The 56140-nt window shown below is 69.7% G+C and carries 54 protein-coding genes, 3 tRNA genes and 1 pseudogene; 30 read left to right on the forward strand and 28 right to left on the reverse strand.

What is annotated here, in order from left to right; translation table 11 throughout:
• Positions 1-144: 144 nt before the first annotated feature.
• Together ABI385_RS10935 and tig are read right to left on the reverse strand one after the other, a co-directional pair.
• Positions 145-1731, reverse strand: coding sequence for a hypothetical protein (locus ABI385_RS10935; protein ID WP_348103785.1), 1587 nt, complete (start codon positions 1729-1731; stop codon positions 145-147).
• A gap of 209 nt (positions 1732-1940) precedes the next feature.
• Positions 1941-3266 carry a trigger factor gene (tig, locus tag ABI385_RS10940; protein WP_348103786.1) on the reverse strand — a complete coding sequence of 442 codons (1326 nt, stop codon included), beginning with the start codon at positions 3264-3266 and terminating at the stop codon, positions 1941-1943.
• 180 nt (positions 3267-3446) lie between these two features.
• Between tig and ABI385_RS10945 the strand changes: the two genes are divergently transcribed.
• Complete coding sequence (locus ABI385_RS10945) at positions 3447-3974, forward strand: hypothetical protein (protein ID WP_348103787.1); 528 nt, start codon at positions 3447-3449, stop codon at positions 3972-3974.
• A gap of 41 nt (positions 3975-4015) precedes the next feature.
• Here the strand turns inward: ABI385_RS10945 and ABI385_RS10950 are convergent.
• A tRNA-Pro gene (locus ABI385_RS10950) sits at positions 4016-4089 on the reverse strand.
• Positions 4090-4221: 132 nt separating this feature from the next.
• Between ABI385_RS10950 and ABI385_RS10955 the strand changes: the two genes are divergently transcribed.
• Positions 4222-4292 (forward strand) — tRNA-Gly (locus ABI385_RS10955).
• A gap of 11 nt (positions 4293-4303) precedes the next feature.
• On the opposite strand, the gene ABI385_RS10960 is transcribed toward ABI385_RS10955, so the two are convergent.
• Both ABI385_RS10960 and ABI385_RS10965 read right to left on the reverse strand, forming a co-directional pair.
• Positions 4304-4723 (reverse strand): hypothetical protein, encoded by a 420-nt coding sequence (locus ABI385_RS10960; RefSeq protein WP_348103788.1) that lies wholly within the window; start codon positions 4721-4723, stop codon positions 4304-4306.
• Between the two features lie 31 nt (positions 4724-4754).
• On the reverse strand, positions 4755-5447 hold the full coding sequence (locus ABI385_RS10965) for a tRNA (guanine(46)-N(7))-methyltransferase TrmB (RefSeq protein ID WP_348103789.1): 693 nt from the start codon (positions 5445-5447) through the stop codon (positions 4755-4757).
• Between ABI385_RS10965 and ABI385_RS10970 the strand changes: the two genes are divergently transcribed.
• Positions 5446-5709, forward strand: a complete 264-nt coding sequence (locus ABI385_RS10970) for an antitoxin (protein ID WP_348103790.1) — start codon at positions 5446-5448, stop codon at positions 5707-5709. The genes ABI385_RS10965 and ABI385_RS10970 overlap by 2 nt on opposite strands.
• Before the next feature lie 64 nt (positions 5710-5773).
• On the opposite strand, the gene ABI385_RS10975 is transcribed toward ABI385_RS10970, so the two are convergent.
• The 3 genes from ABI385_RS10975 to ABI385_RS10985 all read right to left on the reverse strand — a co-directional run bounded on the left by ABI385_RS10975 (position 5774) and on the right by ABI385_RS10985 (position 8029).
• Complete coding sequence (locus ABI385_RS10975) at positions 5774-6883, reverse strand: PP2C family protein-serine/threonine phosphatase (RefSeq protein WP_348103791.1); 1110 nt, start codon at positions 6881-6883, stop codon at positions 5774-5776.
• Between the two features lie 78 nt (positions 6884-6961).
• Positions 6962-7429 carry a ribose-5-phosphate isomerase gene (locus tag ABI385_RS10980; protein ID WP_348103792.1) on the reverse strand — a complete coding sequence of 156 codons (468 nt, stop codon included), beginning with the start codon at positions 7427-7429 and terminating at the stop codon, positions 6962-6964.
• Between the two features lie 15 nt (positions 7430-7444).
• Positions 7445-8029 carry a disulfide bond formation protein DsbA gene (locus ABI385_RS10985; protein ID WP_348103856.1) on the reverse strand — a complete coding sequence of 195 codons (585 nt, stop codon included), beginning with the start codon at positions 8027-8029 and terminating at the stop codon, positions 7445-7447.
• 224 nt (positions 8030-8253) lie between these two features.
• Here ABI385_RS10985 and pepN point away from each other — a divergent pair, with 224 nt between their 5' ends.
• The 4 genes from pepN to ABI385_RS11005 all read left to right on the forward strand — a co-directional run bounded on the left by pepN (position 8254) and on the right by ABI385_RS11005 (position 14421).
• Complete coding sequence (gene pepN, locus ABI385_RS10990) at positions 8254-10854, forward strand: aminopeptidase N (RefSeq protein ID WP_348103793.1); 2601 nt, start codon at positions 8254-8256, stop codon at positions 10852-10854.
• A complete protein-coding gene (locus ABI385_RS10995; protein WP_348103794.1) occupies positions 10847-11791 on the forward strand; it encodes a mechanosensitive ion channel family protein in 945 nt (314 codons plus the stop codon). Before pepN ends, ABI385_RS10995 begins: the two co-directional genes overlap by 8 nt.
• Before the next feature lie 214 nt (positions 11792-12005).
• Positions 12006-14033 (forward strand): S53 family peptidase, encoded by a 2028-nt coding sequence (locus ABI385_RS11000; protein ID WP_348103795.1) that lies wholly within the window; start codon positions 12006-12008, stop codon positions 14031-14033.
• Between the two features lie 82 nt (positions 14034-14115).
• A complete protein-coding gene (locus ABI385_RS11005) occupies positions 14116-14421 on the forward strand; it encodes a hypothetical protein (protein ID WP_348103796.1) in 306 nt (101 codons plus the stop codon).
• 9 nt (positions 14422-14430) lie between these two features.
• On the opposite strand, the gene ABI385_RS11010 is transcribed toward ABI385_RS11005, so the two are convergent.
• Complete coding sequence (locus ABI385_RS11010) at positions 14431-14814, reverse strand: globin (protein ID WP_348103797.1); 384 nt, start codon at positions 14812-14814, stop codon at positions 14431-14433.
• A gap of 110 nt (positions 14815-14924) precedes the next feature.
• Between ABI385_RS11010 and ABI385_RS11015 the strand changes: the two genes are divergently transcribed.
• From ABI385_RS11015 to ABI385_RS11025, 3 genes are read left to right on the forward strand one after another with little or no spacing between them, the layout of a single operon-like run.
• Positions 14925-16625, forward strand: a complete 1701-nt coding sequence (locus tag ABI385_RS11015; RefSeq protein WP_348103798.1) for a glycoside hydrolase family 13 protein — start codon at positions 14925-14927, stop codon at positions 16623-16625.
• 36 nt (positions 16626-16661) lie between these two features.
• The gene (locus ABI385_RS11020; protein ID WP_348103799.1) at positions 16662-17492 is read left to right on the forward strand and encodes a hypothetical protein; all 831 of its coding nucleotides are present in this window, start codon (positions 16662-16664) and stop codon (positions 17490-17492) included.
• Positions 17493-17509: 17 nt separating this feature from the next.
• Positions 17510-18001 carry a metallophosphoesterase family protein gene (locus ABI385_RS11025; protein ID WP_348103800.1) on the forward strand — a complete coding sequence of 164 codons (492 nt, stop codon included), beginning with the start codon at positions 17510-17512 and terminating at the stop codon, positions 17999-18001.
• A gap of 16 nt (positions 18002-18017) precedes the next feature.
• On the opposite strand, the gene ABI385_RS11030 is transcribed toward ABI385_RS11025, so the two are convergent.
• The 3 genes from ABI385_RS11030 to ABI385_RS11040 form a co-directional block, all read right to left on the reverse strand.
• Positions 18018-18437 (reverse strand): PIN domain nuclease, encoded by a 420-nt coding sequence (locus ABI385_RS11030; protein WP_348103801.1) that lies wholly within the window; start codon positions 18435-18437, stop codon positions 18018-18020.
• Positions 18424-18645, reverse strand: a complete 222-nt coding sequence (locus ABI385_RS11035) for an antitoxin (protein ID WP_348103802.1) — start codon at positions 18643-18645, stop codon at positions 18424-18426. Before ABI385_RS11035 ends, ABI385_RS11030 begins: the two co-directional genes overlap by 14 nt.
• Before the next feature lie 76 nt (positions 18646-18721).
• Complete coding sequence (locus ABI385_RS11040) at positions 18722-18946, reverse strand: hypothetical protein (RefSeq protein ID WP_348103803.1); 225 nt, start codon at positions 18944-18946, stop codon at positions 18722-18724.
• Between the two features lie 73 nt (positions 18947-19019).
• On the opposite strand from ABI385_RS11040, the gene ABI385_RS11045 reads away from it, so the two are divergent.
• Positions 19020-20447 carry an MFS transporter gene (locus ABI385_RS11045; protein WP_348103804.1) on the forward strand — a complete coding sequence of 476 codons (1428 nt, stop codon included), beginning with the start codon at positions 19020-19022 and terminating at the stop codon, positions 20445-20447.
• A gap of 25 nt (positions 20448-20472) precedes the next feature.
• Here ABI385_RS11045 and ABI385_RS11050 read toward each other — a convergent pair whose 3' ends face one another.
• Genes ABI385_RS11050 through ABI385_RS11060 form a run of 3 tightly spaced genes read right to left on the reverse strand, consistent with a single transcriptional unit; the run spans position 20473 to position 21733 of the window.
• Positions 20473-21126 (reverse strand): hypothetical protein, encoded by a 654-nt coding sequence (locus tag ABI385_RS11050; protein WP_348103805.1) that lies wholly within the window; start codon positions 21124-21126, stop codon positions 20473-20475.
• Positions 21123-21584: a thioesterase family protein gene (locus tag ABI385_RS11055; RefSeq protein ID WP_348103806.1), complete on the reverse strand. Its 462-nt coding sequence runs from the start codon at positions 21582-21584 to the stop codon at positions 21123-21125. Before ABI385_RS11055 ends, ABI385_RS11050 begins: the two co-directional genes overlap by 4 nt.
• A 5-nt stretch (positions 21585-21589) precedes the next feature.
• A complete protein-coding gene (locus ABI385_RS11060) occupies positions 21590-21733 on the reverse strand; it encodes a hypothetical protein (RefSeq protein ID WP_348103807.1) in 144 nt (47 codons plus the stop codon).
• A 15-nt stretch (positions 21734-21748) separates the two neighbouring features.
• Here ABI385_RS11060 and ABI385_RS11065 point away from each other — a divergent pair, with 15 nt between their 5' ends.
• The gene (locus ABI385_RS11065; RefSeq protein ID WP_348103808.1) at positions 21749-23866 is read left to right on the forward strand and encodes a RecQ family ATP-dependent DNA helicase; all 2118 of its coding nucleotides are present in this window, start codon (positions 21749-21751) and stop codon (positions 23864-23866) included.
• On the opposite strand, the gene ABI385_RS11070 is transcribed toward ABI385_RS11065, so the two are convergent.
• On the reverse strand, positions 23790-24509 hold the full coding sequence (locus ABI385_RS11070) for a hypothetical protein (RefSeq protein WP_348103809.1): 720 nt from the start codon (positions 24507-24509) through the stop codon (positions 23790-23792). The genes ABI385_RS11065 and ABI385_RS11070 overlap by 77 nt on opposite strands.
• 62 nt (positions 24510-24571) lie before the next feature.
• On the opposite strand from ABI385_RS11070, the gene ABI385_RS11075 reads away from it, so the two are divergent.
• From ABI385_RS11075 to ABI385_RS11090, 4 genes are all read left to right on the forward strand, one after another.
• A complete protein-coding gene (locus ABI385_RS11075; RefSeq protein WP_348103810.1) occupies positions 24572-26026 on the forward strand; it encodes a PLP-dependent aminotransferase family protein in 1455 nt (484 codons plus the stop codon).
• Between the two features lie 34 nt (positions 26027-26060).
• Positions 26061-27035 carry an acyl-CoA thioesterase II gene (locus tag ABI385_RS11080; protein ID WP_348103811.1) on the forward strand — a complete coding sequence of 325 codons (975 nt, stop codon included), beginning with the start codon at positions 26061-26063 and terminating at the stop codon, positions 27033-27035.
• Between the two features lie 76 nt (positions 27036-27111).
• Positions 27112-27732 (forward strand): ATP-dependent Clp protease proteolytic subunit, encoded by a 621-nt coding sequence (locus ABI385_RS11085; protein WP_348103812.1) that lies wholly within the window; start codon positions 27112-27114, stop codon positions 27730-27732.
• Positions 27729-28322 (forward strand): ATP-dependent Clp protease proteolytic subunit, encoded by a 594-nt coding sequence (locus ABI385_RS11090; RefSeq protein WP_348103813.1) that lies wholly within the window; start codon positions 27729-27731, stop codon positions 28320-28322. Before ABI385_RS11085 ends, ABI385_RS11090 begins: the two co-directional genes overlap by 4 nt.
• Positions 28323-28356: 34 nt before the next feature.
• Here ABI385_RS11090 and ABI385_RS11095 read toward each other — a convergent pair whose 3' ends face one another.
• Positions 28357-28680 (reverse strand): helix-turn-helix transcriptional regulator, encoded by a 324-nt coding sequence (locus ABI385_RS11095; RefSeq protein ID WP_348103814.1) that lies wholly within the window; start codon positions 28678-28680, stop codon positions 28357-28359.
• A gap of 173 nt (positions 28681-28853) precedes the next feature.
• On the opposite strand from ABI385_RS11095, the gene ABI385_RS11100 reads away from it, so the two are divergent.
• The 13 genes from ABI385_RS11100 (at position 28854) to fabG (ending at position 43069) form a co-directional block, all read left to right on the forward strand.
• The gene (locus ABI385_RS11100; RefSeq protein ID WP_348103815.1) at positions 28854-29924 is read left to right on the forward strand and encodes an alcohol dehydrogenase catalytic domain-containing protein; all 1071 of its coding nucleotides are present in this window, start codon (positions 28854-28856) and stop codon (positions 29922-29924) included.
• Positions 29921-30736, forward strand: a complete 816-nt coding sequence (locus tag ABI385_RS11105; RefSeq protein WP_348103816.1) for an SDR family NAD(P)-dependent oxidoreductase — start codon at positions 29921-29923, stop codon at positions 30734-30736. The genes ABI385_RS11100 and ABI385_RS11105 overlap by 4 nt, the downstream gene beginning before the upstream one ends.
• Positions 30737-30751: 15 nt before the next feature.
• Entirely contained in the window at positions 30752-31498 is a 747-nt protein-coding gene (locus ABI385_RS11110; protein WP_348103817.1) for a GntR family transcriptional regulator, read from the forward strand.
• Positions 31495-32529 (forward strand): aldose 1-epimerase family protein, encoded by a 1035-nt coding sequence (locus tag ABI385_RS11115; RefSeq protein ID WP_348103818.1) that lies wholly within the window; start codon positions 31495-31497, stop codon positions 32527-32529. Before ABI385_RS11110 ends, ABI385_RS11115 begins: the two co-directional genes overlap by 4 nt.
• Positions 32530-32643: 114 nt before the next feature.
• A complete protein-coding gene (locus tag ABI385_RS11120) occupies positions 32644-33780 on the forward strand; it encodes a Gfo/Idh/MocA family oxidoreductase (protein WP_348103819.1) in 1137 nt (378 codons plus the stop codon).
• A gap of 83 nt (positions 33781-33863) precedes the next feature.
• The gene (locus tag ABI385_RS11125; protein ID WP_348103820.1) at positions 33864-34949 is read left to right on the forward strand and encodes an ABC transporter substrate-binding protein; all 1086 of its coding nucleotides are present in this window, start codon (positions 33864-33866) and stop codon (positions 34947-34949) included.
• Between the two features lie 7 nt (positions 34950-34956).
• A complete protein-coding gene (locus ABI385_RS11130) occupies positions 34957-36459 on the forward strand; it encodes a sugar ABC transporter ATP-binding protein (protein ID WP_348103821.1) in 1503 nt (500 codons plus the stop codon).
• Entirely contained in the window at positions 36456-37475 is a 1020-nt protein-coding gene (locus tag ABI385_RS11135) for an ABC transporter permease (protein WP_348103822.1), read from the forward strand. The genes ABI385_RS11130 and ABI385_RS11135 overlap by 4 nt, the downstream gene beginning before the upstream one ends.
• Entirely contained in the window at positions 37472-38455 is a 984-nt protein-coding gene (locus ABI385_RS11140) for an ABC transporter permease (protein WP_348103823.1), read from the forward strand. The genes ABI385_RS11135 and ABI385_RS11140 overlap by 4 nt, the downstream gene beginning before the upstream one ends.
• Positions 38452-39627: a Gfo/Idh/MocA family oxidoreductase gene (locus tag ABI385_RS11145; RefSeq protein ID WP_348103824.1), complete on the forward strand. Its 1176-nt coding sequence runs from the start codon at positions 38452-38454 to the stop codon at positions 39625-39627. Before ABI385_RS11140 ends, ABI385_RS11145 begins: the two co-directional genes overlap by 4 nt.
• The gene (locus ABI385_RS11150; protein ID WP_348103825.1) at positions 39624-40541 is read left to right on the forward strand and encodes a sugar phosphate isomerase/epimerase; all 918 of its coding nucleotides are present in this window, start codon (positions 39624-39626) and stop codon (positions 40539-40541) included. The genes ABI385_RS11145 and ABI385_RS11150 overlap by 4 nt, the downstream gene beginning before the upstream one ends.
• Before the next feature lie 235 nt (positions 40542-40776).
• Positions 40777-42153 (forward strand): FAD-dependent oxidoreductase, encoded by a 1377-nt coding sequence (locus ABI385_RS11155; RefSeq protein WP_348103826.1) that lies wholly within the window; start codon positions 40777-40779, stop codon positions 42151-42153.
• A 157-nt stretch (positions 42154-42310) separates the two neighbouring features.
• Entirely contained in the window at positions 42311-43069 is a 759-nt protein-coding gene (gene fabG, locus ABI385_RS11160; RefSeq protein WP_348103827.1) for a 3-oxoacyl-ACP reductase FabG, read from the forward strand.
• 47 nt (positions 43070-43116) lie between these two features.
• Here fabG and ABI385_RS11165 read toward each other — a convergent pair whose 3' ends face one another.
• Positions 43117-44271, reverse strand: coding sequence for an acyl-CoA dehydrogenase family protein (locus ABI385_RS11165; protein WP_348103828.1), 1155 nt, complete (start codon positions 44269-44271; stop codon positions 43117-43119).
• A gap of 141 nt (positions 44272-44412) precedes the next feature.
• Here ABI385_RS11165 and ABI385_RS11170 point away from each other — a divergent pair, with 141 nt between their 5' ends.
• The gene (locus ABI385_RS11170; protein WP_348103829.1) at positions 44413-44988 is read left to right on the forward strand and encodes a TetR/AcrR family transcriptional regulator; all 576 of its coding nucleotides are present in this window, start codon (positions 44413-44415) and stop codon (positions 44986-44988) included.
• Positions 44989-45020: 32 nt separating this feature from the next.
• Here ABI385_RS11170 and ABI385_RS11175 read toward each other — a convergent pair whose 3' ends face one another.
• From ABI385_RS11175 to ABI385_RS11220, 10 genes and pseudogenes are all read right to left on the reverse strand, one after another.
• Positions 45021-45548, reverse strand: a complete 528-nt coding sequence (locus tag ABI385_RS11175; protein ID WP_348103830.1) for a hypothetical protein — start codon at positions 45546-45548, stop codon at positions 45021-45023.
• 65 nt (positions 45549-45613) lie between these two features.
• Positions 45614-47296 carry an energy-dependent translational throttle protein EttA gene (ettA, locus tag ABI385_RS11180; RefSeq protein WP_348103831.1) on the reverse strand — a complete coding sequence of 561 codons (1683 nt, stop codon included), beginning with the start codon at positions 47294-47296 and terminating at the stop codon, positions 45614-45616.
• Between the two features lie 49 nt (positions 47297-47345).
• Positions 47346-47903, reverse strand: a complete 558-nt coding sequence (locus ABI385_RS11185) for a single-stranded DNA-binding protein (protein WP_348103832.1) — start codon at positions 47901-47903, stop codon at positions 47346-47348.
• A 148-nt stretch (positions 47904-48051) separates the two neighbouring features.
• Positions 48052-49752: a GTPase gene (locus ABI385_RS11190; protein ID WP_348103833.1), complete on the reverse strand. Its 1701-nt coding sequence runs from the start codon at positions 49750-49752 to the stop codon at positions 48052-48054.
• Positions 49749-51470, reverse strand: coding sequence for a GTPase domain-containing protein (locus ABI385_RS11195; protein ID WP_348103834.1), 1722 nt, complete (start codon positions 51468-51470; stop codon positions 49749-49751). Before ABI385_RS11195 ends, ABI385_RS11190 begins: the two co-directional genes overlap by 4 nt.
• Positions 51471-51576: 106 nt before the next feature.
• A tRNA-Arg gene (locus tag ABI385_RS11200) sits at positions 51577-51649 on the reverse strand.
• Between the two features lie 83 nt (positions 51650-51732).
• The gene (locus ABI385_RS11205; protein WP_348103835.1) at positions 51733-52902 is read right to left on the reverse strand and encodes a PrsW family intramembrane metalloprotease; all 1170 of its coding nucleotides are present in this window, start codon (positions 52900-52902) and stop codon (positions 51733-51735) included.
• Between the two features lie 185 nt (positions 52903-53087).
• The gene (locus ABI385_RS11210; RefSeq protein ID WP_348103836.1) at positions 53088-53774 is read right to left on the reverse strand and encodes a hypothetical protein; all 687 of its coding nucleotides are present in this window, start codon (positions 53772-53774) and stop codon (positions 53088-53090) included.
• 160 nt (positions 53775-53934) lie between these two features.
• A complete protein-coding gene (locus tag ABI385_RS11215) occupies positions 53935-55539 on the reverse strand; it encodes an LCP family protein (RefSeq protein WP_348103837.1) in 1605 nt (534 codons plus the stop codon).
• Positions 55540-55960: 421 nt separating this feature from the next.
• Positions 55961-56137 (reverse strand): annotated as a pseudogene (locus ABI385_RS11220) (IS1380 family transposase); the annotation flags it as partial.
• Positions 56138-56140 lie beyond the last annotated feature (3 nt).

Genomic DNA, 56140 nt, shown 5'->3' on the forward strand with positions numbered 1-56140 from the left:
TGGCTGGCTGCCATTGACCCTAACGTCCACATCCCGCGCGAGAATCCCGACCGGAGCGCTGTTCGCCCTGGGCGCACAAGTACCCACCCCCGTCGGGCACTGGTGGGCACTGGTGGGCACTGGTTGGGCACGGGTGGGCCGGCGTCAGCGAGCGACGGCTCCGACCTGCCATCCGGCGACCGGCGCGACCCAGTCCCGGGACGAGGCGGTGACGACCGGCGGGTATGCCTCGAACGACCCGACCACGTCGAACGTCACCTGAGTGGGCGTCGGCGCAGCCGACGCAGAGGGCGCTGACGGCGCAGCCGACGCAGAGGGCGCAGAGGGCGCTGCTGGGCCTGACGGCGCTGCTGGGCCTGACGGTGACGGTGCTGGCGGCGCTGCTGGGCCGGCTGGGGCGCCAGCCTCGCCACGCACGGCGACGGTGCGGTCCGTCGCGACCTCGACCTGAACGGCCGAGCTCGTGGTGCCCGCGGCGACCGGGACGCCGCCTACGGCAACCGCTCGGGAAGGGGCGGTCGTCGCCGGAGCATCCGGTCCCAGGTCGACGCAGGTGGCTGCCACCGTCGTGGTCGTGAGCACGCCGACAAGGCCGAAGGTGCTGTCTCCGACCACGCTCGACGCCGGGGTCACGGTCTGTGACCGACCGGGCACGAGAGGAGACATCGCCAGGGATGTTCGGGTGTCGACAACCCGGGTCTGTGGCAGCGGACGGAACCGTAGGTTCGGACCGATGGTCCCGTCGTCGTAGAAGCCCACCAGGTCCACCACGACGCCGACAGGAGCGCTGGACGAGCTTGCGACCTCCAGCCCGATCTTCCCGTCGTCGCCGATCCGCGCGGGGATGACGGCCAGGTTGCTCGCCGGAGAACCTGCGGTGAAGCTCACCGTGGCGATCTGGCTGGCGATCTGGCTGGCGATCTGAGGGGCAGTCGAGGTGGCAGACCCGGTGCTGACGCCGTCGGACCCGCTCGTCGCGGAGGTGGCGCCCGAGTCGGGCGGTGCTGCGGCGGTGACCGCGCCAGGAGCCGTCGTGTCCTGCGCGGACACGCGTACCAGCAGTGCCGTGGCATGCTCCGTCACGGCCGGCCCGAGGTCGACACCCACGACGGTGCTCCCCCCCGCGGGTACGGCGGCCGCGCCGGTGGCGTCGACCAGACGGTGGGGAGTGAGCGGTTGGTAGCCGCCGGACACCCCGAGGCCGGCGATCACGGTGTCGTCCGACGCGTAGAAGCCGACGACGTCGGCCGTCACGGTCGCGCGACCGCCGGTGGCCGACAGGTCGAACGAGCTCCGCGGCCCCAACGGGATGGTGAGCAGACTGGAGCGGGTCATCCCGGCCGGCACGACGATCAGACCCAAGGCAGTGGCTGGGTCGACGCCTGCGCTGGTGGGGGCGGCAGTCAGCGAAACCTTGCTCGGACCGGCGGTCACCGTGACGTTGGCGACGACGGCTGACATGCCGGAGGACGGCAGCCCGGCGCTGCTCGAGGTCGAGACGGTGAGCGGGGTGTCCGCCGAGACCTGGTATCCGGCGGAGGTGCCGCCCAGGACGCGCTCGGCGTCGGTCGGGTAGAAGGTTCCCGCAGCCGGTCGAACGGTGGGGGTGGGTGAGCCGCCGGCGAGCGGGTCGCCGCTGCGGGCCAGCGAAGACGTGGGGGTGGCCAGGGCGAGTCCCACGGCTGCGGCAGTCGCCGCGACCGTGCCGAGAACTCGTCGCCGTAGCCGCATCGTCAACACCCTGGGATCAGGACCCGACCGGTGCCAGCGGCAGCGGTGGAGGTCGGTGAGCTTCCGGCTGGGGTTCCGGAAAGAATCAGTCTAAGGGTGGGGACCGACACCCGTGCGAGTTCGCTCGATGACGGTCCCGCGACGCTCTCGGGTCGCCGCAACGACAACGCCGCCCCCGGCATACCGGGGGCGGCGTCGGCGCAGGAAGGTCAGACCCTCTTCGGCTCCGGTTCGCTCGCGACGTCCGATGGCTCGGCCTCGTCGTCGTCCGTCTGGACGATCTCCTCGAGGTCGATCGTCGTGCCGTTCGTGTCGAGCACAGTGGCCTGCTCGAGGACGTAGGCGAGCGCCTTGCGGCGGGCCACCTCGGCGACCATCGCGGGGACCTGGCCCTGCTGGTCGATCGTCTGCGCGAACTGGTTGGGGTCCATGCCGTACTGCTGTGCCGACAGGACGATGTACTCGACGAGCTCAGGCTGCTCGACCCGGATCTCCTCCTTCTCGACGATCGCGTCGAGGAGGAGCTGCGCCTTGAGCGCCTTGCGGGTGTTTGCTTCGACCTCGGCGCGGTGCTCATCGTCCTCGAGACGACTCTCGCCCTCGAGGTGCGAGTGGACCTCGGCCTCGACGATGCTGTCGGGCACGGGCACCTCGACCGAGTCGAGCAGCTGCTCGAGGATGCGGTCGCGGGCCTGGACGCCCTGGTCGAACTTCTTCGCCTTCTCGGCCTGCGTGACGACGTCGGCTCGCAGCTCCTCGAGGGTGTCGAACTCGGACGCCAGCTGGGCGAAGTCGTCGTCGAGGTCGGGGAGCTCGCGTTCCTTGACCGACTGGACCGTGACGACGCAGTCGGCGTCCCGGCCGGCCTGGTCACCGCCGGCGAGCGGAGCGGTGAACTCCTTGGTCTCACCCACGGCCATTCCGACGAGTGCCTCGTCGAGGCCGTCGAGCATGTTCTTGCTGCCGACCTCGTAGGAGACGCCGCTGACGTTGTCGATCTCCTCGTCGTCGATGGTTGCCGCGAGGTCGATGGAGACGAAGTCGCCGTCCTCAACGACCCGGTCGACGCCCTTGAGCGTGCCGAACCGCTGCCGCAGGGTCGTCAGGCGCTCGTCGACGTCCTCGTCAGTCGCCTCGACCGCGTCTACCTCGACCTTGATGCCGCTGTAGTCGATCAGAGTGATCTCGGGACGCACATCGACCTCGACGGTGAACTTGAGCTCGTCACCCTCCTGGGCGGGAACCTCGGTCACGTCGACCTCGGGCTGCCCGAGGGGACGGACGGCGTTCTCGTCGAGTGCCTGGCCGTAGAAGGTCGGGAGCGCCTCGTTGACGGCCTCCTGCAGCACCGCGCCGCGGCCGACCCGCTGGTCGATGATCCGCGACGGGACCTTGCCTTTGCGGAAGCCCGGCACCTGAATCTGCTGGCCGATGGTCTTGTATGCCGCGTCGAGGCTCGGCTTGAGCTCGTCGTAGGGGACCTCGACGGTCATCTTGACCCGGGTCGGACCGAGGGTCTCGAGGGCGCTCTTCACTACGTGTCTCTCTGTCGGGGGGATTCGAGGGATGGTGTGGGCTGCTGTGGGCTGGTGTCACGGCAGCAAACGATCAAGCCCGTCGGCGCGGGGTGTGCCGCTACCGGGTGTCACCGGCCGCGCCGAGGGTCAACTCTAGCCGTTCGCGGCCGAGGCACCGAATATCGCTACGGTGGTTCGATGAGCCCTTCCGGTGACCGCGCGACCGCACCGGTGATCCAGACGCTCAAGATGCTCGTCGGCGCGGTGGTCGGAGCACTGTTCCTCATGGCGGTGGCGCTGTCCTTCGTGCTGACCTTCGGGCCACCGTCGCCGGGCGTGCTCGTCATCCTGCTTGTTCTCGGTGTCCTCTCCCACGTGCTCATCGAGAACGTGGGCTACCGGGCTACCGCAGTGCCGCTCGACCTGGACGCCACCGCCGCACGCAACCGGGCCGTCACGGTGTTCCGTTCGACCTTGATGATGCGGCTCGCGATGGCCGAGAGCGTAGCGTTCTTCGGACTGGTCTTCGCGTTCATGGGCCGCACCGTCCTGGCTTACGACCTGGGTGCGGCGATCAGCGTGCTCCTGCTCGCTCTGCACGTGTGGCCCTCCCGGCGATCCGTCGGCCGGGTCGTCGCCAACCTCGAGAAGGACGGGGCGCAGACCGGGCTGAGTGAGCTGCTGGGCTTCGCCGGCCCGACGGACGGCCCGATCCAGCGCGCCTGACTGCGCGCATCTGGTCGCCGAGGTAGCAGACAGTCAAAAAGTCGGGGTAACAGGATTCGAACCTGCGGCCTTCCGCTCCCAAAGCGGACGCGCTACCAAGCTGCGCCATACCCCGTCACCCACACCCGACATACGCCGGCTGACACCGGACGCACACGTAGGGCGCACGGATTGGGTCCGTGCGAGTGGCGGGCATTAGGCTAACGCCCCGGATCGACCGGACGGGAACCCGTCCAGCCGAGTCGCCGCGGGCGTAGCTCAATGGTAGAGCCTCAGTTTTCCAAACTGATGACGCGAGTTCGATTCTCGTCGCCCGCTCAGCAGCGCCGTCAGGCGGTCAGTGAGTCAGCCCCGCGGAACGGCTCGGGCTCGAGGCGGGTGTCCATGACCGAGCTGACCCACGCCAGAGGGGTCGGCAACGATACGGCGCCCGCCATCGGCGGCCGTCGTGGCGGGCGCGGAACCGATGCCCCGCTCGCCCCGCCCCTGCCCCGGTAGATCAGCAACCCCGACGCGACATCGGGGACGGCGTCCAGCGCGGCGCGCACGGCGGGCAGAGCCCGGAACCGTAGCCAGTCAGCTTCGTCCGCGAACCCGAGCTCCCACGCGACCCCCCACGCGTGGTGAGACCAGCGAGAGTCTTGCACCCGGTTCGTGTGCGCCGCCTCGAAGAGGATGTCGCCATAGGAATGCCGCCACAGCTGCGCGGAGGTCGTGCCGTCCAGCACCTCGATGGTCCAGTACTCCATATCCGGATGGTCCTCCCGGCCGGAGCCAGCGTCAATCACTCGAGCCGAACGGGTGGACGCGGTCCAGTCGCAGGTCCACGATCTCGCGCCCCACCTCGACCGCCCTGCGCTCGAAACCGTCGAGCGGACGCCAGGCAGGACGCTCGACCTCGCGCGCGACGAACCCGCCATGCCGGCCGACCACCGACAGGACGTGGTCGGCGTACGGGCGCTGGTCCGTCGCCACCAGGAGGTACCCGTCAGATGCCAGCCGCGAGACGAGCAGGTCGAGCGTGTAGGCCGACACGAACCGTCGTTTCGCGTGCTTGTTCTTCGGCCACGGGTCAGGGAAGAACAGGTGCACGGCCGCCAGCGCGCCTGCGCCGATGCGATCCGCGAGGAGGGGGACGGCGTCCCCCAGCTCGGCTCGCAGGTTGCTCACGTGGGCTCGGTCGGCGGCGGCCAGCATCCGGGCCACCCCCGGCGTGTGGACGTCCACGGCCAGTACGTCGTGCCCGGGGTGGCTGGCGGCATACGCAACCGCCGCGGCCCCGTGACCGCAGCCGACCTCGAGAACCAGAGGCTCCGACCGGCCGAAGGTCACGACGGGTTCGAGCGGTCCAGTCGGCAGCCAACGAGCGGGGCCCAGCGTCTCCAGCCGGCCGCGGGTGAGCGGGGAGAGCCGACCGCGTCGCGCGGCATAGGTCCGGACCCGCGTCTCAGACGTGCCCAGGGAGCGTGCCATGTGTCTACAGTGGACGCATCGGGGGCATCTCGCGTCCGACGCGACGAAGGAGTTCGACATGGGCATGTTCGACGACATCAAGAACAAGGCCAAGGATCTCGTGGACGGCCACGGCGACAAGGTCGACGGCGGCATCGACAAGGCGGGGGACTTCGCCGATGAGAAGACCGGCGGCCAGCACGCCGACAAGGTCGACATGGGCCAGCAGAAGGTCCGCGACGGGCTCGACTCACTCGACGGCCAGGACGACGACCTGCGCTGACAAGGTAGAGCGAGGCCCGGACTCCTCGGTCCGGGCCTTCTCGCTGAGCGCTTCGAGCGTCAGCTCAGTCGCGCCAGATCATCACCACGGCGCGGTCGTCGGTCTCACCGGCTCGTGCGGACGCGCACAGCCGAGCTGCACCGCCGGCGAACCCGCCACGCACCAGCCGTTCTGCCGCCCCGAGCATCCGGTCGACGCCCACGGTGAGGTCTCGGAAGCGGGACTCCACCACGCCGTCGGTGTAGAGGACGAGGGCGTCTCCGCGGCCCAGACGTCGCGACGAGCGCAGGTACTTCGCGCCGTCGATGACTCCGAGCAGAGGGCCGGCGGCCTCGCCGAGTACCTCCCACCGCCCCGAGCCGTTGCTGAACTGCACGGCAGGCGGGTGCCCCGCGTTGCCGATGGTGTACTCCCCCGTCGCGAGGTCGATCGAGACGTGCACGGCCGTGGCAAAACCCTCGTCCCAGTTCTGGCGCAACAGGTAGTTGTTGGCGGCGACGAGGAAACGGTCTGGTTCCTGCTCGCCGAGCAGCCCACCGAGGGCACCGGAGAGGAGCAGCGAACGCGTACCGGCCTGGACGCCCTTGCCTGACACGTCCACCAGGACGACCTCCAGCCACCTCCCGTCGGGAGAGCGGGTCGCGACGACAAAGTCTCCCGAGAAGGACTGCCCGTAGGCAGACTCGACCGCCGACTCGGCGTGCCAGCCGCCGGGCAGGTCCGGCAGCTCGCCGAAGGCACGCAACCGGTCGCGCAGGTCCACGAACATCGACTCGCCGCGGTTGCCCTGGACGCCCAGGCGCGCGCGTGAGCGGGAGCTGTTGGTCATGAGGAACACGACGATCCCCAGCGACAGCAACGTCACGACAGTGGCCGGTCCCCACCCGCGGAAGTAGCTGATGACGACCATCTCGGCGAGGAACGTCAGGCTGACCAACGCGAGGCGACGTGGCGTCAGGTAGAGCCCGGCGATCACGGCGAGCGGCGCGTACAGAGAGAACGGGATCCAGGACCACGTGAGGATCACGCCGAAGAGCACCAGCCCGACGACAGCCAGCAGGACCGCGCGGACGGTGACGGGGGCGCTGGACGAGCGTGACGCATCGGCGCGAAGGGCGTCCGGCACCCACCGCGGTGCCCGCCGGCGCGGTGCGGCACTGCTGGTCCAGGTCATGATTCCGTCAGGTTAGGTGGCGTGCTGCCCTAGCGTGGGCAGGTTTACCAAACGCAGACCCGGAGTGCACGCACCGGCTCACTCTTCGGGGGGCAGCGTCCCGGTCTTCTCGAACTGCGTCACCATCTCGAGGCGACGGGCGTGCCGCGGTGCTGCGCTGAAGTCGGTCGCCAGGAACATGTCGACGATCTCCTTGGCCTCCTCGGTCGCCGTGAAACGGCCGCCGATCGACACCACCTGGGCGTCGTTGTGCTCCCGGGCCAGCTGCGCCAGCTCGGCGGTCCAGCAGAGCGCGGCACGCACGCCGGGCACCTTGTTGGCCGCCATCTGCTCGCCGTTGCCGGACCCACCGAGGACCACCCCCCGCGAGTCGGGGTCCTCGGAGACCGCCTGAGCCGCCCGGAGGACCGCGACGGGGTAGTCGTCCTCGGAGTCGAAGTGGTGCGGACCGTGGTTGGTCACCTCGTGGCCAGACTCCTGCAGGTGAGTCACCAGGGCCAGCTGCAGCTCGTATGCCGCATGGTCGCCACCGATGTGTACGCGCATGTCTCGTCATCCCTCTCAGTCGAAGATCGGGCCCTGGGTCCGGGTCCGTTTGATCTCGTAGAACCCGGGGGTGCCCGCCACCAGCAGCGTTCCGTCCCATAGTTTTCCGGCGGCCTCACCCTTGGGTGCCGGAGTCACCACCGGCCCGAAGAACGCCGTGTCCCCGAAAGCGATGACCGGGGTACCGACGTCGATGCCGACGAGGGTGATGCCTTCCTTGTGGCTGCGTCGAACCGCCGCGTCCCACTTCTTCATGGTGGCCGCCTTGGCGAGCGACTCCGGGAGCCCGACGTCGGCGATCGCGCCCACGACGACAGACTGGTAGTCGTGGTCGCCACCGGGGTGGATCCGGGTGCCCATCGCGTCGTAGAGCGCCTTGACGTACTCCTCGCCGTAGAGCTCCCTCGCGGCGATGACGACCCGCACCGGCCCCCAGGCCTGGTCCATCATGGCCCGGTAGTCCTTGGGCAGGTCTCTCTTCTCGTTGAGAACGGACAGGCTCATGACCTGCCAGCTGACCTCGATGTCGCGGACCTTCTCGACCTCCATCAGCCAGCGGGAGGTCATCCAGGCCCAGGGGCAGGCCGGGTCGAACCACATCCGCACCGAGGCCGGCTTGGCTTTCGCCGACGCCCGCCCGGCGGACTTCGTTGCCGACTTCGTGGTGGCCTTGGTGGTCGCGCGTTTCGTGGTGGGGGGCATACCTCGCATCCTTGCACCAGGCCGCGGGCGGCCACTCGCGTGAGAGCGCGTGAGAGCATGAACGGCGCTCGTCACCATGACCCGTGCGTCGCGCGACCGCAGACGAATCCCCAGGAGAACCCGTGCCCGGCCAGAACCTCACGCGTGCGGAGGCGGCCGCCCGAGCCGACCTCCTCACCCTCCACTCCTACGACGTCACCCTCGACCTGACGACCGGTCCGACGACGTTCGCGACGCGCAGCACGATCCGTTTCACCGCCGGCACGGTGGGGGCCGACACGTTCCTCGACTTCGTCGGACAGTCGGTCGAGTCGGTCGTGCTCAACGGCACGAGCCTCGACCCGGCGGCGCACTGGGCCGACTCGCGGATCACGCTGCCCGGGCTGGCCGCGGAGAACGAGCTGGTGGTCGAGGCGACCGCGCTCTACACCAACACGGGCGAGGGGATGCACCGGTTCGTCGACCCCGTCGACGGAGAGGTCTACCTCTACTCCCAGTTCGAGGTCCCCGACTCCCGGCGGGTGTTCCCCGTCTTCGAACAGCCCGACCTCAAGGCGGCGTTCACCTTCACGGTCACCGCCCCGGCCCACTGGCAGGTCATCTCCAACAGCCCGACCCCCCAACCGGTCGCTACCGAGGAGCGGTCCGAGACTCCCTCTGCCACCTGGACGTTCGAGCCGACCCCCCGGCTTTCCTCCTATGTCACCGCGATCGTTGCCGGGCCCTACGACGCGGTTCGTGACTCCGTCCAGACCCGCGCCGGGACCGTCGAGCTGGGTGTCTTCGCTCGCCGCTCGCTCATGCAGTACGTCGACGCGGACAACATCCTGGACGTCACCCGCAAGGGGTTCGCCTTCTTCGAGGGCGAGTTCGACTCGGCCTACCCCTTCGCGAAGTACGACCAGATCTTCACCCCCGAGTACAACGCGGGAGCCATGGAGAACGCCGGCTGCGTCACCATCACCGAGATCTACGTCTTCCGGGGCAAGGTGGCCGAGCCGACCGTCGAGCGCCGAGCGCTCACGATCCTGCACGAGCTCGCACACATGTGGTTCGGCGACCTGGTGACGATGAAGTGGTGGGACGACCTGTGGCTCAACGAGTCGTTCGCCGAGTGGGCCTCGACGGTCGCCCAGGCGGAGGCCACCGACTGGGAGGGCGCCTGGACCACGTTCCAAAGCCACGAGAAGACGTGGGCCTACCAGCAGGACCAGCTGCCCTCCACCCACCCCGTCTACGCCGACATCAACGACCTCGAAGACGTGCTCGTCAACTTCGACGGCATCACCTACGCCAAGGGTGGCTCGATCCTCAAGCAGCTCGTCGCCTATGTCGGACGTGAACCGTTCACCGAAGGCCTGCGTTCGTACTTCCGCACGTATGCCTGGGGCAACACCCGCTTCGCTGACCTGCTCGCGGAGCTCGAGAAGGCGTCTGGCCGAGACCTCGGACCGTGGTCGGCAGCGTGGCTCAAGACCGCCGGGGTCAATACCCTGAGCGTCGATGTCGAGACCGACTCCGACGGCCTGATCACCTCGGCATCGGTGCTACAGACCGCCACCGACCAGTTCCCGACGCTGCGGCCGCACCGGATCGCTGTCGGCCGCTACGACCTCGTGGACGGCGCGCTGGTCCGCGTCGGTCGGCACGAGCTCGACGTGCACGGCGCCCGCACCGAGGTGCCCGAGCTTGTCGGCCTGCCTCAGCCAGACCTGTTGATGCCGAACGACGACGACCTCAGCTACGCCAAGCTGCGCTTCGACGAGCGTTCGCACGCCACCGCATTGGCACACGCCGCCGACTTCGCCGAAAGTCTCCCCCGGTCGCTCGTCATCGGCGCATTCTGGGAGATGGTGCGCGAGGGCGAGGTCGCCGCCCGCGACTACATCGACCTGCTGCTCGCCTGCGTCGCCGTCGAGACGCACCCGACGGTGCTGCGCACGATCTTGCAGACCACGAAGCAGATCCCCTCGCAGCTGATCACCTCGGCAACGCTTTACTGCGCCCCGGGCCACCGCGCCCAGACACAGCGCAAGGTAGCCGATGCGTTGCGCGCGTTCGCCGAACAGGCGCAACCCGGCAGCGACCGCCAGCTGCAGCTCGTCGCGGCGTTCGCGCGCGCCGCCCAAGGGGACTTCGACGTTGCTCGGCTGCGGGCCGCCTACGACGGGACGCGGCCCTACCCCGGGCTCCAGCTCGACCAGGACCTGCGGTGGACGCTCGTCTCCGCGCTGGCTGCTCTCGGTGCCGCGACCGACGACGAGATCGCCGCGGAGCTCGCGCGTGACGACACGACGGCCGGCCGGGAACGGGCCTTCCACGCCCGCGCCGCCCGCCCCACCCCGGAGGCCAAGGCAGAGGCCTGGCGCCTCGCCGTGGAGGAGGACGGCCAGCCCAACGCGGTAATCGAGGCGATCTCCTCGGGATGGAACCGCGCCGGCGACCAGTCGCTGCTGCAGGCATACGTGCCGAAGTTCCACGACATGCTGGTGCCCGTCTGGGAGTCACGGTCGGCTTCCATCCGGGAGCGGATCATCGGCAAGGAGTACCCCGGCGCGTTCTATCCCCTGGGTCTCGCGAGCCCGGAGCTGGTCCGGACCACCGAAGACTGGTTGGCGGCCCACGAAGACGCACCGGCGGCCCTGCGCCGCCTGGTGATCGAAAAGCTCGACACCGCCCGGACCGCCGTCGTGGCGCAGGAGTGTGACGCCAAGCGTGGCTGACCCGCTCCACGTCATGCGTGTCTTGCACCTCGCCCTCGCCGCCGTCATCCCCACGGCCGGCACGGGCCGGTGGGGGGAGCCGTGGGACACGCTCGTCGGCGCGCCGCTGAACATCCTCATCACGCTGGTGCTGGCAGTCCTGGCCCGCTGGTTGCTGCATCGACTCATCGACAAGGCCTCCCGCAACACCTCGTCGAAGCACGAGGCGCGGATGGGCCTGCTGCAGGGCCGCACCGGCAAGCTGTTCGCCACGGCGACCGGGTTCGGCAGCGAACGGCACGATGCGCGCCTGGCCACCATCGCGTCGCTGGCGAAGAGCGCGGTCACCATCGTCGTGTTCGGTACGGCCCTGCTCACCGTGCTCGAGGTGCTCGGTCTGCCGCTGGCGCCGCTGCTGGCCTCGGCGAGCGTGGGCGGTCTCGCCATCGGTTTCGGCGCCCAGAGCCTGGTACGGGACTTCCTGTCCGGCATCTTCATGATCGCCGAGGACCAGTACGGCGTGGGAGACGTCATCGACACCGGCAACGTCGTGGGCACCGTGGAGGAGGTGTCGCTGCGGATCACCCAGCTGCGCGACAGCGACGGCACAGTCTGGTATGTCCGCAACGGCGAGATCCAACGCATCGGGAACCGGTCGCAGGGCTATTCGGTCGCCATCGTCGACGTCCCCGTCGGTTACACCGAGAACCTCACCGACGTCACCGCGATCCTGACCGAGGCCGTGGCCGGGATCGACGAGCTTCCTGAGTATGCCGAACGTCTCGTCAGCGAGCCGACGGTTGCCGGGATCGAGGCAATGGGTGGCTCGACCGTCACCCTCAGGGTCACCGCGCGCTGTCGCGCCAACGTGCGCGACGGGGTGCAGCGCGACCTGCGCGCTCTGGTCAAGACGGCGCTCGACGCGCACGGGGTCCCCGTGCAGAGCCCGCCGGCCTGAGCCCCCCAGCCCTCGTCGCCGGCATTGCCAGGGCTCTTAAGCCCGGTCCCAACATGAGGGCAGCCCGGTCTGAGTCGCGGCCGAGAGGACCCATGACATATGTCAGGACTTCCGTTCACTGCCCGTTCTGGGGTGGCGCACAGGCCGTTCCGGAGAAAACATCACTGCGTCGCGGCCCTCCGGCCGCGATTTTGTGCGACGAAGGAGCAATTGCGTGAAGAACGTCGTAGGAAAGGCAATTCTCGGGTCCGCCGCGTGCGTGGGCCTGGCCGTCGGGACAGCCGGTATGGCTGCAGCCGGCGGGTCAGGCGGCCGGCAGGTCCTGCAGGACGCCCCCAGCTGGACACACACCAGCTCGAAGGTCGGGGCACCCGCCTCCGCCAGCGCGCTGCACATGTCAGTGGTGCTCAGCCTCAAGGACGCCGCCGGCGCGGAGTCCCTAGCGACCGCGGTCTCCGACCCGGCCAACGCGGCCTACGGCAAGTACCTCAACGCGGCCCAGTGGCGCAGCCGCTTCGCCCCGACCGACGCGACCGCGAAGACGGTCTCGGACTGGCTGGCCTCACAGGGCTTCACCGTCACCGGCTCACCGGCCAACCACCGGTTCGTCAGCTTCGACGGCACCGCCGGCCAGGCAGACGCCGCCTTCGGCGCCCAGCTCGCGACGTTCACCGAGTCGGGCAAGCAGGTCACGGCTCCCAGCGCAGCCGTCAGCGTGCCCGACGCCGTCGCGGGCGTCGTGTCCGGCGTGACCGGGCTGGACTCGTCCGCCGTCGCCAAGCCGACCAACGTCGGTGCCGGTGACGAGTTGGCGACCGCCTCCGCGAAGGCCGCCCCGATGGCCTCCGCAGACTCAAAGGGCACACCGGCCGACACGTTGCCGCCTCCCGGTGCGGTCTACCGGAACTCCGGGCCTTGCTCCGCGTACTACGGCCAGAAGGCCGCCAAGGACGTCCCGCAGATCCTGCCCAACCCGCTCACCTACGCCGTGTGTGGCTACACGCCGCCGCAGCTACGCGGTGCGTACGGGCTGGACGCCTCGCAGACCCAGGGCGTGGACGGGCGCGGCGCGACCGTGGCCGTGGTCGACGCCTACGCCTCACCGACCATCCTTTCGGACGCTACGACCTACGCGAAGGCGAACGACCCGCGGCACCCCCTGCGGTCATACCAGTTCAGCCAGAACCTCCCCGCGAGCTACACGCACACGCAAGAGTGCAGCGCCTCGGGGTGGTACGGCGAGGAGACCCTCGACGTCGAGGCCGTCCACGCGATGGCGCCGGGCGCGAACATCCTCTACGTGGGTGGCCAGTCCTGCTACAACAACGACCTCGCAGCCGCGGTCAACACGGTGCTGGACAACGACCTCGCGCAGGTCATCACCAACTCCTACGGTGACACGGGTGAGCCGGCCTCGGTGGCCGACGCCGCGGCCTCGCACGAGTCCGCTCTACAGGCAGCGGCCCAAGGCGTGAGCCTGCTGTTCTCCAGCGGTGACAACGGCGACGAGATCGTCCACACGGGGACGCGTCAGGTCGACTACGAGGCCTCCGACCCGTTCGTCACCGCAGTCGGTGGCACCTCGCTCAACGTCACGGCCAGCAACGGCTACGGCTGGGAGCAGGGCTGGGGCACCGGCAAGTCCGTTCTCACGAGCGGGAGCTGGGTCCCGAACCCGCCGGCGTACGTCTACGGCGGTGGCGGGGGGACGAGCCAGCTGTTCACGCAGCCGGGCTACCAGAAGAACGTCGTCCCCGCGCGGATCGCCAACTACTTCGGCCAGGGCGCGCACCGCGCGGTCCCGGACGTGGGCATGGTGGGCGACCCGTCGACGGGCTTCCTCGTCGGGCAGACCCAGCAGTTCCCGAACGGCTCCTTCAAGTACTCCGAGTACCGGATCGGTGGGACCTCGCTCTCGAGCCCGCTGTTCGCCGGGGTCGTCGCCGTGGCCAACCAGGTCAAGGGCGGTTCGCTCGGGTTCCTCAACCCGCGGATGTACAAGCTCTCGGGCACGTCCGCTTTCCGTGACATCGACCACAGCCGCACGGTCACCGATGGCGTTGTCCGGGTGGACTTCGCCAACGGCGTCAACGCCGCCGCGGGCAAGATCACGTCGCTGCGCACGATCAACCAGACCGGGTCGATCTACGTGACGAAGGGTTACGACGACGTCACCGGCGTCGGCTCGCCCAACGGCGTGAGCTTCCTGGCTGCCATGGCGGGTGGCACGGCCGCTCGCTGATCCGACACCTGACTAGGTGGGAGGGGCCGGTGCGGCGACGCACCGGCCCCTCTTGCGCGCCTCTGCCGCGAGAGGATCCGGTATGCCTGCCGCCATCACCGCCTCGGACGCCGACGACGGAGCCACGCTGGTCGTGGACACCGACGACAGGATCGAGGTTCGCCTCGGGTCACGGTGGGAGCCGACGCGACTGCGGCCGCTCGGCGGGGAGCCGGGCCCGACGACGACGCCGCTGCGCGCGCTCGACGAGCCGGACGCCTACCTCGCTGTATCAGCCGGACGAACGGCGATCCGAGCCGTACCGCGCGAGCCGGGCGGGGCTCCTTTCGAGGTGACCGTCGTCGTGCGACCGCGTCCGGGCACCAAGACCATTGGCGGACAACGGTAGAGCGGCTGGTCAGGTGCCCGGTTCGTCGAAGCTGTTGACCATCGAGTGGGCGGCCCGGACCAGATAGTCCCGCAGCAGCGCGTCGTGCATCTCGTCCAGGGAGAGCGTGTCCACGGCGCCCAGCATGTGCCGCAGCCAACGGTCGCGCTGGTCCGGCGTGACGGCATACGGCGCGTGTCGCATGCGCAGTCGGGGGTGGCCGCGCTGCTCGGAGTAGGTCGTCGGGCCACCCCAGTACTGCTCGAGGAAGCCCAGCAGGCGCTCCTGCGCCGGTCCGAGGTCCTCCTCGGGATAGAGATCCCGCAGCGGCTGGTCACCGGCGACGCCCTCGTAGAAGGCCCGGACCAGAGCAACGAACGTCGGGTGGCCGCCGACCTCCTCGTAGAACGTCACGGCGTCATCCTCACACGCAGCGGGGGCGCGACCGGCATGCGGGATCGCATCGCACCGATTTGGTCGCTGTCCACGAGTGGTCAAGGCTGGAGCGTGTGACGCAGTGCTCCGTGGCCACCAGGGCCGAGACCGACGACCTAACCGCCCACTGGTGGCGCGACGCCGTCACCTACCAGATCTACCCGAGGTCATGGTCCGACTCGGACGGTGACGGGATGGGCGACCTGCCCGGCATCACGGCCCGGCTGGGCTACCTGCGCAAGCTCGGCGTCGACGCGATCTGGCTCTCGCCGTTCTACCCCTCGCCTCAGGCGGACGCGGGGTACGACGTCGCCGACTACCGCGATGTCGACCCCCGGTTCGGCACGCTGGCCGACGCCGATGCCCTCGTCGCCCGGGCGGCCGAGCTGGGCATCAAGGTCCTCGGCGACCTCGTCCCCAACCACTCGTCCGACGAGCACGTCTGGTTCCAGGCGGCGCTCGCATCGGCCCCCGGTTCGCCCGAACGGGCACGGTACCACTTCCGCGACGGCCGCGGCTCTCGCGGGGACGAGCCGCCCAACAACTGGCGGTCCGTCTTCGGCGGCATCGCCTGGACCCGCGTGACGCAAGCCGATGGCCGGCCGGACCAGTGGTACCTCCACCTGTTCGACGCCAAGCAGCCGGACTTTAACTGGGAGAACCTCGAGGTACGCGCCGACTTCGTTCGGACGCTGCGGTTCTGGCTGGACCGGGGGTTCTTCGGTTTCCGAGTCGACGTCGCGCACGGCCTGGTCAAGGACCCAGCACTCCCGGACTGGGACGTCGACCTCAGGCTGCTGGACAGCTGGCGCGACGCCGACCCCACCGGCGACAAGCCGCGGCCGCCGATGTTCGACCAGGACGGCGTGCACGAGATCTACCGCGAGTGGCGAGCGGTGCTCGACAGCTACGGCACCCCGGACCGGGTGCTCTGCGCCGAGGCGTGGGTGGAACCGGTCGAGCGGGCCGTCCGCTACATCCGGCCGGACGAGATGCACCAGACGTTCAACTTCGACTTCCTCGAATGCCCCTGGGGCGCGGCCAAGCTCACCGAGGTGATCGACCATTCGCTGAGGGTGTCCGACTCGGTCGGTGCCCCGACGACCTGGGTGCTGTCGAACCACGACGTCGTGCGGCACGCGTCCCGGCTCGGTCTGCCGAGCGGGACAAAACGCCCCCACGGCATTGGTGCGGACGACCCGCAGCCAGACCTCGAGCTCGGGCTGCGTCGGGCCCGCGCGGCGACCACCTTGATGCTGGCGCTGCCGGGCGCCGCCTACCTCTACCAGGGCGAGGAGCTCGGGCTGCCCGACTCCACCACCATGGCGGACGAGTTCCGCCAGGACCCGGCCTTCTTCCGCACGCACGGCATCGAGCTGGGCCGCGACGGCTGCCGCGTCCCGCTCCCGTGGGCTCACGACGAGCCGTCTCTGGGGTTCGGCCCCTCCGCGCACACCTGGCTGCCCCAGCCCGAGACCTACGCGGAGTATGCCGTGGACGTCCAGGAGGGTCGGCCGGGCTCGACACTCGAGCTCTACCGCTCCTTGCTGGCGCTACGCCGTGAGTACCGCCTCGGCCGGGGTCGGCTGCAGTGGCTACAGGCGTACTCCTCGGTTTCGGGTGTCGTGGCCTTCGCCTCCCAGGCGGACGAGCGCTCCGACGTCGTGGTCCTCGTCAACCTCGGCGACTCGCCGGTCGACCTGCCTGCGTCGGCTCGGGTGCTCGTCGCCTCCGGCGAGCTGACCGACGGCCGTCTTCCCACCGATACGGCGGTGTGGCTGGCCGTCTGACACCCACTCGGCCTGCGAGACGTGAGAGATTGCCTCATGGCGACCGCGCTGGTTCCTGACTCCCGGGTCGAGGAGGCCGACTGGTTCTCGGACGCACTGGCGGGCTTCGGCGGACGGGTGGAGCAGGTGCTGCCCGGGACCTACCCGGCCTACGCCCGTATCCTGCATCCCGCCAACGGCGGGGGCGCCGTGCCCAGCCGGTGGTCCGAGGTAGCGGCGTCGGTCGGCACCGTCGTCCACCCACTGGCGCAGTTCGGCGCGCTGGCCCGCCGTGAGTCGTCGCACCGTCTCGGTGCTCCAGGCTGGGACGGTCAGAACCCCTTCGAGGGGAGCCTCGGGATTCACGAGCTGACCATCCTGTGCGGCATCCTGGCGGAAACGACCCAGCCCGGCGAGCGGTGCTGGGCCACGGTCTGGGAAGGATGGGGAACCCTCCCTACGATCTGGCAGGACAGGTTCCCGCGGATCGTGCAGCCGTACCGGGCCTACTTCCTCTTCGAACGCCGCCTCGACGAGATCGTCGACCTCGCTGCCGAACTGGGGAGGCTGTACCTCCCCTCGCGGTCGTCCGCTCACCTTGTTGACGTGGGCACGGACGCCGACGCCGCTCGAAGTGAACCGCCTGCTCCGGCTGAGCCGACCCCGGAGGTTGTGTTGCACGTCCAGTCCCCGAGCCAGTGGTGGCCTGCCTCCCGGGACTGGTGCGTCGCCACCGAGATCGACTTCGACTCAACGCTGGTCGGTGGGTCTGAATCACTGGTCCAGCGCATCCTCGACGACGGCCGGCTCGAGGCGTTCCCCGTGTCCCCGACCGACGACCTCGGCAGCGGCGGCGACACCGTCAACGAGCTGCTGGGATCCGGCTGACCGGGCAGGAGAGGCAGATGCGCGTCGCTGTGTTGTCCGATACTCACTCGCCACGACGGTGGAAGCGGTGTCCCCCAGCGGTGGCCCGCGCGCTGGAAGGCACGGATCTGGTCCTGCACGCCGGTGACGTCTGCCGCGCGCAGACGTTGGACGAGCTGCAACAGTGGGCGCCGGTCCGGGTGGCCATGGGCAACAACGACGACGCCGACGTGGCGGCGTGGGGCGCCACCGACGTGGTCGAGCTCGACCTCGCCGGGCTGCCAGTGGTGGTGATCCACGACAGCGGTCCGGCGGCGGGCCGGGCCGTCCGGTTGCGCCGCCGCTTCCCGTCAGCGGGGCTAGTGGTGTTCGGTCACTCGCACATCCCGTGGGACCAGCTCTACGACGGTCAACGGACCTTCAACCCGGGGTCGCCGACGGACCGTCGCCGGCAGCCGCACGGCACCATGGCTGAGCTGGTCATCGAAGACGGCGTCCTGGTGACGGCGCGGATCTTCGCGGTCACCTGACTGCGAACCGAGGGCATCAGTGGATACGTAACCACTCCACCGATTGGAAGGTGATTTCAGCGATGAGATCGAAGCCCTTGTCATAGTGCAGTACAACCCGTCGATTCAGCTCCGCAGTGGCCGCAATCAGCAGATCGGGAATCGATGGAGCCCGGTGTAGACCACGCTCGGCCAAGAGTCGCTGAACGGCCACGGCGCGATCTTCTACGGCGGGGCTCAGATACTCCACCGGCATCGAGGCCAAGGGAGGTGAGGCGAGGGCCTCGGCAAGGTCGAGTGCGGACCGGGCGGGGAAGCCCGCCTCGAGAAGGGTGACTGAGCTGACGACGACGAGTCCGCGTTCAATGCGGTTGGCCCACAGTTCGGAGTCGGAACAGAGACCCAGACGAACGAGGGCGGACTTGTCGATCAGCCAGGACTGCTCATGCCCAGGCATCGTTCGTGATCGAGTCATCGGCCAAGTCGGGCAGGAGTGCCACCATCTCCCGCAGATCATTAGCTGTAACCGACTCGACCGATCGGCGAGCCTCGCGGTGCAAGTGTCGGCGGAGGTGTTCGGTCCGGGAGATGCCTAGCCGAGCGGCCTGCTCATCGAGCAGGGTGAGGTCGTCAGAAGAGAAATTCCTGATCAGGACGTCGGGCATGTGAACCTCCTAGATATCGGATGACATCAGGTGGGAGCTCGAGAATGGGCCGATCAACCTTTCTCTCACACAGTGGCTACCTCCCATGCTCGCGGTCGCGATCGGCGTCGCGTTCCCTGCGTACCGCGTCCGGGACCAGTCCCCGCCAGTCGACGGGTGTCCAGGCCTGCGAGACGACCCACTCGCTGCCGCACCCGTCGCATGCGAAGAGCAGCTCGCCGCCGAGCACGTCCCCGGTCGTCGACCAGTCGCACTCGGCGAGGCACGGCGAGATCGCCAGGGGTCGTGCTGGTACGTCCACCGACCCATCATCCCAGCCGTACGCCGGGTGGACCCCGCTCCCACTGTCGACAAGACCTTCCTACACTCGGTGGGTGAGCACGGGGGGTCACGTCGACAACGGCGGCAGAGCGGCAGGCGCTGACCTCGCCAGCGGACCCTTCTCGCCGGCATACCGGCTCATCACTGTCGCGGTCGTCGCGCTGATCACCATCGTCGCCTTCGAGTTCATGGCGATCGCGACCGCCATGCCCGCTGCCGCGGAGGAGCTCGACGCCGTCAGCAGCTACGGACTGGCGTTCTCGGTGATGCTCACCGGGCAGCTGCTCGGGATCGTGCTGGCCGGCGTGTGGTCGGACCGCTCCGGACCGATGCCCGGCCTGTATGCCGGTCAACTGCTCTTCGCCAGCGGCGCCGCGGTATGCGGTCTCGCCCCGAGCTTTACGGTGCTGCTTGTCGGTCGAGCGGTCACCGGGCTCGGCGCCGGTCTGGTCGTCGTCGTGCTCTACGTCGTGATCGGACGGGTCTTCCCGGCCGTGATCCGACCCCGGGTGTTCGCCTGGGTCTCCGCCGCCTGGGTCTTGCCGTCCCTCGTCGGTGCGCCGCTGTCGGCGTGGCTGACCACGGCTTTCACCTGGCGGCTGGTGTTCTGGATCGTCGTGCCACCCACCATCCTCACGTTCGCGGCGATCGTCAGGCAGCGGGCCCGGATCGAGGCCGGCTCTCCTGCGGACGAGTCCGCCACGACGACGGACGACCAACGCCGGGCCCACCGCCGCACAGCCGTCATGGGTGTCCTCGTCGCCCTGGCCGCGGGGCTCGTCCAGCTGGGCGCCCACGAACGGGTGTCCGTTCTGTCCTGGCAGGCGCTCGCGGCCGTCGCCGGTGTCGTCGGACTGCTCGTCGTCACTCCCCGCCTCGTTCCGGCGGGCACGCTGCGGATGGCCGTCGGCATCCCCTCGGTGATCGTCAGCCGCTTCCTGCTCAACGCGGCCTTCAACGGCGCGATCACGTTCGTACCGTTGATGTTCACCCAGGAACGCGGGGCGAACCTGTCCGTCGCCGGCGTCGTGCTGGCCGTCGGGTCCTTCGGCTGGTCGGCGGGGTCGTGGGTGCAAGGCCGTCCGGCGTTCGGGGGTCGTCGGGCCGTGCTCGTCTCGCTCGGCGGACTCTTCCTCGCGGTCGGGATCCTGTTGATGGTCGCGATCACCGCGACCGGGCTGTCGGTATGGTTCTTCGCCCCGGCCATGGTGCTCGCCGGACTGGGGATGGGTTTCGGGTCGACCTCCCTGTCCGTGCTGCTGCTCGACCTCGCGCCGGTCTCGGACTACAGCGCCGCATCGGCCGCGCTCCAGCTGTCCGACGTGCTGGGCAGTGTGATCGGGATCGCCGGCGCCAGCGCGATCTTCGCCGCGCTCCACACACAGGGCGGCGACCAGCACACCTACATCGTCATCTGGGCGGTGCTCTCAGCCGTCGCCGGGCTCGTGGTCGTCAGCGGGCGGCGCTGCGTGGCTCCGTGACAGCGCTCGTCCACGACACCGTTCGTCACCGCACCAGGACGTGCCCCCGGGGCGAGCTCAGCCTCGTCCAGCGGCCTTGGGAGGCAAGCGTGCTCTCGCCACCGGGCTCGAGGAAGCCCAACGCGTATGCCGCGAACGCCGCTCCGGCCACCACCGCCGGGTCGGTCGTCGCGAGTCTCCCCCAGACGCGCTGACGCAGGTCGGTTACCGCGGGTGCACCTGCCGAAGGCCCGGTGCCCTGGGCGACCTCGGCGATCCCCGCGCGAGCCACTGAGGTGAGCACGCTCGTCGAGATGACACCGACCGGTTCCCAGCCGGAGCGGGGCGGGGCCATCGCCGCCCATGAGGCCGAGGCGCTCACCGGAGGAAGTGCGAGGAGGACCCCCGACCCGTCGGGGCCGGGAACGGCTGCTCGCGCCAGCCGGTCGCCCAGCGCGGCGAGTGGCACGGTCAGGTCCACGGTCGCCGGCTGCGCCAACGTGGTCGCCCGCAGGCCGACGACCGTCCCCTCGCCCAGCAGCCCGCGACCCTCGAACACCCCGACGTAGGCCGCCAGCACCGATCCGCTGGCCTGCAACCGCATCGCCCCCGCAGGGTCGAGCGAGCGTGCTCTCGCAACGAAGGTGGCGAAGTCGGCATACGACTGCTCGTCGTCGAGCACGAGGGCGCCGACCGTCACCGGCTCCGCCACCGGAACGGCACGGGCTCACCCGCGTGGTCCTCGAGGATGGCACGCTCGTCCGGCCGAATGCGGCGGGGACGGGCGTTCGGGAAGTCGTAGACCACCAGGCCGGTCTCGGCCCGCGCATAGTGCCCGACGCCGACACCCTCCGGGTCGCGCACGTCATAGCCCAGGTCGAACCCTGCCCCGCCGATCTTCGTGCACCACATCTCCACCTCGATCGGCGCGTGGCGGAACGTCAACGGAGCGATGTACTCGATCTCGTGGCGGGCAACCAGGACCCCCTCGTCGAGCAGTGCCTGCTTCGACGCGCGGTCCTGGCCGAACCACTGCTCGAACCCCGTGACCCGCGCATCCTCGAGCAGGCGGAGGAACTGGACGTTGTTGACGTGCCCGTACGCGTCCATGTCCGACCAGCGCAACGGCACGTCGACGGTGTAGGGGTCACTCGTCATGGACGTCATCCTTGCAGCCGCATCTCCTCCGGCGTAGCGTCCGACGATGTGGTGGCCAGGGCCACCGAAACGTCGGACGCAACCCGCAGACGCACGCCGAGGAGCCCGGCCATGCCTGTGGACGGCTGGGCGTGGGTGTCGCCGGCCACGCATACGGTGTCGGTATGCCCGCCGCTACCTCTCCGGTCGACCTCGCCACCGAGGCCGGGGCTGCCCTGCGCCGGCTGGTCGGCCGGGGGGACGCGCAGTTCCGGGACGGCCAGCTCGACGCGATCACCGCCTTGGTCGAGGAGCGTCGCCGGGTCCTGGTCGTCCAGCGCACCGGGTGGGGCAAGTCGGCCGTCTACTTCGTCGCGACGGCGCTGCGCCGAGCCGCCGGGTCCGGGCCGACCGTCATCGTGTCGCCGCTGCTCGCCCTGATGCGCGACCAGATCGCCGCCGCCGGGCGAGCGGGGATCCGTGCGGTGTCGATGAACTCGGCCAACGCGCAGGAGTGGGGCGAGGTCGCTGCGCTGTTGGCTGCCGACGAGGTCGACGTCCTGCTCGTGAGCCCCGAGCGGCTCAACAACCCGCGGTTCCGCGACGAGCAGCTCCCGGACCTCGCGCGGCGCTGCGGACTGCTGGTCGTGGACGAGGCGCACTGCGTCAGTGACTGGGGACACGACTTCCGACCGGACTACCGGCGCATCCGCGACCTGCTGACGACGCTGCCGCCGGACACACCGGTGCTGGCGACCACCGCGACGGCCAACGCCCGCGTGGTCACCGACGTGGCGGAGCAGCTCGGCGCCGGCGGACACGACGTGCTCACCCTGCGCGGCGGCCTGGCCCGAGACTCGCTGCGCCTCGGAGTACTCCCCCTCGCCGCACCAGAGCAGCGGATCGCCTGGCTCTCGTCGCACCTCGCAGAGCTGGAGGGCAGCGGGATCATCTACACCCTCACCGTCTCCGGCGCCGACGATGTCGCCGCGGCCCTGCGTGACGCCGGCCACGACGTTCGCGCCTACACCGGGCGGACCGACCCAGCGGACCGGTTGGTGCTGGAGACGGCACTGCGGGACAACAAGGTCAAGGCCCTCGTCGCGACCAGCGCGCTGGGGATGGGCTTCGACAAGCCGGACCTGGGCTTCGTGCTCCACCTCGGGGCGCCGTCCTCCCCGGTGGCTTACTACCAGCAGGTCGGTCGCGCCGGTCGCGCCACGGAGCGGGCCGACGTCCTGCTGCTGCCAGGCCCCGAGGACCGCGACATCTGGCGCTACTTCGCCTCCGCCTCGATGCCGCGCCAGGAGCTCGCTGACGCCGTCATCGCCGGTCTCGCAGCATCGGCAAAACCATTGTCGACGCAGGCGCTCGAGGCGCTCGTCGACATCCGCCGGACCCGCCTCGAGCTTCTGCTCAAGGTGCTCGACGTCGACGGGGCGGTGGCGCGCGTCACTGGCGGTTGGACGGCGACGGGCGCGTCCTGGACCTACGACGCCGACCGTTACGCCCGCGTGACCGCGGCCCGGGAGCGCGAGCAGCAGCTCATGCTCGACTACGAGCGGGGTGCCGGTTGTCGGATGGAGTTCCTCCAGCAGGCCCTCGACGACGACACGGCGACACCCTGCGGCCGGTGTGACCGCTGCGCGGGAGCCTGGTTCGACACCGCGGTCCCGGACGCGGCCGTCAACGTCGCACGGGAACGGCTGCAGCACGTCGGCGTCGAGATCGAGCCCCGCAGCCAGTGGCCGACGGGGATGGCCCGACTCGGCGTACCGGTCTCCGGCCGGATCCCCGCGGAGTCCTCGATGACAGCGGGCCGCGCGCTGGCCCGGCTCACCGACCTCGGCTGGGGCCAGCGGGTTCGTGAGCTGCTGCGCGCGGACGCACCGGCTTCTGCGCAGCTGCTCCGCGCGTGCGTCGACGTCCTTCGGGACTGGGGGTGGGCGCAACGGCCGGTGGCGGTGGTGGCGATGCCGTCGCGTTCGCATCCGCAGCTGGTCGAGTCCGTGGCGGGGTGGATCGCGCAGATCGGCCGCCTCGAGCTCCTCGGTTCGCTCTCCCTCGTCGAGGGCGGACCCACGGGTCAGCCTGGGGGCAACAGCGCCTTCCGGCTGGCCGGGGTGTGGGGGCGGCTCGGCGTCGACGACGCGCTCGGTGCAAGACTTCGGGAGCTCGACGGCCCGGTGCTGCTGGTCGACGACCTCGTGGACTCGCGGTGGACGCTCACGGTCGCGGCGCAGCAGCTGCGGGCCGCCGGCGCCGACGAGGTGTTGCCGTTCGCCCTGGCCCTGCAGGCGTAGCCGGACACTCCAGCCGCACGGTGACGATCGGCAGGACAAACTGGACGAGGTGCCCGATCGCGACGGCATACAAGACGGTCCCCACCCCGACCGGCCCGCCCAACACCCAGCCGCAGGCGAGGACGCTCAGCTCGATGCCGGTTCGGACGAGCCGGATGCTCCATCCCGTACGGAGCGCGAGCCCGGTCATCAGGCCGTCTCGAGGGCCTGGGCCGAGCTGGCTGCCGATATAGAGCCCGCCCGCCACTCCGTTGAGCACGATGCCGACGGTGAGGAGCCCCACCCGCGCCACCAGGGCATCCGGCGCACCGAGATGGGCCAGTGTGGCGTCGGTCGCCAGGCCGATGACGACCACGTTCGCGACGGTCCCGAGCCCGGGCATCTGACGCAACGGCACCCACAGCAGCAGCACCAGCGCACCGACCACGATGGTGACCTGTCCGAAGGTCAACGGCACCCGCGAGGCGATACCGGCGTGCAGCACGTCCCAGGGGTCGAGGCCGAGTCCGGCGCGCAGCATCATCGCCATCGAGACCCCATAAAGCACGAGCCCCACGAACAGCTGCGCGAGGCGTCGCGGGAGCCGCCCCGCCCGCAGCTGTTCGGCGGGTGTCAGGGAGAGCAGCGGGACGTGGCGGCGCATAGGTGCATGATCCCCGGAAACTGGCCTTTAGATCCATAGCCACTTCTGGCACAGTGGCCTCTATGCCTGCCCGGTCCGTCTCCGCACATTCGGTGGCGACGCTGCTGCGCGCGGCGCCCCCAGGCCACGTCGCCGAACCGGGCCGACCCGCATACCGATCCCTCGCGGAGGGACTGCGCCGACTGATCAACGACGGGCGGGTCATGCGGGGTATGCGGCTGCCGAGCGAGCGTGAGCTCACCCGTGCGCTTGGCCTGAGCCGGACGACGGTTGCCCGGGCCTACTCCGTGCTGCGCGACGAGGGGTCCATCGTCACCCGCCGCGGCGCCGGGAGCGTGGCCAGCCTCCCGGGCGACGCGTCACGGACGCTGGCCCGGCCGCCGCACCTGACCGCCGACGCCCACGTGCTCGACCTCACCTTCGCGGCGTTGCCCGCCGCCCCTGGGTGCACCGAGGCGTTCGAACGGGCCCTTCGGGCGCTCCCTCGCCACCTGGCCACCTCGGGCTACCACCCGCTGGGCCTGCCGGAGACCAGGGAGGCGATCGCGGACTGGTACGCCACCCGCGGCCTGCCGACCCGCCCCGACCAGGTCGTCGTGACCTGCGGAGCCCATGCTGCGTTCTCCACGATTCTGCGGGCCAGGCTCGACCCCGGCGACCGGGTGCTTCTCGAGTCCCCCACCTATCCCAACGCCATCAACGCCGTTCGGCGGTCGCAGCTGCGCCCCGTCGGCCTGCCGATGCTGTCGACCGGCTGGGACGTCGGAGCCCTCAAGGCCGCCGTTCGGCAAACCAGCCCCGCCCTCGCCTACTTCGTTCCCGAGTTCCACAACCCGACAGGGCTGCGCATGGACGAGCCGACCCGGGAGTCCGTGGCGCGGGTGCTCACCCACAGCCGAACCCCGGTCGTCGTCGACGAGACATTCGTCGACCTCGCCCTGGACGGGTCGACGCCGCCGCGCCCGTTCGCGGTGTTCGCGCCCGACGCGCTGACCATCGGTGGGGTGAGCAAGTCGTTCTGGGGCGGGCTGCGGGTGGGGTGGTTGCGGGCGCCCAGCGCCACCGACGTCGCTGGCCTGGTCGAAGCGCGGCACAGCCTGGACCTCGGGACACCCGTCATCGACCAGCTGGCCGTGGTCGAGCTGCTCCGTGGCTCGACGCAGGACCTGGGCGTCCGCCGCGCCATGCTGGTCCAGCAGCGCGACGCTCTGGTGTCGGCGCTGCGAGAACGACTGCCGCAGTGGCGTTTTCGTGTCCCTGACGGTGGTGTCAACCTGTGGTGCGAGCTGCCGGTGCCGCGGGCCAGTGCTGTGGTGCGTGCGGCGGAACGGCACGGGGTGTGGCTGTCCGGAGCAGGCCAGTTCGGCGTCGACGGCGGGTTCGAGTCGTACGTCCGCATCCCCTATATCCTCCCGCCGGACGAGCTCGGAGAAGCGGTCTCGAGGCTCGAGCGAGCCTGGTCAGAGGCTTTGGTCGGGCCGAGTGGCCCCGAGGCGCCGCGGTCCCTCATCGCGTGAGGGGCCGACACCGCCACGTCAGTAGGCTCGACCCGTGACTGCCGTCGACCCGCCCCTCGACCCGCTGCAGGACCTCCTGCGCGTCCTCGACCTGCGGAGCCTGGGCGACGCCCACATCAGTGTGGAAGGCGTCGAGGGGGACGAGGAGAGCGACCTCGGTGAGTCGGCCGCCACGGTCTTCGTCGGGGAGAGCCAAAAGCAGCCGCACGGCCGGGTGTTCGGCGGGCAGGTCCTGGCCCAGGCGGTCGTGGCTGCGGGCCGCACCGTCGACGGCGCAGGGGGTCTCGCACGTGCCGGGGTCGAGGCGGGCGCCAGCCGCCCGATCCACTCTCTGCACGGCTACTTCGTACGCCCCGGTGACGACAAGCACCCGATCCGCTTCGCGGTGGAACGCATCCGCGACGGACGGTCCTTCTCGACGCGCCGGGTCCACGCCATCCAGTACGGCGTCCCGATCCTGTCGATGATCGCCTCGTTCCAGCTGCCGGCCGAGGGACTGGACCACGAGGACTCGATGCCGGCCGCACCGGACCCTGAGTCTCTGCCGACCGTTGCCGATCGTCTCGACGAGGTGGATCACCCTGCGGCACGGGCTTTCTCGCGAAGCAGACCCATCGACCTACGCCACGTCGAAGGAGATCTCTACCTCACACCGCGTTCCCAGCCGGCCTCGCGACAGAGCGTGTGGCTCAAAGCGACCGGCGAGCTGCCGGACGACCCGCTCCTGCACGCGGCGGTCCTCGCCTACGCCTCCGACTACTCACTCCTCGAACCGGTGCTGCGCCGGCACAGCCTGGCGTGGTCGGACCCCAGGCTTCGCGTCGCCAGCCTCGACCACGCCATGTGGTTCCATCGCCCGGCCCGCGCCGACGAGTGGACGCTCTACACCCAGCACTCCCCGAGCGCCCAGGGCGGTCGCGGCCTTGCGATGGGCCGCATGTATGCCTCGGACGGCCGGCTCGTCGCGTCGGTCGCTCAGGAGGGCATGGTGCGTCTCAAGGACGACTGACCGGCGCTGCTCTGGGCAGCGCTGCCGTCAGCAGCGCGCCCTTCCCTGCCGTGGCGACCGGCCCGAGGCTGGGGCCATGAGCGAAGTCGACGTCGACCCGGCACAGGTGTTGGACCAGGAGCTGTACCGCCAGCTCTTCGAGCGGCGCACACTGCTGCTCGGTGAACCTCTGGAGGCCCGCAACACCAATCGGCTGTGCACCGCGCTGCTCATCCTGTCCGCCCAGGACCCGCACTCGGACATCCGCCTGTTGATCAACTCCCCGGGCGGGTCGGTCCCGGGGATGCTGGCGATCCGGGACTGCATGCGGGCGATCCCCAACGACGTGAGCACCGTCAACGTCGGCATGGCCTACAGCGCGGGGCAGTTCCTCCTGTCGTCAGGAAGCAGAGGCAAGCGGTATGCCATGTCGCACGCGAAAGTGCTGCTGCACCAGGGATCCGCCGGAATCGGAGGGACGGCGATGGACATCGCCATCCAGGCCGACGACCTGCGCCACACCAGGGATACGGTGCTCGCCTGCATCGCCGAAGACACCGGGCAGCCGGTGGGGCAGGTCGAGGAGGACTCCCGTCGCGACCGGTGGTATACCGCCGAGGAGGCGATGGCATACGGGTTCATCGACGCCATTGTCGAGACCGTCGACGACGTTCTGCCGACCCGCCGTACCCCCGTCGGGCTGGGAGCATCACGATGAGCAGCTACCCGATCCCGTATGTGACGACGCGCACCAACCAAGGTGAGCGGACCGTCGACATCTACAGCCGACTGCTCGCCGAACGGATCATCTACCTGGGCACGGGGATCGACGACGGCGTCGCCAACGCCGTCATTGCCCAGCTCCTGCATCTGGAGAACGACAACCCCGACACCCCCGTGTCCCTCTACATCAACTCCGCGGGGGGCTCGATCCCCGCGACCCTGGCGATCTACGACGCGATGCAGCTCATCCACCCCCTGGTCGAGACGACCTGCGTGGGGCAGGCTGCCGCGACGGCGGCCGTGCTCCTCGCCGGCGGCGCTCCGGGCCGGCGTAGCATCCTCCCGCACGCGCGGGTTGTCATCCATGCGCCTGCCGCGGAGGGCCGTGGCGCGATTCCCGACCTGATCCTCGAGGCCGACGAGGTCGAACGGGTGCGCACCATGCAGGAGGAGATCCTCGCCGCGCACACGGGCCGCAGCACCGAGCAAGTGCGGCGCGACACCGACCGGGACCTCATCCTGACGCCTCGTGGCGCGGTGGACTACGGCGTGGTCGACTCGGTGCTGGCGTCCCGCGACGGCTGAGCCAGCCGGCTGCCTCAGTCGCGGAAAAGCTGCCTCAGGCGGCGAGGCATACCGGTCCCGAGGGCTGAACGGTCGAGCGGGCCAGATGCGCGGCAGCCCCACGCGTCAGGTCCAGCACCGTGGTCTCCAACGCGCCGGCCACAGCAGACAGCAGCTCGGAGGACGCGTCTTTCCTACCGCGCTCGAGCTCGGAGAGGTACTGCGGTGAGACCCCGGCACGGGCCGCGACGTCGATGATCCGTTCACCCCGGATCGTCCGCTCCTCACGTAGCTGCCGCCCGATCACCTCGCGCCACAACGGTTCTGCCGCAGGCGTTCGGCGCGCTTCGGTCAGGCGCAGGCGGACAACGTCTCCCATCCGTCCAACGTATGCGCCAGGCAGCTCCGGAAAGCACTGATTGCGTTTCGCTCTCGGCGGATCGCTGCCACCTGCGCTCGGACTGGGGTGGGGGCTGGCGCGTGCCAGCGGCATAGCGCTAATGTCTAGACATCCATACTGGCAGTCTCAAGGCGGAGCGCATGGTGGAGACGATGACTGCCCTGCGTAAGACGGGGACGGGCGCCGAGAACGTCGGACTCACCAGCGTGCCGGTACCCACCCCTGGTCCCGGACAGGTGCGAGTGGCGGTGCGGTCCGTCGGGATCTGCGGGACGGACCTGCACATCATGCTGGATGAGTTTCCCAGCCTCCCTCCGGTGACGTTGGGCCATGAGGTCAGCGGCGTCGTGGACGAGATCGGTGACGGGGTCGACCCTGCGAACCTCGAGCGACGGGTCGCGCTCGAGACGTACTTCTCCACGTGCGGTCGTTGTGCGCGATGCCGGTCCGGCCAGCCCAACCTGTGCGCCGAGCGCCGGTCCATCGGCAGCCACGTCGACGGTGGCTTCACCCGCTACGTCGTCGTCCCGCTGGTCAACGTGCATGACGTCGACGAGTCCGTGGGCCTGCACGCCGGCGCTCTCTACGAGCCGCTGGCCTGCGTCGCGCACTGCCTGTGCGACCCGGCGGTCGCGTCACCGGGAGATCGCGCGCTCGTTGTCGGACCCGGCGCCATGGGTCTGCTCGCGGCTCAGGTGCTCCGAGCCGAGGGCGCCGACGTGACCATCGTCGGCACCGGACGCGACGCCGTCCGTCTAGATCAGGCGAGCGCACTGGGCTTGCACGCAGTTGTTTCCGATGCCCTCGAGTCGGCTACTCCCATAAGCGGTTTCGACGTCGTCGCGGAGTGCAGCGGCTCGGCCTCCGGCGTCGCGTCGGGGTTGCAACATATCCGCAAAGGTGGCCACTACGTGCAGATCGGCCTGTGCGGGCGGCCCGTCAGCATCGACCTCGACGCCGTATGCCTCAAGGAGCTCCGTGTGACGTCCGGCTTCGCCAGCACCCCGCAGTCGTGGGAGCGAGCCGAACGCCTCGTGAGCGCCGGCCTCGTGCGGCTCGACCCCCTCGTCAGCGGGGTCGCGGCTCTCGAACACTGGGAGACCTCCTTCGCCGACACCCGGGCTGCGGCCGGCGTCAAGCTCGTCCTCGACCCCGGGGCTGCGGCGGGTGCGCGCGGTGGCGTCGGTGCAGACAGCACAACCCAGCGCGGCGTCTCGGCATGACGTCGTCAGCGGCTGCGGCCAACCCCTACGACCTCACGGGCCGGACGGCCGTCGTGACGGGTCTCTCTCGCGGCATCGGGCAGGCGGTGGCCGTCGCACTGGCCCGGCAGGGCGCCGACGTCGCGGGCATACACCTCGGCGACGAGGCCGGGGCGAAGGAGACCACGCGGCAGGTCGAGGCGCTCGGTCGGCGCGCACTGGTCATGTCCGGTGACACCGGCGACGAGGGCACTGTCGCCGCGCTGGCTGACGCCGCCGTCACGCAGCTCGGGGGCATCGACATCTGGGTCAACAACGCGGCGGCGCTGCTGGTCAAGCCGTTCCTCGAGTCCCGGGCCACGGACTGGCACGACCTGCTCCGCGCGAACCTGCACGGCTACTACTACGGATGCCGGGAGGCTGCTGCTCGAATGGTCGACCAGCTACCCCATCGACGAGGGGGCCGGATCGTCAACATCTCGTCGGCCGCTGACATCCTCGTCGTCGGGGGCCTCTCGGCCTATATCGCCGCGAAGGGAGGGATCGTGGCGCTGACCAAGACCATCGCTGTCGAGCTGGCGCCCCATGGCATCACCGCGAACGCCGTAGCGCCAGGGGCCATCGAGACGCCGCTCAACACCGTGGCGTGGGACGACGCCGTGCGAGCGGCATACCACCAGCGGATCCCCTCGGGGCACATCGGCGACCCGGAGGACGTCGCCGATGTCGTAGCCTTTCTCGCCTCACCGGCCTCGCGGTACATCACCGGCCACGAGCTCGTCGTCGACGGCGGCCTGACCATCAACGGCAACGTCGGCCATGTCGTCAGCTGAGGCGGGACCCCACTGGTGAGCGTTCCGGACTTCACCCCGCGCTACGTCGAGATCGAGCAGCGCCTGCGCGCGCGGATCGCGCAGCTGCGGCCGGACGACCCGTTGCCGAGCGACGCTGACCTGTGCGTCGAGTTCGGGGTCAGCCGGATGACGGCACGCACCGCTATGCAGCGGCTCGTCGACGAGGGGCTGGTCATCAGGCTCCCGGGACGCGGGTCGTTCGTCGGCCAACGGCCGGTGGACCGGCAGCTGTCGCGCCTGCGCGGCTTCTCCGAGGAGATGCTGGCGCGGGGTATGCACCCGTCGTCCGTTCTGCTTTTCGCTGGTCTCCAGCACGCGTCTGCTGAGGCGGCAGCGGCGCTGCGGCTCGACGAGGCCAGCGACGTCGTGGTCGTCGAGCGGATCCGGCTCGCAGACGACGTGCCCATGGCCGTCGAGCGAGCGGTCCTGACGCCGGCCAGCGCCGGGGTGCTCGGCGTCGATCTCGCCGCGTCGTCCCTGCACGCAGCGATGACGACAGTCGGGGTGCTTCCGCACCACGGACGCAGCTCGGTGACAGCACAGTCGGCGACAGCAGCTGACCAGCGACACCTGGGGGTCGCCCCACGCACCGCGCTGCTCGTGGAGCAGCGGCTGATCGCCGACCAACGCTCGACGCCGGTGGAGTGGACGCAGAGCCGCTACGTGACCGACCGCTACGTGCTGACCATCGACTTCACGGTCGAGCTGCGCGGCCGCTCCACCCGGGCACGACGACGTTGACCAGCACACGAGGCAGACCTGCGAACGCGTTGGTCAGGGACGGCCTCGTCGGTCACGTCGACCAGCTGGCGAGTGCCCACCAGTCGCTCGCCGGTCTCGACACCGGGCAGCTGCAGCGGGCCATAGACCTACAGGTGGTCGGGGGGATCAGCGCGAGGCTGCTGCCCGACCGCGGGATGGACGTGTCGGCCGCCTGGTTCGACGGCATACCTCTCGCCTGGGTGTCGCGCCGCGGGGACGTGCGGGCCGCAACGCCCGGGACGGGTTCGTGGATCGGTCAGTTCGGCGGGGGCCTGGTCACCACGTGTGGTCTGCAGAACGTCGGCGTGGCCTCCGAGGGCCACGGGCAGCACGGGTCGTTCTCCGCCACACCGGCCAGCGCTGTCAGTGTCGAGCGGGCGACGACTCCGGACGACGAGATCGAGCTGGTGGTCACCGGGGTGGTCGAAGAGGGCGACGCCCTGGACGTGCACCTGCGCTGCGAGCGCCGCCTGACGACGCGTACCGGCAAGGGGCTGTTGACCGTCACCGACAGGGTGACGAACGTGGGCACGGCAGCGGTGCCGGCACCGATGCTCTACCACGTCAACCTCGGCGCCCCGCTGTGGAGCCCGGGCGGCTATGTCACCGCGCCGGCCGGAAGCCGCACGGTGGCGCGTGACGCCGACTCTCAACAGTGGGTAGGGGTGTGGGAGCACGCACCGAGGCCGTCCCGAGATGGCGTGGAGCGGGTGTTCGAGCACGTGCTCGATGGAACCGGAGACCGCGAGGGCCCGGACACCTGGGCGCAGGTGCAGGTCACCCACGAGGAGCTGGGGCTGAGGTTGACCGTCGCATGGGACGTCAGGGCGATGCCGCGCCTCCATCAGTGGGTGCACCCACGAGCCGGCGTCTACGTGCTCGGCATCGAGCCGGCCAACTGTTCGGTGCTCGGTCGTGCGGCCGACCGGGCTGCCGGCCGGCTGCCGGTGCTCCAGCCCGGCGAGTCGCGAACGACATCCTTACGAGTCGGCGTATCACGCCTGACCTGACCCGCCAGGCGCGACTGGTCTCACGCGCGCCTGGCCCCTCTACGGTCGGAACTCGGATGAGCATACTGGGCATGCTCAAAGGAGCGACGACCACGAAGGCCGAGAGGAGCTCACATGCGGCGTCTTGTCGGCATCGGCTTCGACCACATGCACATGGGCGATCAGCTGCGGACGGCGGCTGCCGAGCCGAGAGTGACCCTGGTCGGGGCCATCGATACCGACGCTGCACGGATGCGGGAGGTATGCCAGGCGGTCGGGCTCGGTGACCTCGCACAGGTCAGTGACTTCGCACAGGTGGACGCGGCGCTGGACGCCTGGCGGCCCGACGTGGCCGTGGTGTGCTCGACCACCGCGCAGCACCAGGTGTGGGTCGAGCGGCTCACAGCGCGCGGAGCTGCCGTGCTGCTGGAGAAGCCGTTCGGCCCGGACCTCACGAGCGTCGACGCGATGATCGAGATGGCGCACGTGCACGACACCGCTGTCGGCGTGAACTGGCCGCTGGCGTGGTACCCGACCCACCGCACGGCATACCGGCTCGTCTCCGAGGGAGCCATCGGCGCCGTCTCGGAGGTGCACTTCTACGACGGCAACCGCGGCCCGCTCTTCCACCTGCACGACAAGATCGAGGTGACGCCGACCGAGCAGGACAAGGCCGGCTCATGGTGGTACTCGGCAGCCGCCGGCGGCGGCTCACTGCTGGACTACCTGGGCTACGGCACCACGCTCGGGACCTGGTTCCGTTCGGGCGAGCTGCCCCTCAGCGTCACCGCGACCACGCACCTCGCCCCGGGGCTCGAGGTGGACGAGCAGAGCATCGTCGTCGCGGCATACCCCAGCGGGCTGTCGAGCTTCCACACCCGATGGGGCACCTTCACCGACCCGTGGAACCACCTGACCCAGCCGCGCAGCGGGTTCGTTCTCGTCGGCACGCACGGGACGGTATCGAGCTTCGACTACGACCGGCACGTCACGCTGCAGGACTCCACGCATCTGGACGGCCTCGAGGTGCCCGTCGACGCGCTCGCACCCGAGGTCAGCACAGGGCTCAGCGCCATGCTGCACCACCTCGATACCGGAGAGCCGCTCGACGGCCCGATGTCCACGGCGATCGGGCGGACCGGCCAGCTGATGGTCGACGCGGCCCAGCTGAGCGCCGCCGCGGGAGCCCGGGTCGAGATCACCACCGACGGACCTCGGCTGCCGAAGACGCAGGGGTCGCGCCAAGACCAGCAATTGATGCCGAACCGATAGTACAGATGTCTAGACATTCACGTTCCGCCCCTGCAAGGATCCTCCAGATCGCCCCGATCTCATCCCCGAAAGAGTGGAACACCATGCAACGACGCACATCACGCTCCGTCCTCGGGTTGTCGGCGGGAACGCTCGCGCTCCTCCTGGCTGCCTGCAGCTCGTCGTCCGGGACCACCCCGTCCGGTGGCGGCACTGCTCCGGCAGGCGGTGGAGGCGCCGGTGGCGGCGACTACGTCATCGGCATCAGCAACACCCTCGTCGGCAACGGCTGGCGGGAGGAGATGATCTGCGCGTCGAAGGCCCAGTCGCTCGCCAGCGGCAAGGTCAAGAAGTTCATCTCCGCCAACCGCAACGGTGGCCCGACCGAGCAGATCGCCGACTTGCGCTCGATGATCTCCCAGGGTGTCAACGCGATCATCGTCAACCCCAGCGACCCGGACAAGCTGAACTCGGTGATCAGCGAAGCCAAGGCGAAAGGCATCGTCGTCGTCGCCGTGGACAGCGCCGTCACGAGCCCGGACGCCTACAACGTCACCAACGACCAGGTCGAGTACGGCCGGCTCGGCGGCAAGGCACTGGCCGACCTGCTCGGAGGAAAAGGCAACGTCGTGGAGATGCGCGGCATCCCCGGCGTCCCCGCCGACACCGACCGGCACACCGGGTTCACCACGGCCCTGAAGGACTACCCCGACATCAAGGTGGTCCAGGAGGTCAACACCGGCTGGGACTTCTCCAAGGGCGGCCAGCAGGCCCTCGACCTCCTCAACTCCGCCACGAAGGTCGACGGGATCTGGACCAGCGGCATCGACTACACCGTCGTCAACGCGTTCAAGACGCTGAACAAGCCACCGGTGCCTGTCATCGGCGCCGACGAGAACGGCTTCATCGGCCAGCTACTCAACGACCCGACCGTCAAGGGCGCGGCGGTCACGAACCCCGCGGTCATCGGTGGCGTCGGTACCGCCATCGCCATCGACGTGCTGTCGGGCAAGGCCATGGACAAGAAGACGGTGCTGAAGCCAGAGGTGTGGCTGAAGACCGATACCGAGAAGCTCAAGGCCAACTACGTCGCCGACCGCGCTCCCACCTTCAGCGCCGCCACCCAGGTCAAGCCGTTCACGACGTACAGCAACGAGCAGCTCGCAGCCTGCAAGGGTCCTGGGGAATGACCACACCGTGACGTCGACGGCATCGGTGCAGGACCCGCAGCTCCTCACCGTGACCGCGGTCGCGAAGAGCTACGGCCCGGTGACCGCCCTGCGCTCGGTCGACCTCGAGGTGGAGCGCGGCGAGATCCACGCTCTCCTCGGGGCGAACGGGGCGGGCAAGAGCACCTTGGTGAAGATCCTCAGCGGGGTGCTCGTACCCGACAGCGGGTCGATCACTGTCGCCGGCAAGGCGGTCACCTTCTCCTCACCCGTATCGGCTCGAGCGGCCGGCGTGGCGCCGGTGTTCCAGGACCCGGCACTGGTTCCGGACCTCAGCGTCCTGGAGAACTTCGTCCTCACCGGTACCGACCACGACGCTGTGCGCGAGTGGCAGGGACGTCTCGGCCTCGCTGACGTCGACCTGCGCTCTCGGGCCGTCACGCTGCCGCTCGCCACGCTGCGGATGCTCGACCTGGCTCGGGCCCTGGCGCACGACCCGCAGCTGCTGCTGCTCGACGAGATCACCGCCGCGCTTCCGACCGACATGGCGGAGCGGGTCTTCGCGGTGATGCGTCAGTGGCGGGACCGTGGCCGGTCGGTGCTGTTCATCTCGCACCGGTTGTCCGAGGTCGAGGCCGAGTGCGACCGGGCAACGGTCTTGCGGGACGGTCGTGTCGTCGACACGCACCGGACCTCCGAGGGTGGGGAGGCGCGGATCGTCGCTGCGATGCTGGGTGACAAGGCGGCCCGGCTGGACTCCGCGGTCACCAGCCGCAAGACCACCCGAGCGCCGTCGCCACGGCTCGTCGTCGAACACCTCGCCGCCGGCCGACGCCTGCACGATGCGTCGTTCGACCTCGATGCCGGCGAGGTGCTGGGCATCGTCGCGCTCGACGCCCAAGGCCAGGACGAGCTGTTCTCCGTTCTGGCGGGTGACCAGCGGCCCAGCTCGGGACGCGTTGTCGTGGACGGCAAACCGGTGGTGGCGCACCACCCCATCGACGCCATCCGGCGCGGGATCTCGCTCGTCCCCTCGGACCGGCAGGCAGCCGTCTTGCCGCAGCAGTCGATCCGCCACAACCTCGCTCTCCCGCTCTACAACAGGCTGCGGAGCTGGGGCTGGATCGACCAGGAGCGGGAGCAGACTGCGGTGGACGGCGCGATCGACCGGCTCGAGGTCGACACCCGCGGCCAGACCCAGGCCCGCGAGCTGTCCGGAGGCAACCAGCAGAAGCTGACCATCGGCCGCTGGCTCGTCTCCGGCTACGACATCATGCTGTGTTTCGACCCGACGCGCGGGATCGACGTCGGCACGAAGCACCAGATCTACTCGCTGCTGCGCGAGCAGGCCGCCGACGGACGCTCGGTCCTGATGTTCACCAGTGAGCTGCGAGAGGTGCCCCTCGTCTGCGACCGGGTGCTCGTCCTGCACGACGGGCGCATCGTCGACGAGGCCCTCGCCGGCGATGCCGACGAAGCGCGGCTCCTGGAGTCTGCGCACGGCCTGCACCGGGCAGCGGAGGCGTCGTGAGCACCCAGGTCCCCGTCCGTCCGACGGCGCCGCGAGGGCTGCGGGTGCCCTCGGGCTCCTTCGCGCTCGTCAAGCTGCGGGAGAGCGCCTGGCCGGTCGCTCTCGTGATGCTGTTCGCCGCGCTGCTGGCCTGGCAGGCAACGCACATCCGGGCCTGGGGCGCCTTCGAGCTGCAGACGATGTTCACCTCCACGCTGCCGATCGCCTTCCTCACGCTCGCTCAGGCGGTCATCGTCATCGGTGGCGGCATCGACCTCTCGGTCGGTGCGCAGATGGTGCTCTTCAACTGCGTCTCTGCCTGGCTCATGAAGGACGTCGGCTTCGCGGGGGCCTTGGGCATGTCGGCGGTGACCCTGCTCCTCGGCGTGCTGCTTGGAGTACTCACGGCCTGGGTCGTCACCACGAGCGGCATCCCGGACATCATCGTGACGCTGGCGACGAGCTTCGTCTGGCTCGGGCTCGCTCTCGTCGTGATGCCGGCTCCGGGGGGAGGCGCCGACCCTGCCTTCCAGGCGCTGGTTCAAGGCGGTCCCAGCTCTTACTGGCCCGCGCTCGTCGTCCTTGCGGTCCCGATGCTTCTCGTCCTGTTTCCCCTTCGGCGCACCCGCGCGGGGCTGGCCGTCTTCGCGCTCGGGTCGAACCCGCAGGCGGCCTTCCTCGCGGGCGTGTCGGCCGGACGGGCCCGCATGACGGCGTATGCGGTCGGCGGGTTCTTCGCCGCGCTCGCCGGCCTGGCGACCACCGCCTACACAGGAGGTGGCGCGGCCACCCCGAGCGTCGCCAACGTGGGCACCCTGGCGTCGGTCGCGGGCATCGTCCTGGGCGGTGTCGCGCTGACCGGCGGGGTCGGCGGCTTCTTCGGTCCGGTCGTCGCCGTGTGGTGCCTGTTCCTCGTCTCCAGCAACCTGCTGGTCCTCGGGGTCGACCCTTCATGGGGCGAGGTCGTGCGCGGCGTCATCATCGTCGTCGTCGTCCTCGTCGGCTCCCTACTGCGCGCGCGGTGGTCTCGGTCATGAGCACGCTCGCGCGGCCGATGCGCGTGCGCCGTGGCCGGCTCGCGCCCGCAACCGTCGCCCTTCTACTCGTCCTGCTGCTGCTCTGCGTGGCCAACGGTGTGGTGGACCAGGGCTTCTTGACCTTCTCGCAGCTGCGCAACACGCTGCTCATCGTCGCCCCGCTGGCGCTCTTCGCCGGTGGCCAGACGCTCTGCATGCTCACCGGGGGCATCGACCTCTCCGTGGCGATGACAGCCACCGCGACCGCATACGTCGTCGGCTCGCGTGCTGCCGCCGGAGACGCGGTGGTGACCTGCCTCGCGCTCGGCTTCCTCACGGCCCTCGTCATCGGCGGGGTCAACGGCGTTGGTATCGGCGTGTTCCACGTCAACCCGCTGATCATGACGCTCGGTATGAACGGCATCCTCGTCGGCGTCCTCACTGTCGGTAGCCAGACCTTCCTCGGCGGGGCCACCCTCATGCCGGACGTGGTGAAGACCCTCGGCGGGGGCACCATCGTCGGGCCGGTGCCGTGGAACCTCCTCGTCCTGCTGGTCTTGGGCGTCGCCCTCGTGCTGCTCCTGCGGCGCACCGGCCTGGGTCGGTTGATCTATGCCACCGGGGACAACCGGGTCGCCGCCCGGCTGGCAGGGGTACGCGTGTGGCGGGTCGAGCTCGCCGTCTACGTGGGGTGCGCCCTGCTCTCGGGCGTCGCCGGTCTGCTCATCGGCGGCCGCAGCGGCGCGGTTGACCTGCAGCTGGCCAACTCCTACCTACTGCCATCCGTCGCCGCGGCCGTCATCGGCGGCACGTCGATCCTCGGAGGCGTCGGAGGGATGGGCGGCACATTCCTCGGCGCGTTGATCCTCACCGTCCTCGACACGCTCCTCGTCCGCCTTTCCGTCGCCGAGTCGCTGCGCCAGATGCTCTTCGGCGCCATCCTCCTGGCCCTCGCCTGGGTTTACGTCAAGATCTCCCGGACGCGAGGGGTCCCCGGATGAGCCGGGTGTCGCCGCAAGCAGCAGCGGCCGTCGGGGCGGCGGTCATCGGCACCGGCTTCATCTCGGGCCTGCACATCGACGCCCTGCGGCGCATCGGTGTACCACTGCGCGGTGTACTGACTCGCGACGCGCCCGCGGCCCGCGAGAGCGGGCTGTACCCGCACGTCTACGCCGACATCGACGAGCTGTGCGCCGACCCGTCCGTCGACGTGGTGCACGTCACCAGCCCCAACAACCTGCACGCGGAGCAGGTGCATCAGGTGCTCTCAGCCGGCAAGCACGTCATCTGCGAGAAGCCGCTCGCGCTCGACGCCTCCTCCGGGGAGGCCATGCTCGACGCCGCCCGAGCGGCCGGTGTGATCCACGCCATCTGCTTCAACGTGCGCTTCAACCCTGTGCTGCACCACGCCAGGTCGATGATCGCCGCCGGCGACATCGGTGTTCCGCGGCTGGTCTCCGGCAGCTACCTGCAGGACTGGCTGCTGCTCGAGACCGACTGGAACTGGCGGGTGGACCCGGAGGCTTCCGGGCGGCTGCGAGCCGTGGCCGACATCGGTTCGCACTGGCTCGACCTCGCCAGCTTCCTCACCGGCACTCGGGTCGCGGAGGTGTTTGCCGACCTGCACACCTTCCTGCCGACCCGCCGGCGACCTGTCGGGTCCGTCGAGACCTTCACCGCGCATACCGTCGCGTCGGTGGAGCGTGAGGACTTCACGGTGACCACGGAGGACGCCGCCGGGATCCTGCTGCGCTTCCAGAACGGCGCTCGTGGAGCGCTCACGGTGTCGCAGGTCTCCCCCGGCCGGAAGAACTCGTGCCGCATCGAGGTCGCCGGCTCCACGAGCGGGCTCGCCTGGGACTCCGAGGAGCCCGAGCGGCTGTGGGTCGGTCATCGCGGCGCGCTCAACGAGGTGCTGCTACGCGACCCATCCATCATGAGCACGGATGCCGTGCGTGTCTCGCATTACCCAGGCGGCCACCCCGAGGGCTTCGCCGAGTCCTTCCTAGGACTGGTCGAGGCCGTGTACGCCGCCGTCGTGGACGGGGATCACCGCGACGACGGCAGCTACCCGACCTTCGCCGACGGAGTCGAGGGGCTGCGCCTCGAGGACGCCGTCCTGGCCAGCCACGACAACGGGCGATGGGCGCCTGTGCAAAGGAGCACCTCATGAAGCTCGGCCTGCTGACCGCGCCGTTCCCCGAGACACCGCTGACCGAGGTCGCAGACTGGGCCGGCACCAATGGTTTCCGCACCCTCGAGGTCGCGTGCTGGCCGCGGACCGGAGGGAAGCAACGCCGGTATGCGGGGACGTCCCACATCGACGTGGTCAAGCTCTCCCCGTCGCAGGCGACCGAGCTGACACAGGACATCGCCCGACGTGGCGTCGACATCTCGGCTCTCGGCTACTACCCCAACCCGCTGCACCCCGACCCGCAGCACCGAGCCGAGGTCCAGGGCCACCTGCGGGCGGTCATCAGCGCAGCCGCGCTGATGGGCGTCCCCGTGGTCAACACCTTCGTCGGCAACGACAAGGACCGCACACCATCCGAGAACTTCACCGCCTTCCGGCACGAGTGGCCAGCTCTCGTCTCGCACGCCGAGGAGCACGGCGTTCGCATCGCCATCGAGAACTGCCCGATGATCTTCTCCGAGGACGAGTGGCCGGGCGGCAACAACCTGGCCCACTCCCCTGCCGTGTGGCGGGACATGTTCGAGGCGATCCCTTCAGACACGTTGGGCCTGAACTTCGACCCGTCGCACCTGGTGTGGCAGATGATCGACTGCGAGCGGGCCATCGAGGAGTTCGGGTCGCGGATCTACTACGTGCAGGCGAAGGACGTCGAGATCGACCGCAACGGCCTTTACCAGCACGGCACCTCGGCCGCCGGCATTGGCTGGCAACGCCCGCGGCTGCCCGGCCTCGGAGAGGTCAACTGGCAGCGCTTCTTCTCGGCGCTCTACCGGGCGGGTTATCAGGGCGCGGTCACTGTCGAGCACGAGGACCGCCAGTTCGAGGCCACCGACGATCTCGTCAAGGCCGGTTTCCTTCTCGCCCGCAACACCTTGGCGCCCTACCTTCCGTAGCGCCCTGCCCCTTCCGCACCTGGGTCGGCTCCGTCGCCATGTTCCGCCACCGTCGTCCCTTCGCGGTGTCCGCCGGGGCTCGGAGCTGCGGTGCTGGTGTCGGTCATCAGGGGGGCTAGATGACATTGCGGACGTCAAGCCTCTCGAACCCGCCTTGTCGGTCCGTATTTCGCACGGGCAACACCTACTCCTCTGTCACTGTGAGTGACGTGTGTGCGAGCGGGACGAGAACGACATGAAGGTTGCGGTCATCGGCGCCGGACCGGTCGGACTCGTCCTCGCTGCAGCGCTGGCCAGGCGGGGCTCCGACGTCACCCTCGTGGACCGCGACCCAGGACCCCCAGAGGGAGGGACCTGGGCGCGCAAGGGCGTCATGCAGTTTCACCATGCCCACGCGGTCCGGCCACAGGCGGTCCGAACCGTGCGTCGAGAAGTTCCCGGTGTCGACAGTCGATTGGCCGACGCCGGTGCCGAAAGCCTCTCCTTCAACCTTCCCGACGGCACCGAGGTCGAGGCAGGACTGGGATGCCGGCGCAGTACGTTCGAGCAAGTCCTGCGGGCCGCCGTGCTGGCAGTCCCGAGGGTCACCTACCTCGCCGCCCACGTCGACGCCGTTACCGAACGGGAGTCCGCCGGCCACTCCCGCGCCGGCGTCCGGGCGTCCGGGGTGGTCGCCGACGGCCAGATCGTCGATGCCGATCTCGTCGTCGACGCGTCGGGTCGGTCCGGGCGGGTCAACCGGCAACGCCGAGCGCCCCAGGGTGCGGGGGGGGCCTGCGGGATTGCCTACGTCGACCGCCAGTATCAGCTCCTGCCTGGAGCGGAGCCCGGTCCGCTCGTCAACCCGTTGGCCTGGCAGGCGAATCTGGAGGGCTATCAATGCATCGTGTTCCCGCACGAGCTCGGGATCTTCTCCGTGCTGATTGTGCGTCCCAGCGATGGACGCGACCTCGTCGGCCTGCGTCACGAGCCCGCTTTCGTCGCCGCGTGCCGGGCCATACCCGGACTCGCCGAGTGGACCGACCCCCTTCGCTCGGTGCCAGTCACCGGGGTCCTTCCAGGCGGCAGCCTCATCAACGCGTTCCGCAGCCAACGCTCCGCAACCGGGGAGCTCGCACTTCCCGGTCTCGTATTCGTGGGCGACAGCGTCTGCACGACGACTCCCAACTTCGGCCGTGGGCTGGCCACCAGCATGATGCAGGTCGACGCGCTGCTGAGGTTCGTGGACGAAGCACTCGACCCGGCCGGGACCCCCACGGCCGACCAGCTGACGGGCGTGGGTGAGGAGTTCGACGCGTGGTGTGAGGCTCACATGCGGCCCTGGGTCGAGGACCACGATCTGATGGACAGCTCGCTGCGCCGCCGATGGGCAGGCGAGGACCTGGACCTCAGCTCGCGGATCCCGTCGGACCTCGTGATGGCCGCCGCAGAGGTCGACCCGCGCATCACCCCCGTTCTGGGGCCTTACGTGATGATGACCGCGTTGCCGTCGTCATTGGACCCGGTTCAGCCGCTCGCACGCGCGGTCTACGAGACCGGCTGGCGACCGGCATATGCGCCCGGTCCGACGCGAACCGAGCTCGCCGCCGTCGTCGCGGCTGCTCTGGTCTGAGTCGCGATCTGACCCGACGGTCTGACCCCACGGCCTGACCCGACGGTCTGACCTGCTCGCGAGCCAGGCTCCGTAGACTCGACAGCGCACGGGAGGCACACCGGCTCCCGCCCCGCATTGCAGTGAACCCGTGTCCCCCCACGCCCCAGGAGTCCCCGTGCCAACCACCCCGCGTACTGCCATCGTCACCGGAGCCGCCCGCGGGATCGGGGCCGCGACCGCGAAACGGCTGGCCGCCGACGGCCACCAGGTCGGTGTCCTCGACCTCGACGCCGCCTCGTGCGCCGACACCGTCGGCGCGATCACGGACGCCGGGGGCCAGGCCGTCGGTGTAGGCGTCGACGTCGCCGATGCGGACCAGGTCGCCGCCGCCGTGGAGCAGGTCGTCGAGGCGCTGGGCGCCCCAACGATCCTCGTGAACAACGCCGGGATCACCCGGGACAACCTGATCTTCAAGATGACCGAGCAGGACTGGGACTCCGTCCTCGGCGTCCACCTGCGCGGCGCGTTCCTCATGACAAGAGCGGTGCAGGGTCACATGACCGCCGAGAAGTTCGGCCGGATCGTCAACCTGTCCTCGACGTCCGCACTCGGCAACCGCGGACAGGTCAACTACGCGGCGGCCAAGGCGGGCCTACAGGGCTTCACCAAGACGCTCGCTATCGAGCTCGGCAAGTTCGGCGTGACGGCGAACGCCGTGGCTCCGGGGTTCATCCAGACGGACATGACGCGCGCCACGGCCGAGCGCCTCGGAGTGCCGTTCGAAGACTTCGTCGCGTTCTCTGCCAAGGAGATTCCTGTGCAACGCGTCGGCCAGCCCGAGGACATCGCGGCGACCATCTCGTTCCTCACCAGTGACGAGGCGGGGTTCGTCAGCGGCCAGGTCATCTACGTCGCCGGCGGCCCCAAGGACTGACGCCGGTATGCGTCTGGGCTCGCGTCTGGGCTCGCGTCTGGGCTCGCTCAGAGGCCGAGGTCACGGCCGATGAGCTCCTTCATGATCTCGTTGGAGCCGGCCCAGATCTTTGTGACGCGGGCGTCACGCCAGGCACGGGCCACGCGGTACTCGTTCATGAAGCCGTAGCCGCCGTAGAGCTGGACGCACTCGTCGAGCACGTCGTTCTGGACCTGGGCGCTCCACCATTTGGCTTTCGCGGCGTCCACCGCAGTGAGCGTGCGCTGGGAGTGCGCGAGGACGCAGTCGTCGACGTAGGCCTGCGTGACCTCGATCTTGGTGACCAGCTCGGCGATCTTGAACTTGTTGTGCTGGAACGTGCCGATCGGTTGGCCGAACGCCTTGCGCTCCTTGGCGTAGTCGATCGTCTCGCGCAGGATCTGCGCGGCGTGCGAGACGTTGGAGACGGCCGCACCGACCCGCTCCTGCGGGAGCCGCTGCATCATGGCGATGAAGCCCATGCCCTCGTCGCCGATCCGGTTGGCATCCGACACCCGTACGTCCTCGAAGAACAGCTCCGCCGTGTCCGACTCGACCTGACCGACCTTGTCGAGCTTGCGTCCCCGGTTGAAGCCGGGCATCCCGTCCTCGAGCATGAACAAGGTGATGCCTTTGGCACCCTTGCTGGCATCGGTGCGAGTCGCCACGATGACGAGGTCGGCCTCGTAGCCGTTGGTGATGAACGTCTTGCTGCCGTTGACGATCCAGTCGTCAGACCCGTCGGCTGCCCGGACGGCGGTGGTCTTGAGGGCCGCGAGGTCGGAGCCACCAGACGGCTCGGTCATGGCGATGGCGCAGATCAGCTCGCCCGCTGCCATGCCCGGCAGCCAGCGCTGTTTCTGCTCCTCGGTGCCGAGGTCGACGAGGTAGGGCGGGCAGACGTCGGAGTGGATGCCGAAGCACGACGAGACGGCGGCGTTGAAGGCAGCGACCTCCTCGGCGGCGATCGCGTTGAACCGGTAGTCGTTTGCGCCTACGCCACCCAGCTCCTCGGGGATGTCGAGGCCGAACAGACCCTGCTTGCCGGCCTCCTGCCAGAGCTCGCGGGGGATCGAGTGAGTCTCAATCATCTCCTCGGCGCGCGGCTTCAGGGTCCGCTCGACGAACTCGCGGACCGTCGCCCGGAAGTCCTCGTGGTCCTGGTCGTAGATGTTGCGGGGCATGTGCTGACCGTCTTTCCCTCGGGTTACCACCTGGTAACTAAGCGCTTGCTTAGTGTCTCCGACGTGCGGCATGCTGTCAACGTGGCGCTACCGACATCTACCGAGATCTGCGAGCCCGGCAGAGCTGACAGAGTCGCCACCGTGGACCGGCTCCTCGACGCTGGCGCGAGAGCGTTCGCCGACAAGGGTTTCCACGCCACGACGACCCGAGACATTGCCTCGCGCGCCGGGCTGTCACCCGCGGGTGTCTACGTCCACTTCGCCTCCAAAGAGGCGTTGCTGCACGCCTTGAGCCTCGCGGGGCACGAGGCTGCGCTGGACCTGGTCAGCCGCGCGCTGACCGAGCCGCCGACGCCCACCCTTCGGTTGACGAGGTTGATGTCGGACTTCGCGGCCTGGCACGCGGAGCACCACGAGGTGGCCCGAGTCGTGCAGTACGAGTTCCCGCACCTCAGTCCCGGGCACTACGCCGAGGTCGTGGCTCTGCGTCGCGAGCTCCACGCGAAGGTGCAGGCCGTGGTGGAGGACGGTGTGACAGGCGGGGAGTTCGTCGTCGACGACGTCCGCGAAACCGTCTTGGCGCTGTTGTCGCTGTGCATCGACGTGGCCCGGTGGTACTCGCCCCGTGGGCGGCTCACCGCGTCGGACATCGGCTCCCGGTATGCCTCACTCGGGTTGCGCCTGCTCGGCGCCGACCGTCGGGTACCCGGGTCGTAGGTCGACCGACCCTCGGGCGTGCAGTCCGAGGGTCAGTCTGGCTGGTCGAGACCGACCGCGACGGCGGCGAGCCGGTGGTCGGGGTTCCAGCGGAACTCGAGCGTCGTGCGGCCTTCCGCCCGGGAGTATCCACCCAGCCGCACGGACTGGGTGAGCAGCGCCAGCGCGAGCCGACCGAAGTCGCCCTGTCCCGTCCCACGCGACAGCAAGACAGTGCCGTCGCCGAACACCACCCTGATCGCCCGCCCACCGGGCGCCGGTCGCAGCGCCCGCACGGGCACCCCGCGATCTACGAGCAGCCTCAGCCGTGCGTCGAGGAGCAGGTCCGCACCTCGCGAGTGCTCGTGCCAGACCCGGTCGAGAGCCTCTTCCAGCTCGACGTCGAGGTGCTCGTCGCCGTCGACTGCTGGCTGGTGCGTCTGGGCGGCCGGCCGCTCTGGTCGGACCGGTTGCGCACGGGTGGCGTCCTGCGGTGCCCGTTCCGTGGGGGCGCGACGGCGCCAGCGGAGGCCCGCCACGATGGCGACAACCGCGATCAGCAGGACGAGCCGGACGTCCACATCTCAAGTGTGCGTCATTTTCCTTGCGACGTCCCCCCGATTCCGAACAGGTTCAGTCGCCGGTTTCAGTCGCGGGTGAGCTTGCGGTAGGTGACTCGGTGCGGGCGGGCGGCGTCGGCTCCGAGGCGCTCGAGCTTGTTGGTCTCGTAGGAGGCGTAGTTTCCCTCGAACCAGTACCAGCTCGACGGGTTCTCCTCGGTCCCCTCGTAGGACAGGATGTGCGTCGCCACGCGGTCCAGGAACCACCTGTCGTGGCTGATGACCACTGCGCAGCCAGGGAACTCGAGCAACGCGTTCTCCAGCGAGCCGAGCGTCTCGACGTCCAGGTCGTTGGTGGGCTCGTCGAGCAGCAGCAGGTTGCCGCCCTGCTTGAGGGTGAGCGCTAGGTTGAGCCGGTTGCGCTCCCCTCCGGAAAGCACCCCGGTGGGCTTCTGCTGGTCCGGCCCCTTGAACCCGAACTGTGAGACGTAGGCCCGTGACGGGATCTCGACGTTGCCCACCTTGATGAAGTCCAGGCCGTCGCTGACGGTCTCCCAGAGGTTCTTCTTCGGGTCGAGACCGGCGCGAGCCTGGTCGACGTAGGAGATGTTCACCGTCTCGCCGACCTTGACCGCCCCCTCGTCCGGCTCCTCGAGGCCGACGATCGTCTTGAACAACGTCGTCTTGCCGACACCGTTGGGACCGATGACCCCGACGATCCCGTTGCGGGGCAACGAGAACGACAGGTTGTCGATGAGGACACGGTCGCCGAACCCTTTCTTGAGGTCCTTGACCTCGATGACCGTCGAACCCAAGCGGGGACCCGGCGGGATCGCGATCTCGTCGAAGTCCAGCTTTCGGGTCCGGTCGGCCTCCGCTGCCATCTCTTCGTAGCGCTGCAGGCGCGCCTTGGACTTGGTCTGGCGTCCCTTGGCGCTGGAACGGACCCACTCGAGCTCGTCCCTCAGTCGCTTGGCGAGCTTGGCGTCCTTCTTGCCCTGCACCTGGAGGCGGGCGGCCTTCTTCTCCAGGTAGGTCGAGTAGTTGCCCTCGTAGGGGTAGAGCCGGCCACGGTCGACCTCGGCGATCCACTGTGCGACGTTGTCGAGGAAGTACCTGTCGTGGGTGACGGCCAGGACGGCGCCGGCATAGCCCGCGAGGTGCTGCTCGAGCCATTGCACCGACTCGGCGTCGAGGTGGTTGGTGGGCTCGTCCAGCAGCAGCAGGTCGGGTTTTTGCAGGAGCAGCTTGCACAGGGCGACCCGGCGGCGCTCGCCACCGGACAGCACGGTGACGTCGGCGTCCGGCGGCGGGCAGCGCAGGGCGTCCATGGCCTGCTCGAGCTGTGCGTCGAGGTCCCAGGCGTCGGCGTGGTCGATGTCTTCCTGGAGGGTGCCCATCTCGGCGAGCAGCGCGTCGTAGTCGGCGTCCGGATCCCCCATCTCCTCGGAGATCTGGTTGTAGCGGTCGAGCTTCGCCTTGATCTCCCCGGCGCCCTCCTCGACGTTGCCGAGGACGGTCTTGGACTCGTTTAGCGGCGGCTCCTGCAGCAGGATCCCCACCGTCGCCCCGGGAGCCAGGCGGGCCTCGCCGTTGGAGGGCTGGTCGAGCCCGGCCATGATCTTGAGGATGGTCGACTTGCCGGCGCCGTTCGGGCCGACGACGCCGATCTTGGCACCCGGGTAGAACGACATGGTTACGTCGTCGAGGATGACCTTCTCGTTGTGCGCCTTGCGCGCCTTGGTCATGGTGTAGATGAACTCGGGCATGCCAGAAGGCTATCCGCGGGTGCCCCACCCCTCCCAATCGCCCGTCGACTCAGCCTGCGCCCACCACCTCGTAGGCATCCGTGTCGGCGTCCTGCTCACGCCGGGTGAACCCGCGCCCCGGCTCGCTCAGCCCAACGAGGCGTTCGTCCGCCTGGCCACCCACCTCGTCCGAGCCGCTGCGTGGCTCGTCGAACGACTCCTGGATGGCCTGGTCGGCGAGCCGGTCGTTGGTGTCGAGCTGGACCCGGTCCGGCTTGGTGAACAACGACTGCCCCCGGCTGAGGTCGTGTCCGATCGTGTAGGCATCGATCTCGACGGAGGTGCGCGGCTCCCCCTTGTCGTTCTGCCACTGGTTGACGCGCAGCCGCCCGTAGACCACCACGGGATGGCCGCGTCGGACGCTCGCCATCACGTTGGCCGCGAGCGCGTTGAAGGCCGCCACGTTGACATAGTTGGTGTTCCCGTCGATGAAGGCGCGCGTCTCGAGGTCCCACCGCCTGGTCGTCGACGCCACTCGCAGGCTGGCGAATGGCCGGCCCGCCTTGGTCGGTCGCGTCACCGGGTCCGCCACCACGTTGCCGACGACGGTCACGAAGCTCTCGTTCATGCCTGACTCCCACCTTGACTGGTCCACTGTTGTCCCGGGCTCCGCGCCCGGCGTGGGACCAACCCTGCAGGCCGGTGGACAGGCATACCAGCGCCGTCGCCAGCCCTGTGGATCGTGGGACGAGACGGTCACGGGGTGTGGACGACCCTCAGGTACGCGCGGCCTCATCGAGGTTCGACCGCGTGGTGCGGTGCCGGTCCAGGACGTCGACCACGGGGACGACCAGGCGCTGGGTGGCCACCCCGCCCACCGCGTCCCGCAGCCGGGCGCCGACCACCGTCCGGCGACGCCTGGCCCCGACGCGGGCGAGCGAACGAGCCAACCAGGCGGCGAGCAGCCCGAGGACGAGCCCGCCGCCGAACAGCAGGAACGGCACGGGCAGCGAGCCGAGCTTCGGGGTGTCGATCTGCGGCAGCTGGAGCCAGCCGATGACGCCCAGCACCGTCAGCCAGACGGCCCCCGCGACGGTGGCGAGCCCGGTCACCCACTGCACCCACCCCATCACGCGCCACCACGCCGGCGGGTTGCCGCGCAGGGAGGTGCTGACCACGGCCCGGTCGAGGTCCTCGTAGAGGCGTCGGTCCGTCGGGGCCGCAGCGTCGGAGACGGCCTCGGACCACAGGATGGGCAGGCCGTCGGAGCCGCGTTCGGTCAGCTCGAGCGCGGCCAGCTTGACGGCCGAGCGAGCGGAGGCGGTGGGCGCGGGGATCGACGACCTGCCGAGCACATGACGCACGTCCAGCGGGTCCACGGTGTCGAGGACGGTCGAGCGCTTGTCGAGGCGGAGCCGGCCGAGCGGGTCGGGGCGCATCTTGCGACCCCACCGGGTGAACACCCACCCGGCCCGGCCCAACGCCTCGCGGCGGTAGTCCTCCTCGACGGCGTCAAGCACGACGGGCACCCCGGATGCCCGGCACAGCGCGTCGACGAGCCGGTCGTCGGCATCGGTGTCGATGGTGGGCTCGGCGTCGCCGACCCCGCGGCGCAACCGGGCCGCGCTGGCGCGCAGGTCCGCGGCCAGCCGGTGCCGCGACGCCTCGTGACCGGCGACGGCGTTCGCCAACCGTTGGCGCAGCTCGTCGATGCCCTGTCCGGTGAGGACGGAGGTCGCCAGGACCGAGACGTCGTGGACGCCGTCGGCCGCGAAGAGCCGGGCCAGGTCGGCGCGACAGGCCGCCAGCCCGGCGTCGTCCAACCGGTCCGCCTGGTTGAGGACGACGAGCATGACCGAGGCATGGCCAGCGAGGTTCCTCACGAAGTCGTCGTGGAGCAGCGCGTCGGCGTACTTCTGAGGGTCGGTCACCCAGACGAACACGTCACACAGCTCGAGGATCCGCTCTGCCTCGTGGCGATGGGAGAGGTCGCGTGAGTCGAAGTCCGGCAGGTCCAGCAGTACGAGTCCGTCGAGGGTGCCCTCCTCCCCCGACGAGTCGGGCGCGACCGAGGCGACCGAGGCGACCGGGGCGACCGGGGCGACACCGTGCCGCCGACTCACGCCGAGCCAGTCGAGCAGCACCCCGGCGGAGGAGTCCCCCCAGACAGCAGCGGTTGGCGTCGACGTCGTGGGTCGACGCGCCCCGATCTCGGCGATACCCGCCCCGGCGACCGCGTTGAAGATCGACGACTTCCCACTGCCGGTCGCCCCCGCGAGCGCGACCACCGTGTGGTCACCGGCGAGGGCGCTGCGCTGCTCGACCTTCTCGATCGTGCGACCCGCACGAACGACCTCGACCCGGTCGAGCTGATTGCCGCCGGCCTCGATGGCCGCCCGCAAGGCGCGTGCTTGGCCGGCGACGGTCTGGCTGTCCGGGGCGGCGACCCGGCGCCGCCCCATGAGCAGCGGGCTCATCGGGCCGCCTTCACGGATCTGGCGGCGGCGGTCAGGGACCGCGCCTGGTCGGAGCGCAGCCCCACCGAACCGACGGCGCCGGTGAAGCGCGCCTCCTCGGCGGCGAACGCGGCCTCGGCGCGGTCCAGCAGCGCCTCCTTGGCCTTGGCCGCCATCGTCCGGACCGCCTGGTCGCCGAAAATTGCCTCGAGCAGCTTCTGCCCGAGGACCGCCGTGCCTCCCGCGATGCCCACCTCAGCGCCGGTGATGCCGCCGGTGTAGGCGAAGGTGACCAGCATCAGGACTGTGCCGACGGCGTTCACCCCGTATGCGGTCACCTTGGCCGTCGTGCGTCGGTCCTTGCCCTCGTGACGGACCAGGTCGAGCACGTCCCCCTGCCAGTCGTGGACCAAGGACGCGACCGTCTGGTCGAACTCGGGGGACACCCGCGTCAGGTTCGGGTGCTGCTGAAGCAGCGTCGCCCCACCCGCGAGCGCGCGCCACGAACGTGACGTGCCGGAGGCGGCGCCCCGGCCTTCGGCGCGGACCAGCTCGGCAACCCCGCTGTGTAGGGCCTCGTCGAGGTGCCCGGATGGGGCCGGAGCTCCCCTGACGGAGGCGACGATCCGGTCGCGCACCCGGGACACCGTCGTCTCGACCTGCCGGAAGAACTCACCCGTGCCGACGAACTCCTGCCACCGGGCCAGCACCTCCCCGCGCAGCAGCGAACCGTCCGTCATGCCGTGCGAGACCCCCTCGGTGGCTTCCGCGTATGCCTGCCGCGCTGCCTTGTCGAGCTCGCCGGACGCGGCGAGCTGGGCGGACGACGCGTCGACCAGAGCCGTGATCCGGCCGTCGAGCGAGTCGAGGGCGCCAGTGAGGGTCTGGCGCACCACGAGGGCGCGGGCGCGGCCGTCCTTGGCGAGCGCGGTCAGCCAGGACTGCAGCCGGGCGATCTGGTCGGGCGGGATCAGACCGCCAGGGTCGAGGGTCGACTCCGCGATCGTGAAGACGGGGGCCGACCCGAGTCCCTGTTCCTTGAGCATCGACCCGAGGTGCTCGCGGATCACGCCCACCGCTTCCTTGGGCACCCGGTTGAGCACGACCGCGACCGCGGTGCCGCGCTCCGAGGCCTGACGCAGCAGGTCCCACGGGACGGCGTCGGCGTAGCGGGCAGCGGTGGTGACGAACAGCCACAGGTCTGCGGCCCCGAGCAGCTGCCGCGCCAGCTCACGGTTGCGCAGCACAACGGAGTCGATGTCGGGCGCGTCGAGGAGCGCCATCCCGGCAGGGAGGGCGGAAGAGGTGGCCAGGCGTACGGTCGCTTCGCCGTCGACCGCCGACTCGTCCAGGCTCCCGCCGAAGGACCGGGCCAGCTCGGGAAGGATGCGCTCCTCGGTGAACCAGCGCGCGTCGCTCGGGTGGTGCACGAGCACCGGCGAGCGCGTCGTGGGCCGCAGCACTCCGGGCGCGGTCACGACCTGCCCGAGAACCGAGTTGACCAACGTCGACTTGCCCGAACCAGTCGAGCCGCCGACGACCGCCAAGAGGGGCGCGTCCAGTGAGGAGAGCCGGGGCAGGATGTAGTCGTCGAGCTGATGCAGCAGCTCGGTGCGGCCACCTTCGGCGGCGCTCACCCCGGGCAGGTCGAAGGGCAGCGTGGTGGCCGCCACCTCGTCACGTAGGGACGTCACCGCGGGCAGCAGGTCACGCGTCGCCGGGTCGGCGGTCACGGTCACGCGGTGATTCTCCCAACTGCTCGACCTGCGCCCCAAGCACAGGCGTCGGCGCGTCCCCGGCCGGTTTCGGCCGGTGCGCCGTTGTTGTCCTGCTCCGGATGCCCTGTGCCCCCGGCAGGACTCGAACCTGCAACCTGCGGATTAGAAGGCCGCTGCACTATCCGTTGTGCTACGAGGGCGCCGGGGCCTCATTGTAGGTGTCCGGCGAGGTGCGGTATGCCTGTCGCCAGGCCGAAGGCATACGGGCTGCGGTCGGTCCGTGTCACGGTTGGGCGCCGACCAGGAACCGCTGTCGGCAGGTCACCAGGGAGTCGAGCAGGAGGCGCTCGTGCGCGACCGCGTCGCGCTCGGCGGTCCCGCGGACCATACGCGAGCGCAGGAGAGCGAGGTCGCTGGCGCTGTCCTGGAAGCCCCGCATGGATGCGAGTGCGGGGCGGCCCCCCAGCCCGCTGGCCCACATCCGGGCCTGACGCCGCGCCGGCAACGACGAAAGCATCGCGACCTCCGGGTGGCTCAGCCAGCCGGCGTCGGCGTACTGGCTCAGGTAGACGCGTACCAGCCGGCCCTCCCGCAGCCGCAGGCCGAGGATCAAACCGAGGAACCCGAGGAACAGCGGCACCTGGATCACCAGGTACACGCCGATCAGGTTGCCCGTGGCGGCGGACAGGTTCCAGACACCATGGAGCAAGGCGGCGGTGACATAGCCGGCGATCCCGACGAGCACCCGTAGCCAGCCGCGGCGGACCACCGTCACCGCGAGCCCGAGCCCGATGCCGGTCATGGCCGTGAAGAACGGGTGCGCGAACGGGCCCAAGATGCAGCGCAGGACGAACAGCTCGGTGAGGCCCTGCTGGCCGTAGTCCACGAAGGTGCGTCCGAGGTAGAGGATGTTCTCGCTGAACGCGAACCCCGCGCCGATCATCCCGGCGTAGACGATCCCGTCGACCACACCGTCGAACTCGCGACGCCGCAGCAGCACGATGAGCAGGATGCCGAGACCCTTGAGCCCCTCCTCCACGAAGGGTGCGCTCACCACCGCGGCCAGGACGTCCGAGTCCCCGGTGCCGGCGAGCCGCATGGCCAGCGCGAAACCGGTGTTGATGACCAGGGCTCCCGCTGCAGCCGCGACGGCGCCCCAGGCGAACGCGAAGACGAGTATCCGGGTCGGTTCGGCCTCGTAGCGGTCCAGCCAGAGGAAGGTCGGGACGACGACCAACAGGGGAAGGGCTGCGAACAACGCGGCGAGCAAAGTGACTTGTATGCCGAGGCCGGTCTCGAACTCGAGAGCGAGTACCGCTGCGGCGAGGAGGAACCCGGTGGTCATGACGCCGTAGATGACGATGTTGCGCAACCGGGGCCGGCTCGTCGGGTTCGGCACCGAGGGTCTCGGGTTCGGCATCGGCTGGTTCGGGCGCGCGGTGCCGAACGACATGTTCGGCAGGTTAGTCGAGACTGGGCTCGAGCCTCAATCCACGTGCGCCGTGAGGCGCTGAAGCTCACGGGAGGTGCGAGATTTCATGGGCGTCCTGTCGCAGCAGGGCGGTGTCGCTGGCTGACGGCAACCGATCTCGGGAGGTGCGCCCCGGGCCGGCAACCCCCTCGACGCTGCCCGAGGGACTATTTGAGGATGTTGACGGCTCGCGCGATGACCAGGGCGGTGGTGGACAGGGCGATGACGCTTTGAAGGGCCATCAGAGCTTTGGCCCACCGGGTCAGTGGCATCGTGTCGGTCGGGGAGAAGGCCGTGGCGTTGGTGAAGCTGGTGTAGAGGTAGTCCCCGAAGTGGGGACGCCAGGTCGGGTCGGCCAGGTGTGGTCCGCTCATCTGGGGGAACAGGAAGTCGGGGAACGGTCGTGGTGCTGCGGCTCGCGCGAACGGCCCACCGCGATCGAGCTCCCAGTACCAGATCCCGAAGGCGATGACGTTGGTCAGGTAAATGGCCGCGGCTGCGGCTAGCAGCGGTCCTGCTTGGTCGCCCGCGGTGCCGGTGATGAGCTGGGTGTCCAGCAGGACCGCGCTGGCGGCGTTGTCCAGGGAGATCAGGGCGACCAGGAGCAGGCTCAACCGTCGCCCGGTGAGGGAGTGGCGGGAGAGTCGCACCGGGTTCAAGGCGATCAGGGTGGCCAGGAGCAGCAGCTCCAGGGCAGGCAACAGCCAGCGCACCGGTAGCAGGGTGAACTGGCTGGGCAACAGCAGCTGCAGCGCAGCAGCGACGACGATCGCGGCGGCCACCGAGATCCGGTTCTCACCGGTGTGCGGGGTCAGCCACCCAGGCCGGTGCGCACCGAATCCTGGTGGGGGCAAGCTCGCACCTAGCGCGGGTTTGGCCGCCGCTGTTGGCCCGGGGGTGGCTGGTTCCGGGGTCAACGTGCGCCACCGCCGGTCGGCCACCGTGGACAGGGGCCGAGCGTGCTCGCCGGTAGCAGGTCGGCTGCCCCCTGGTAGGGGGAGCCAAGGCGGCCGGTCATTTCACGCACGGCACTCCTTCCCCGGAGAGGGCGGACATCGCGTCAGGCGGAGGTGCGGCGCCCGCCGCCGTGATCGGCACGGCGGTAGCTGCGACGCCACCGCCGGTGTCGCCGCTGGGGCTAGCCGCTGTGGCAACGCCGCCCGGCGCCGCGGGGAGGGCAAAGTCGGCACCCAGAACGATCCGCAACGTTCCGGGGGAGAGCGTAGCCGAAGGGGCGGCGGCGGTGCCGGGCAGTGCGGCCGTGAGCTGGTCAGCGGAACTGAGCCCACCCGGCGGATAGAGGATCGTGGTGACCGCGGCGTGCCCGGCTCCGGTGGTTGTGGCCCCCGGCGGGTATCCCATCCGCCGCAGGGCGCGACCCAGTTGGCTGCCCAGTCCGGGGCGTCCTGAGGAGTTGACGATGTCGACCGTCTTGACTTGGCTCGCGGGTGCGGCGGTGGGTTTCGCCGGAGGTACCGGGTCGCTCGGCGTCGCCGTCGCGGACGCGGCGGTAGTGCCGAGCAGGGCTGCGACAGTCGCTTGTATTCGAGGGACGTTGACGACGTTGACGTCTTCGCCCAAGGGGTCTTTGCCGAAGTGGTCGACCGGCAGCGTGTAGTAGGTGACGTTGCCGCCGGCCATGTGTGAGGCCTGCTCCGCGAGACTGAGCAGGTCCAAACCGCCATCTACAGCGATGTTCTGCCGGGCCACTGCGAGAATCCCGGACAGCGTCGCCGGGTTGGCCAGCGTGCCGGCCTTCTTGAGCTGGGTCGTCAACGAGGCGATAAACGCCTGCTGGCGTCGTTCCCGGTCTAGGTCCGTGAAGTTCAGATGCGGGTGCTGCTCATCTCGTCGCTGCCGGACGAAGGCGAGCGCTTGGGCTGCGTTGATCTGCTGGGTGCCGGCATGGAAGTCGGCGCCGGAGTAGGGGTCTTGGGTGTCTTGGGCGACGCAGACGGTAATGGGTTGCACGACCTGTGCCAGCTGGTAAAAGGCGACCATGGTGACCTCGACGAAGTGGTCGATGGGTACTGCGCCGAGGAAGGCCTTCACGGTAGCGATCTCGGCCGTCCGACCGGCGTCGCGTTGTTTCTGTTGCCGTTGGGTCTGGGTCAGGGAGTTGTCCTTGACGAGACTGGTGGCTGCTGCGGCGAACGCCAGGCCGTAGGCCTGCTTGATCTTTCCCTTGCATTGTCCGTCGGGGCAGCCGGCCAGATCGACATAGTCGTCGCGCGGAATGGAGATCTCGGTGGCCTTCGACCCGTCGACTGGCAGGTGCACCAGCATCAGGACGTTGGCGTTCAGCCCGCCGTTGGTTTGGTCGCCCGCATGGAGCGCGTCGTAGATGTCCTTCGGCAGGGGGTCTCCGTTCTCATCGACTCGGCTGTCGAGGCCCATGACCAGGATGTTGGCCCCGTTTGGGGATCCGCTGCCGAGGATGTCGGAACGGGTGATCCCGGTGGTCAGGCTGACGTACTGGAAGAGGGCGTAGCCGAGGACGAGAGCGACGGCTACAGCTGAGCCGATGAGGATCGTGCGGCGTCGGCGGCCCGCGCGGCGGCCGGGACCGCGTCCCGATGGGCGCGCCTGACGGGTGCTGGGGTGAGGGAGTGTCGGCACCGTGTTCCTGGGAGCGGGCGGGCGGTCATGATGTGCCGCGGTTGGAGGGCCAGGTTAGGTGAAAATCCATCCAGGGTGTTGCAGGCACGCAGCGACCGTCCCTTGGACGTTGGGGTGGTTGTTCAACTCGATTCGCCCCCATCGGGGTGCGGGCGGGTGTCCTTCGGGCTCGGCTGGTTGGCGGCGCGTCCGGGAGGCCGACGACCGTGGATGGGTTCTGGCGTCCGCCTGGTCGACACGCGGTGGTGGTCCCGGGCGTGGATGGTGGGGAGACGGTCAGACATCACGATGCCCGTCCCGGTTAAGGATCGGCGCCGTCGCGGGTCGCCGGTGTATCCGGGCTCGACGCAACCGGTCGATGCGGTGATGGGCGTGAACGCCGGCGGGAACTCAGACCGCCTGCCAGCGGTGGGTCTTGTAGCACCTTCAACCCGGCGTTCGCGCGCTTGTTCGTGGGGACTGTGAGCCGGTCTTGAGCCAGATCCGTCAGCCCGGCCGTCTGGGCGAGCTTGACCAGCGGGACCAGCCCCGCAGCCGACACCAGGTTCGGGTCATCGAACACCGCCGAAGTGACCGGGTGGATATGAGAGAGTTGCATCTA

It is taken from the genome of Lapillicoccus sp., assembly GCF_039935575.1.
Lineage (GTDB): Bacteria > Actinomycetota > Actinomycetes > Actinomycetales > Dermatophilaceae > Lapillicoccus.

Coding starts and splice junctions, on each gene's coding strand:
- ABI385_RS10935 (WP_348103785.1), bottom strand. CDS start 1,731: ATGCGGCTACGGCGACGAGTTCTCGGCACGGTCGCGGCGACTGCCGCA.
- ABI385_RS10945 (WP_348103787.1), top strand. CDS start 3,447: ATGAGCCCTTCCGGTGACCGCGCGACCGCACCGGTGATCCAGACGCTC.
- ABI385_RS10960 (WP_348103788.1), bottom strand. CDS start 4,723: ATGGAGTACTGGACCATCGAGGTGCTGGACGGCACGACCTCCGCGCAG.
- ABI385_RS10970 (WP_348103790.1), top strand. CDS start 5,446: ATGTGTCTACAGTGGACGCATCGGGGGCATCTCGCGTCCGACGCGACG.
- ABI385_RS10965 (WP_348103789.1), bottom strand. CDS start 5,447: ATGGCACGCTCCCTGGGCACGTCTGAGACGCGGGTCCGGACCTATGCC.
- ABI385_RS10975 (WP_348103791.1), bottom strand. CDS start 6,883: ATGACCTGGACCAGCAGTGCCGCACCGCGCCGGCGGGCACCGCGGTGG.
- ABI385_RS10980 (WP_348103792.1), bottom strand. CDS start 7,429: ATGCGCGTACACATCGGTGGCGACCATGCGGCATACGAGCTGCAGCTG.
- ABI385_RS10985 (WP_348103856.1), bottom strand. CDS start 8,029: ATGTGGTTCGACCCGGCCTGCCCCTGGGCCTGGATGACCTCCCGCTGG.
- ABI385_RS11005 (WP_348103796.1), top strand. CDS start 14,116: ATGCCTGCCGCCATCACCGCCTCGGACGCCGACGACGGAGCCACGCTG.
- ABI385_RS11020 (WP_348103799.1), top strand. CDS start 16,662: ATGGCGACCGCGCTGGTTCCTGACTCCCGGGTCGAGGAGGCCGACTGG.
- ABI385_RS11025 (WP_348103800.1), top strand. CDS start 17,510: ATGCGCGTCGCTGTGTTGTCCGATACTCACTCGCCACGACGGTGGAAG.
- ABI385_RS11030 (WP_348103801.1), bottom strand. CDS start 18,437: ATGCCTGGGCATGAGCAGTCCTGGCTGATCGACAAGTCCGCCCTCGTT.
- ABI385_RS11035 (WP_348103802.1), bottom strand. CDS start 18,645: ATGCCCGACGTCCTGATCAGGAATTTCTCTTCTGACGACCTCACCCTG.
- ABI385_RS11055 (WP_348103806.1), bottom strand. CDS start 21,584: ATGACGAGTGACCCCTACACCGTCGACGTGCCGTTGCGCTGGTCGGAC.
- ABI385_RS11065 (WP_348103808.1), top strand. CDS start 21,749: ATGCCCGCCGCTACCTCTCCGGTCGACCTCGCCACCGAGGCCGGGGCT.
- ABI385_RS11070 (WP_348103809.1), bottom strand. CDS start 24,509: ATGCGCCGCCACGTCCCGCTGCTCTCCCTGACACCCGCCGAACAGCTG.
- ABI385_RS11075 (WP_348103810.1), top strand. CDS start 24,572: ATGCCTGCCCGGTCCGTCTCCGCACATTCGGTGGCGACGCTGCTGCGC.
- ABI385_RS11085 (WP_348103812.1), top strand. CDS start 27,112: ATGAGCGAAGTCGACGTCGACCCGGCACAGGTGTTGGACCAGGAGCTG.
- ABI385_RS11090 (WP_348103813.1), top strand. CDS start 27,729: ATGAGCAGCTACCCGATCCCGTATGTGACGACGCGCACCAACCAAGGT.
- ABI385_RS11095 (WP_348103814.1), bottom strand. CDS start 28,680: ATGGGAGACGTTGTCCGCCTGCGCCTGACCGAAGCGCGCCGAACGCCT.
- ABI385_RS11100 (WP_348103815.1), top strand. CDS start 28,854: ATGACTGCCCTGCGTAAGACGGGGACGGGCGCCGAGAACGTCGGACTC.
- ABI385_RS11105 (WP_348103816.1), top strand. CDS start 29,921: ATGACGTCGTCAGCGGCTGCGGCCAACCCCTACGACCTCACGGGCCGG.
- ABI385_RS11120 (WP_348103819.1), top strand. CDS start 32,644: ATGCGGCGTCTTGTCGGCATCGGCTTCGACCACATGCACATGGGCGAT.
- ABI385_RS11125 (WP_348103820.1), top strand. CDS start 33,864: ATGCAACGACGCACATCACGCTCCGTCCTCGGGTTGTCGGCGGGAACG.
- ABI385_RS11140 (WP_348103823.1), top strand. CDS start 37,472: ATGAGCACGCTCGCGCGGCCGATGCGCGTGCGCCGTGGCCGGCTCGCG.
- ABI385_RS11145 (WP_348103824.1), top strand. CDS start 38,452: ATGAGCCGGGTGTCGCCGCAAGCAGCAGCGGCCGTCGGGGCGGCGGTC.
- ABI385_RS11150 (WP_348103825.1), top strand. CDS start 39,624: ATGAAGCTCGGCCTGCTGACCGCGCCGTTCCCCGAGACACCGCTGACC.
- ABI385_RS11155 (WP_348103826.1), top strand. CDS start 40,777: ATGAAGGTTGCGGTCATCGGCGCCGGACCGGTCGGACTCGTCCTCGCT.
- ABI385_RS11165 (WP_348103828.1), bottom strand. CDS start 44,271: ATGCCCCGCAACATCTACGACCAGGACCACGAGGACTTCCGGGCGACG.
- ettA (WP_348103831.1), bottom strand. CDS start 47,296: ATGCCCGAGTTCATCTACACCATGACCAAGGCGCGCAAGGCGCACAAC.
- ABI385_RS11185 (WP_348103832.1), bottom strand. CDS start 47,903: ATGAACGAGAGCTTCGTGACCGTCGTCGGCAACGTGGTGGCGGACCCG.
- ABI385_RS11190 (WP_348103833.1), bottom strand. CDS start 49,752: ATGAGCCCGCTGCTCATGGGGCGGCGCCGGGTCGCCGCCCCGGACAGC.
- ABI385_RS11205 (WP_348103835.1), bottom strand. CDS start 52,902: ATGTCGTTCGGCACCGCGCGCCCGAACCAGCCGATGCCGAACCCGAGA.